Annotated in this window: 52 protein-coding genes (1 of these 52 cut by a window edge); 27 read left to right on the forward strand and 25 right to left on the reverse strand. The window is 61.4% G+C overall.

What is annotated here, in order from left to right; genetic code table 11:
• The first annotated feature begins 666 nt into the window (after positions 1-666).
• From ACFVSJ_RS19750 to ACFVSJ_RS19775, 6 genes are all read left to right on the forward strand, one after another.
• Positions 667-972: a hypothetical protein gene (locus ACFVSJ_RS19750; RefSeq protein ID WP_387438751.1), complete on the forward strand. Its 306-nt coding sequence runs from the start codon at positions 667-669 to the stop codon at positions 970-972.
• Positions 973-1,262: 290 nt separating this feature from the next.
• On the forward strand, positions 1,263-1,694 hold the full coding sequence (locus tag ACFVSJ_RS19755) for a LexA family protein (protein ID WP_387438752.1): 432 nt from the start codon (positions 1,263-1,265) through the stop codon (positions 1,692-1,694).
• A 38-nt stretch (positions 1,695-1,732) separates the two neighbouring features.
• The gene (locus ACFVSJ_RS19760) at positions 1,733-3,031 is read left to right on the forward strand and encodes a Y-family DNA polymerase (protein WP_387438754.1); all 1,299 of its coding nucleotides are present in this window, start codon (positions 1,733-1,735) and stop codon (positions 3,029-3,031) included.
• A 53-nt stretch (positions 3,032-3,084) separates the two neighbouring features.
• Positions 3,085-3,444, forward strand: coding sequence for a hypothetical protein (locus tag ACFVSJ_RS19765; RefSeq protein ID WP_387438755.1), 360 nt, complete (start codon positions 3,085-3,087; stop codon positions 3,442-3,444).
• The gene (locus ACFVSJ_RS19770) at positions 3,441-3,824 is read left to right on the forward strand and encodes a hypothetical protein (RefSeq protein WP_387438756.1); all 384 of its coding nucleotides are present in this window, start codon (positions 3,441-3,443) and stop codon (positions 3,822-3,824) included. Before ACFVSJ_RS19765 ends, ACFVSJ_RS19770 begins: the two co-directional genes overlap by 4 nt.
• A 9-nt stretch (positions 3,825-3,833) precedes the next feature.
• On the forward strand, positions 3,834-3,977 hold the full coding sequence (locus ACFVSJ_RS19775; protein WP_387438757.1) for a hypothetical protein: 144 nt from the start codon (positions 3,834-3,836) through the stop codon (positions 3,975-3,977).
• An 83-nt stretch (positions 3,978-4,060) separates the two neighbouring features.
• On the opposite strand, the gene ACFVSJ_RS19780 is transcribed toward ACFVSJ_RS19775, so the two are convergent.
• The 3 genes from ACFVSJ_RS19780 to ACFVSJ_RS19790 all read right to left on the reverse strand — a co-directional run bounded on the left by ACFVSJ_RS19780 (position 4,061) and on the right by ACFVSJ_RS19790 (position 5,683).
• Positions 4,061-4,426: a hypothetical protein gene (locus ACFVSJ_RS19780; RefSeq protein ID WP_387438759.1), complete on the reverse strand. Its 366-nt coding sequence runs from the start codon at positions 4,424-4,426 to the stop codon at positions 4,061-4,063.
• Positions 4,427-4,477: 51 nt separating this feature from the next.
• On the reverse strand, positions 4,478-4,954 hold the full coding sequence (locus tag ACFVSJ_RS19785; protein WP_387438761.1) for a hypothetical protein: 477 nt from the start codon (positions 4,952-4,954) through the stop codon (positions 4,478-4,480).
• Between the two features lie 591 nt (positions 4,955-5,545).
• Complete coding sequence (locus tag ACFVSJ_RS19790; RefSeq protein WP_387438830.1) at positions 5,546-5,683, reverse strand: hypothetical protein; 138 nt, start codon at positions 5,681-5,683, stop codon at positions 5,546-5,548.
• A 1,529-nt stretch (positions 5,684-7,212) separates the two neighbouring features.
• On the opposite strand from ACFVSJ_RS19790, the gene ACFVSJ_RS19795 reads away from it, so the two are divergent.
• The 4 genes from ACFVSJ_RS19795 to ACFVSJ_RS19810 all read left to right on the forward strand — a co-directional run bounded on the left by ACFVSJ_RS19795 (position 7,213) and on the right by ACFVSJ_RS19810 (position 11,914).
• Positions 7,213-9,018: a hypothetical protein gene (locus ACFVSJ_RS19795; RefSeq protein WP_387438762.1), complete on the forward strand. Its 1,806-nt coding sequence runs from the start codon at positions 7,213-7,215 to the stop codon at positions 9,016-9,018.
• 243 nt (positions 9,019-9,261) lie between these two features.
• Positions 9,262-10,008, forward strand: a complete 747-nt coding sequence (locus tag ACFVSJ_RS19800) for a hypothetical protein (protein WP_387438763.1) — start codon at positions 9,262-9,264, stop codon at positions 10,006-10,008.
• Between the two features lie 497 nt (positions 10,009-10,505).
• The gene (locus tag ACFVSJ_RS19805) at positions 10,506-11,072 is read left to right on the forward strand and encodes a hypothetical protein (RefSeq protein WP_387438764.1); all 567 of its coding nucleotides are present in this window, start codon (positions 10,506-10,508) and stop codon (positions 11,070-11,072) included.
• A gap of 323 nt (positions 11,073-11,395) precedes the next feature.
• Positions 11,396-11,914: a hypothetical protein gene (locus tag ACFVSJ_RS19810; RefSeq protein WP_387438766.1), complete on the forward strand. Its 519-nt coding sequence runs from the start codon at positions 11,396-11,398 to the stop codon at positions 11,912-11,914.
• 106 nt (positions 11,915-12,020) lie between these two features.
• Here the strand turns inward: ACFVSJ_RS19810 and ACFVSJ_RS19815 are convergent, their stop codons facing one another.
• The 9 genes from ACFVSJ_RS19815 to ACFVSJ_RS19855 all read right to left on the reverse strand — a co-directional run bounded on the left by ACFVSJ_RS19815 (position 12,021) and on the right by ACFVSJ_RS19855 (position 24,644).
• Entirely contained in the window at positions 12,021-17,036 is a 5,016-nt protein-coding gene (locus ACFVSJ_RS19815; protein ID WP_387438768.1) for a helicase-related protein, read from the reverse strand.
• A 41-nt stretch (positions 17,037-17,077) separates the two neighbouring features.
• Positions 17,078-17,425: a TnpV protein gene (locus ACFVSJ_RS19820; protein WP_387438769.1), complete on the reverse strand. Its 348-nt coding sequence runs from the start codon at positions 17,423-17,425 to the stop codon at positions 17,078-17,080.
• A 239-nt stretch (positions 17,426-17,664) separates the two neighbouring features.
• On the reverse strand, positions 17,665-17,985 hold the full coding sequence (locus tag ACFVSJ_RS19825; protein WP_387438771.1) for a hypothetical protein: 321 nt from the start codon (positions 17,983-17,985) through the stop codon (positions 17,665-17,667).
• Positions 17,985-18,617: a division plane positioning ATPase MipZ gene (locus ACFVSJ_RS19830; RefSeq protein ID WP_387438772.1), complete on the reverse strand. Its 633-nt coding sequence runs from the start codon at positions 18,615-18,617 to the stop codon at positions 17,985-17,987. Before ACFVSJ_RS19830 ends, ACFVSJ_RS19825 begins: the two co-directional genes overlap by 1 nt.
• A gap of 1,522 nt (positions 18,618-20,139) precedes the next feature.
• Positions 20,140-21,828 carry an ArsR/SmtB family transcription factor gene (locus ACFVSJ_RS19835; RefSeq protein WP_387438773.1) on the reverse strand — a complete coding sequence of 563 codons (1,689 nt, stop codon included), beginning with the start codon at positions 21,826-21,828 and terminating at the stop codon, positions 20,140-20,142.
• A gap of 317 nt (positions 21,829-22,145) precedes the next feature.
• Positions 22,146-22,490 carry a hypothetical protein gene (locus ACFVSJ_RS19840; protein ID WP_387438774.1) on the reverse strand — a complete coding sequence of 115 codons (345 nt, stop codon included), beginning with the start codon at positions 22,488-22,490 and terminating at the stop codon, positions 22,146-22,148.
• Entirely contained in the window at positions 22,490-23,257 is a 768-nt protein-coding gene (gene fabI, locus ACFVSJ_RS19845) for an enoyl-ACP reductase FabI (RefSeq protein WP_387438775.1), read from the reverse strand. Before fabI ends, ACFVSJ_RS19840 begins: the two co-directional genes overlap by 1 nt.
• Positions 23,258-24,316 (reverse strand): hypothetical protein, encoded by a 1,059-nt coding sequence (locus tag ACFVSJ_RS19850; RefSeq protein ID WP_387438776.1) that lies wholly within the window; start codon positions 24,314-24,316, stop codon positions 23,258-23,260. It abuts the gene before it with no gap.
• Positions 24,317-24,347: 31 nt separating this feature from the next.
• Positions 24,348-24,644, reverse strand: a complete 297-nt coding sequence (locus tag ACFVSJ_RS19855) for a hypothetical protein (RefSeq protein ID WP_387438777.1) — start codon at positions 24,642-24,644, stop codon at positions 24,348-24,350.
• A gap of 156 nt (positions 24,645-24,800) precedes the next feature.
• Here ACFVSJ_RS19855 and ACFVSJ_RS19860 point away from each other — a divergent pair, with 156 nt between their 5' ends.
• Positions 24,801-25,490: an SDR family NAD(P)-dependent oxidoreductase gene (locus ACFVSJ_RS19860; protein WP_387438831.1), complete on the forward strand. Its 690-nt coding sequence runs from the start codon at positions 24,801-24,803 to the stop codon at positions 25,488-25,490.
• Here the strand turns inward: ACFVSJ_RS19860 and ACFVSJ_RS19865 are convergent.
• Positions 25,484-25,867: an ArsR family transcriptional regulator gene (locus ACFVSJ_RS19865; protein ID WP_387438832.1), complete on the reverse strand. Its 384-nt coding sequence runs from the start codon at positions 25,865-25,867 to the stop codon at positions 25,484-25,486. The genes ACFVSJ_RS19860 and ACFVSJ_RS19865 overlap by 7 nt on opposite strands.
• A 311-nt stretch (positions 25,868-26,178) precedes the next feature.
• On the opposite strand from ACFVSJ_RS19865, the gene ACFVSJ_RS19870 reads away from it, so the two are divergent.
• The 11 genes from ACFVSJ_RS19870 to ACFVSJ_RS19920 are packed head-to-tail and all read left to right on the forward strand — an operon-like array spanning position 26,179 to position 37,585.
• Positions 26,179-27,258: a CHAP domain-containing protein gene (locus ACFVSJ_RS19870; RefSeq protein WP_387438778.1), complete on the forward strand. Its 1,080-nt coding sequence runs from the start codon at positions 26,179-26,181 to the stop codon at positions 27,256-27,258.
• Between the two features lie 29 nt (positions 27,259-27,287).
• On the forward strand, positions 27,288-27,764 hold the full coding sequence (locus ACFVSJ_RS19875; RefSeq protein WP_387438833.1) for a hypothetical protein: 477 nt from the start codon (positions 27,288-27,290) through the stop codon (positions 27,762-27,764).
• Between the two features lie 43 nt (positions 27,765-27,807).
• Positions 27,808-29,310 (forward strand): chromosome partitioning protein ParA, encoded by a 1,503-nt coding sequence (locus ACFVSJ_RS19880; RefSeq protein ID WP_387438779.1) that lies wholly within the window; start codon positions 27,808-27,810, stop codon positions 29,308-29,310.
• Between the two features lie 35 nt (positions 29,311-29,345).
• A complete protein-coding gene (locus ACFVSJ_RS19885) occupies positions 29,346-29,954 on the forward strand; it encodes a DUF6668 family protein (protein ID WP_387438780.1) in 609 nt (202 codons plus the stop codon).
• A gap of 12 nt (positions 29,955-29,966) precedes the next feature.
• Positions 29,967-30,236, forward strand: coding sequence for a hypothetical protein (locus tag ACFVSJ_RS19890; RefSeq protein ID WP_387438781.1), 270 nt, complete (start codon positions 29,967-29,969; stop codon positions 30,234-30,236).
• Positions 30,237-30,264: 28 nt separating this feature from the next.
• Entirely contained in the window at positions 30,265-30,999 is a 735-nt protein-coding gene (locus ACFVSJ_RS19895) for a hypothetical protein (protein ID WP_387438782.1), read from the forward strand.
• Positions 30,996-32,285, forward strand: coding sequence for a hypothetical protein (locus ACFVSJ_RS19900; protein ID WP_387438783.1), 1,290 nt, complete (start codon positions 30,996-30,998; stop codon positions 32,283-32,285). The genes ACFVSJ_RS19895 and ACFVSJ_RS19900 overlap by 4 nt, the downstream gene beginning before the upstream one ends.
• Positions 32,272-33,780, forward strand: a complete 1,509-nt coding sequence (locus ACFVSJ_RS19905) for an SCO6880 family protein (protein ID WP_387438784.1) — start codon at positions 32,272-32,274, stop codon at positions 33,778-33,780. Before ACFVSJ_RS19900 ends, ACFVSJ_RS19905 begins: the two co-directional genes overlap by 14 nt.
• Positions 33,780-35,375, forward strand: coding sequence for a helicase HerA domain-containing protein (locus ACFVSJ_RS19910; protein ID WP_387438785.1), 1,596 nt, complete (start codon positions 33,780-33,782; stop codon positions 35,373-35,375). Before ACFVSJ_RS19905 ends, ACFVSJ_RS19910 begins: the two co-directional genes overlap by 1 nt.
• Positions 35,372-37,141, forward strand: a complete 1,770-nt coding sequence (locus ACFVSJ_RS19915) for a type IV secretory system conjugative DNA transfer family protein (protein ID WP_387438786.1) — start codon at positions 35,372-35,374, stop codon at positions 37,139-37,141. The genes ACFVSJ_RS19910 and ACFVSJ_RS19915 overlap by 4 nt, the downstream gene beginning before the upstream one ends.
• A gap of 15 nt (positions 37,142-37,156) precedes the next feature.
• Positions 37,157-37,585: a DUF4913 domain-containing protein gene (locus ACFVSJ_RS19920; RefSeq protein WP_387438787.1), complete on the forward strand. Its 429-nt coding sequence runs from the start codon at positions 37,157-37,159 to the stop codon at positions 37,583-37,585.
• Positions 37,586-37,736: 151 nt separating this feature from the next.
• Here ACFVSJ_RS19920 and ACFVSJ_RS19925 read toward each other — a convergent pair whose 3' ends face one another.
• Positions 37,737-38,828, reverse strand: coding sequence for an AAA family ATPase (locus ACFVSJ_RS19925; protein ID WP_387438788.1), 1,092 nt, complete (start codon positions 38,826-38,828; stop codon positions 37,737-37,739).
• Between the two features lie 128 nt (positions 38,829-38,956).
• On the opposite strand from ACFVSJ_RS19925, the gene ACFVSJ_RS19930 reads away from it, so the two are divergent.
• Positions 38,957-39,664 (forward strand): hypothetical protein, encoded by a 708-nt coding sequence (locus ACFVSJ_RS19930; protein ID WP_387438789.1) that lies wholly within the window; start codon positions 38,957-38,959, stop codon positions 39,662-39,664.
• Between the two features lie 162 nt (positions 39,665-39,826).
• Here ACFVSJ_RS19930 and ACFVSJ_RS19935 read toward each other — a convergent pair whose 3' ends face one another.
• Positions 39,827-40,474 carry a hypothetical protein gene (locus ACFVSJ_RS19935; protein ID WP_387438790.1) on the reverse strand — a complete coding sequence of 216 codons (648 nt, stop codon included), beginning with the start codon at positions 40,472-40,474 and terminating at the stop codon, positions 39,827-39,829.
• A 1,013-nt stretch (positions 40,475-41,487) separates the two neighbouring features.
• Here ACFVSJ_RS19935 and ACFVSJ_RS19940 point away from each other — a divergent pair.
• Complete coding sequence (locus tag ACFVSJ_RS19940; protein ID WP_387438792.1) at positions 41,488-41,898, forward strand: hypothetical protein; 411 nt, start codon at positions 41,488-41,490, stop codon at positions 41,896-41,898.
• Between the two features lie 29 nt (positions 41,899-41,927).
• A complete protein-coding gene (locus tag ACFVSJ_RS19945) occupies positions 41,928-42,263 on the forward strand; it encodes a hypothetical protein (RefSeq protein WP_387438793.1) in 336 nt (111 codons plus the stop codon).
• Between the two features lie 660 nt (positions 42,264-42,923).
• Here the strand turns inward: ACFVSJ_RS19945 and ACFVSJ_RS19950 are convergent.
• Positions 42,924-43,586, reverse strand: coding sequence for a GntR family transcriptional regulator (locus ACFVSJ_RS19950; protein ID WP_326335685.1), 663 nt, complete (start codon positions 43,584-43,586; stop codon positions 42,924-42,926).
• 264 nt (positions 43,587-43,850) lie between these two features.
• Between ACFVSJ_RS19950 and ACFVSJ_RS19955 the strand changes: the two genes are divergently transcribed.
• Positions 43,851-45,428: an AbgT family transporter gene (locus ACFVSJ_RS19955; RefSeq protein WP_387438794.1), complete on the forward strand. Its 1,578-nt coding sequence runs from the start codon at positions 43,851-43,853 to the stop codon at positions 45,426-45,428.
• 66 nt (positions 45,429-45,494) lie between these two features.
• Entirely contained in the window at positions 45,495-46,589 is a 1,095-nt protein-coding gene (locus tag ACFVSJ_RS19960) for an NAD/NADP octopine/nopaline dehydrogenase family protein (protein ID WP_387438795.1), read from the forward strand.
• 575 nt (positions 46,590-47,164) lie between these two features.
• Here ACFVSJ_RS19960 and ACFVSJ_RS19965 read toward each other — a convergent pair.
• The 9 genes from ACFVSJ_RS19965 to ACFVSJ_RS20005 form a co-directional block, all read right to left on the reverse strand.
• Positions 47,165-47,950 carry an SDR family NAD(P)-dependent oxidoreductase gene (locus tag ACFVSJ_RS19965; protein ID WP_387438796.1) on the reverse strand — a complete coding sequence of 262 codons (786 nt, stop codon included), beginning with the start codon at positions 47,948-47,950 and terminating at the stop codon, positions 47,165-47,167.
• A 79-nt stretch (positions 47,951-48,029) separates the two neighbouring features.
• Entirely contained in the window at positions 48,030-48,407 is a 378-nt protein-coding gene (locus ACFVSJ_RS19970) for a RidA family protein (protein WP_387438797.1), read from the reverse strand.
• Complete coding sequence (locus tag ACFVSJ_RS19975) at positions 48,407-50,023, reverse strand: GMC family oxidoreductase (RefSeq protein ID WP_387438798.1); 1,617 nt, start codon at positions 50,021-50,023, stop codon at positions 48,407-48,409. Before ACFVSJ_RS19975 ends, ACFVSJ_RS19970 begins: the two co-directional genes overlap by 1 nt.
• Entirely contained in the window at positions 50,013-51,641 is a 1,629-nt protein-coding gene (locus tag ACFVSJ_RS19980) for an amidohydrolase (protein ID WP_387438799.1), read from the reverse strand. The genes ACFVSJ_RS19975 and ACFVSJ_RS19980 overlap by 11 nt, the downstream gene beginning before the upstream one ends.
• Positions 51,638-53,164 (reverse strand): aldehyde dehydrogenase family protein, encoded by a 1,527-nt coding sequence (locus tag ACFVSJ_RS19985; RefSeq protein WP_387438800.1) that lies wholly within the window; start codon positions 53,162-53,164, stop codon positions 51,638-51,640. Before ACFVSJ_RS19985 ends, ACFVSJ_RS19980 begins: the two co-directional genes overlap by 4 nt.
• A gap of 215 nt (positions 53,165-53,379) precedes the next feature.
• On the reverse strand, positions 53,380-54,171 hold the full coding sequence (locus tag ACFVSJ_RS19990) for an SDR family NAD(P)-dependent oxidoreductase (RefSeq protein WP_387438801.1): 792 nt from the start codon (positions 54,169-54,171) through the stop codon (positions 53,380-53,382).
• A complete protein-coding gene (locus ACFVSJ_RS19995; RefSeq protein WP_387438803.1) occupies positions 54,168-55,526 on the reverse strand; it encodes an ATP-binding cassette domain-containing protein in 1,359 nt (452 codons plus the stop codon). Before ACFVSJ_RS19995 ends, ACFVSJ_RS19990 begins: the two co-directional genes overlap by 4 nt.
• Positions 55,507-57,471 (reverse strand): dipeptide/oligopeptide/nickel ABC transporter permease/ATP-binding protein, encoded by a 1,965-nt coding sequence (locus ACFVSJ_RS20000; RefSeq protein WP_387438804.1) that lies wholly within the window; start codon positions 57,469-57,471, stop codon positions 55,507-55,509. Before ACFVSJ_RS20000 ends, ACFVSJ_RS19995 begins: the two co-directional genes overlap by 20 nt.
• Positions 57,468-57,671 carry the end of an ABC transporter permease gene (locus ACFVSJ_RS20005; RefSeq protein WP_387438805.1) on the reverse strand. The gene runs 738 nt beyond the window's last position, so only the last 204 of its 942 coding nucleotides appear in the window; the start codon falls outside the window, past its right edge; its stop codon occupies positions 57,468-57,470. The genes ACFVSJ_RS20000 and ACFVSJ_RS20005 overlap by 4 nt, the downstream gene beginning before the upstream one ends.

Here is a 57,671-nt window from a genome sequence, read left to right on the forward strand (position 1 = left end):
CAGCAGATAACCGCGCCGTCGTGTCCTTATCCGGCGATCATGTCGCGTCTCTCAATCAGCGGTCGGGTCATCGCGGGGTGGCGGGCGGCCAATCCCACGGAGCCGTGACGCACGTGTCGTCCGGCCACAGCAACAAAGCCATACCCGCCTCCCCTGGGTAGCCACGACCCTACAATGACCGCGGAACTGAGCCCGGTAACAACATAAGGAGCCCAGCAGATAACCGCGCCGTCGTGTCCTTATCCGGCGATCATGTCGCGTCTCTCAATCAGCGGTCGGGTCATCGCGGGGTGGCGGGCGGCCAATCCTACGGAGCCGTGACGCACGTGTCGTCCGGCCACAGCAACAAAGCCATACCCGCCTCCCCTGGGTAGCCACGACCCTACAATGACCGCGGAACTGAGCCCGGTAACAACATAAGGACAGCCACAAAAAACGCTTGTAAACAAACAGGTCCGGGCACGGCGGAGCTCTGCGACGACGGGACCGGGCCCAACAGCCGGCCACGAAGCGAAGCGCAGTGGACGCCCGTTACTGGTTGGAGCGCAGCGGAGACCAGCACCGCAGTGTCGATCCATTGGTGGGGTTGGTACGGTGGGTTTGTCCCGCCGGAGGCACCCCCCATGTTGCCGGCGGGACACCCTCGTGGAAGGAACAACAGCGACCGTGGGACTGAAAAGCCTTTTCACCAGGCACACGAAACCGGCACCACCGCGATCCCCCGCACCGCTGGGGGTCCCTGCCGTGGTGCGTGAGCCACTGACGCCGGAGCAGCTGGCAGATCTCGACTCCGCGCGCGGTGAGTTCCTTCACGTCGCCGGAGAAGCCGGACTGAACTACGTGCACGCCTACAGCCTGGATGGCAGCCGCTGGCAGGACGACCCCGAGGCCGTCCGCGCCATCACAGCGCTCATCAAAGAGATACTCGATTCGGACACGAACACACCCACGACTGAGGAACCGGGCCGGTAGATCTGGCCGACCCCGATGTGGCAGACCCGCCCCTGACAGCGGATTCTTCGGCCCGGGCCTGGCGCTGAACCCCGCCGCCGTCGGACTTCACCCGCGCATCACAGACCCGGATCACGCCTGCCTGTCGCGGTGGACGGGTTGTGCCCACTGGGGGCAGGTGGAGCCCTCCGCACAGCTCAAAGCTGTCCCCGATTGGCGTGCAAGCCGTCCACGCCGCCTTTGGGCGGCTTATTTCGTCTGCCCTTGGGAGTAGGATAAATTCGAACATATATTCGAATAAAAGGTGTGTTGTGGGCGTGATAGTTGGCCCCCGTGTGGTAGATGCGGGACTCTCTTTGGTGACCGTTTTGCTGGCTCCGGTTGCGGTGGCTGCCGGCTACCCGTCCCCTGCCCAGGATTACTTTGATGGCCGGATCGACCTCAATGCCCATCTGATCAAGGACGTGACCAGCACGTTCATCGTCCGGGTCACCGGGCAGTCCATGGAGGGTGCCGGGATCAGTGACGGGGATGAGTTGATCGTGAACCGCGCCCTGGAACCGAAGGACGGTTCCGTCGTCGTGGCCGTCCTCGACGGGGAACTGACCATCAAACGGCTGCGGATCACCGCCGGGGGCGTGATCCTGCAGGCCGACAACCCGCGGTTCCCGGATATCGAGGTCCCGGCGTTGTCGGACCTGATTATTTGGGGCGTGGCCACGAGGTGCCTGCACCATGTGTAAGCCCAATTGCATCAGATACACAATTCTCGGTGGCTCCGATGTCTAAACCCGCGGTGATGCGCCGGATGCAGGAAATCGCGCACGTGGACGTGAACTGCTTTTACGCCTCGGCCGAGCGGGCCTTCAACCCTTCCCTCGAGGGGAGGCCGGTCATCGTGCTCTCCAACAATGATGGGTGCGCGGTGACCCGCTCCCCTGAAGCCAAACGACTCGGGATCGGTTTAGGGGATCCGTGGTTCAAGCTCCGGCCGCGGGCCAAGGAATGGGGCCTGGTTGCCCTGTCGAGTAACTACGAGTTATACGGGGACATCAGCTCCCGGGTGATGGAGTTGTTGGGCCGGTACTCGGCCTGGCTGGAGGTGTACTCCATCGACGAGGCCTTCCTCGGGGTCAAAGGCGAACCCGACCAGCTGCTGGAGTTGGGGCGGGAGATGAAGGCCGCGTGCCGGCGGCACGTCGGCGTGCCGGTCTGCGTCGGGATCGCACCGACGAAGACGCTCGCGAAATTGTGCAATAAATGGGCCAAGAACAACCCCGCGTTCCATGGTGTCTGCCGGTGGGATTCCGTGCCGGTCGCGCAGCGCGAAGCGCTCATGGCGAAGCTCTCCGTGATCGAGATCTGGGGCGTGGCCACCAGGTTGACGAAGCGCCTGAACGCGATGGGAATCTTCAGCATCGCGGACCTGGTGCGGGCGGATCCGGTCGCGATCCGGGACAAGTTCTCCATCGTGATGATGCGCACCGTCCTGGAACTCCAAGGCACCCCCTGCATCCCCATGGAGGAAGAACGGATCGGACGGGACCAGCTGATCTTCTCCCGGTCCTTCTCGACGCCGATCACGACGGCCGCGGGGTTGAGGCAGGTCATGAGCGCGTACGCACAGATGGCCTCGGCACGTCTGGCCAAGCACGATCTGCAGGCCAAGGTGCTGACGGCGTTCGCGGCGACGTCGCACTTCAACCCGAACGAAAAATCCTTCCCCTCCACCTGCGTGGTCTTGCCGGCTCCGACGGCGGACCCGGTCCTGCTCACGAAAGCCGCGCACGTCCTGCTCCCCCAGGTCCATGAGGGCGTGAAGTATGTGCGGGCGGGGATCATGGTCACCGACCTGCGCCCCACCGGGAACCAGAGGCCCCTGGAAATCTTCGAAAACCCCCACGAAGAACGCGGCATCGGGGTCCTGCTCGAAGACGTCACCAAACGGTACGGCCGCGGCTCCATCGGCCTCGGCCATGCGGGGATCCGCGGCGGACCCGGCTGGACCATGAAACGAGACATGCTCTCCCCCAGATACACCACCCACTGGGACGAACTCCCCCTCGTCAAAGCCGCCTAACACCCGGCCCACCCACCACCTCCACCTACCCGCTTTGTAAGGAGCAAGCCCAGATGACGCTGGCACCCGAACACCCCACCCACAAGACCGGCAGCCTACCCGTGGTGTCCGTGCGGTTCAGTCCCGACGGCACACCCTTGGCCGTCCGGCACGAGGGCCGGATCTGGATGGTCGACCCCGCCCTGCACACGAACCACTGGTACAGCCGTGACGCCTGGTGGGAAACCCGCAACCGGGCACCCCGCGGCACCGGGGACGTCGTGTCCGTCGAACACTGGCAGTTCCAGGCACAACCAGCCGGTGGTGGTGGTGTGGCGACGGTGTCCCTGCGCCGGGAACCGCTGTCGGAGCAGTGGCTGCTTGAATCGCTCAGCCACGACAACACGGCCCGGGTCGAAGAGACGTGGGCGTGAACCACTCCCCTACCCTCGACCACATCTGGGAACAGGTCAGGACAGAGTTCACCCTGCCCGCCCTCGATCAAGTCCGGGAACGGCTATCAACCATCCACGAGGACCCCGGCCCGGTGCTAGAACAAGTAATTCGGGTGTTCATCGACGGCGGGACGTTCTGTCCAGGGTTCCAGTTCCGGGCCGACCTGTCCCTTCACCCGGCGGTGACAGCATTGTTCCGCCGCGCGATGGAGCTGAAAGTTCCGCACAACTACTTCACCGCCTGGATGCTCACGCCACGGAATGCCTTGCGCGGCCGCCGCCCCGTCGACATCCTCGACACCGCACCCGCGCCCGTGCTGGTGGGGGCCCTGGAACAGTCCTTCCCCACCCGGGTCTAGGATGCTTCCGTGGAAGTGATCCTGACCGTAGAAGACCCTGCAGGGGCAACCAGCCATGTCACCGCCGAAGCCGCCACCTATGAGGATGCCAAGGCCGCGGCAGAGGCGAAGATCCCCGAAGGTTCCAAAGCCATCGTCATCCGCACCGCCTGACCTAGAAACCCATTGGGCAAGGGAACCGCTCGTGCCTAAGGATGCGTGGACGGTCCTCTCAGTCCTATGCCTGGTGATGTTTGTCAGGGCTTGCCGGTCCAGGGTTTGTTCCACGCTGGCGTGCTGAAGAGTTTGATGTAGACGTCGAGCCCACCGACCTGGGTTTCGCGGCGGTTCCGTTCGTTGCGCACGACGGCGAGGCGCTCCACCCACTTCTCGAACTGGTCAGCCCTGCGCTCCTCCGGTGCGCGGACCCGCCATGCAGGCTCGGTAAGGACACCATAGAGCACCGTCAGATTCCCAATATGGGTGACGAGGCCCTTATCGTGCGCGTCGAGACCCGCGGGACTCAGTGTTTCCAGGTCCCCGTTCCACGCGGGCGCTCCAGGAAGTCGGCCGTCCTCGTCACGTTCCTCGTCAGTGTCCACGCGCGCTCCTAAGGATGTCATGGTTGATTCCTATCAGCTGGGCCCGACATTTACACCCTATCCCCACGGGCCTCATTCGGATCGCGGCACCCACGACGGCGTCGATGACCACCCGGGTACGTGCTCGTCGAGTTCTTTGATGCGATCAAGGTGGCGGCCGTGCCGGGCGTGCTTCCGGTACGCGGCAACCAAGCTCGCCAATGACCGCTCGGTGTCATCGCCGGCGGACGGGTGCGGCAGTCGCCCGGTGGCGCCAATCCACGCAATGAGCTCGTCCCGGCGCTCCTGCCACAGCCGATCGCTGCCAACAGCCCGACCGTTCGCCCACCCAAGGCACGCCGCATCCAGCAACGAAGCAGCCCCCTGATCGAAGCTTCCTTTACGGTGAAGGATCCGCATCCGCTTCAACGCCCGATACAGCTCCTCTTCCACGGTGCCCGGGGCCGCGGTGCCCCTCGGCAGGGTTCCGGCGTCTTCGAGGAAGGCAACGATTCGCTGTGCGGACGCAACAGGGCCGCCGGGCATCGAAGGGCGGGACGCGGGAGTCATCCAATCCACGCTATCGAACACCCGCGGCATCACATAACACCAGATCAGAGGCTATGCTCCGGCTGGTTCAATCAGTTCGGGGCCGTTGTTGCGGACGCTGATGACCCGGCAGCTGACGATCCGCGGCATGGGCGTGGGTTCGGGCAGTGAATCCAGTACGCGCTCGACATGGGTCCTGTCAGTTGATTTAGGGTCCCGCCAGTCGGCGCACCCCTACGCAGCATTTCTGCTTTCATCGGGATGGCGGGAAGCGCGCAGTTGGGTCACAAAAGGAGCCCTACGAACCAAGGCCATCCCTCAGAAGACCCAGTGCATGTCCGTTCTTATGAGCTTGAGCTATACAACCGACGGGCGAACTGGATGGCGCCAGGCGCGTCAAACCAACCTTTGCCAAGAAGGTGCTCTTCCCTGGCCAAGGTTGAGCTGGGGGCAATTGCGGACGAACCACCCCGCACTCGCCCTCCACGTATGGCGGCTCTCATAAAGAAACACGTGGCACTGCCTCCCAAATAGACGCCAGGAACCCAGGGGGTCGGATACCCGACCCCCATGCCAGCTTTCCACGCATTGCTGTCAAAGCCGGCAACACACCTATGGGGCGACGTTTCGTCCCGGGGCGAGGTTTCGCGTTGCGCCCGGGAAGGCGCTCCCTTCGCTGTACAGGGGTTCGCGGCGACATACCTCGTCCATGGCAGCTTTGGTGATGAAGTCCGACCGGAATTCATCCATCTCCTGGCCGTTCGTTGCCAAGAAGGCGGCCCTGGCGCTGGTCCGTTTTGCTGCGGCCGTGCAGTAGGTGACCTTTGGGTTTCGGCGGGCGCTCCCGCAGGCGTGACATGGCTGGGAGCTGGGGCCTGCGGAGCCGGCTGTCTTCGCAGGCCGCCGCAGGCCGGTTTGGTGGGGACGATGACCTGTACGGCGCCGCCCAGCAAGGCCAGCTGCACGGGGCTCAGCGCCTCAAAGGTTCTCGGGAACCCGGCTCCTTCAAAGAGTCAGCAGGAAGCTCCTCGGCGGAAGTAGCAGTCCGCGGCCACCCTCACTCAACGGCAAGGAACAACTCGTTCTGTCATCTGGCCCCGATGACTTCGCCCTTAGGATGTGGTCCATGAGTGTTGCAGCTGCTTCCCTTCTGGCGCAGGTAATTCCTGCCCTCTTAGTCGCTGGCCTCCTAGGGCCGCTTCTTCTTGGTTTCAGGATGCAGCACCCAGAGCGGTTCTTCTTCGCAAGCCAAGTGGTCACAGTAGTGATAGCCGAGGCATCTTGCCTTTATTACGCAGCGGTCAATGAAACGATGCCACTAATATGGTCGGCGATCGTGATTACAGCGTGCATGTACCTGCTATTTGGAATCGTTCTTACTGTCTTGGTCTGGGCCCGAAGAAACGAAGCCGAAATCTTGGAAGAGGCTCGCGCCAAGGCGGGGAGGAAGTCCTTGAAGCAGCGTCGTCGGGGTAATCCTCAGCATAAGAACGCTAGCACTATCAGGCATGACCTGCACAATGAAACGCGCCGGTCATCGTAGGCTCTAGCAATGACCTCTTCTTGCCCGCCTCGCTCCAAGTAATTCGTCCATCGAGCTCGTCGCAACGATGTTCAATTGTCTTGTGGATGTGCTCACTGAAACCTATACAAACGCAGACGTTCTCCTGAGGCCAGCGCGCGTGGCCGTGCTGTTCCCCGGAGACGATCACTGGCGTGAGAACGCCCGCTTTGCAATAGCATCGGTCGGAAACTACTGGGGTGGGGCGGGATTTATCCTCGTTCCCTACCGGAAGGACGGGACAGTCGATGCCGGAATCCTGGACGTAGTCAGATCGTACGATCCAGACCATGTGGTGGCTCTTCGCGCGACACAGAGTGAACGTGAGCGTATTGCCCGGATGCATGCATCGAGTGCAAATGAAAGTGCTTCAATCTCTGCTCCTAATTCTGAGAGCTTTCTACGTGGACCGGATTTGCCCCGAGCGGACGCAGCGGCGATCGAGGCAAGAAGGCTCGTCTCTGATCACTGCACCCCTTTCAAGCAGGCTTTTCCGGACAACCGGCAGGAGAATGAGACGCTCTCGTACCTTGATTCGGAACCGGGTAGAACGTCCTGGGTTGCTGCCGCCCGGCGAAACACCGACTTTAGGCTTCTCGCAGTGTCGGAGGCCTGGGAATCGGACTCAGCGCTCTCCCTATCCATACGTACCGGAATCCTTCCGCACTCCAAGGAAGTAGAAGTTAGTCCCAATCGATCGGAGCCGGACTCTGCTCAAATGATGAGGATTGCGTTGGGTGCTGAGCGGTGGTCTCGTACCCTGCCCATTGAAGTGATGCAGAGCCTAAATATTGATGGACAGGATGCTTCTTCAAAAGATCCCCGCTTCTGGTTCGATGAACCCGGGGCGGGCCTTGCTCAAGTGCGTAATCGTTTTTCGGGCGAAGGCGGAGCAATCGTCATCGGAGACAGTGCAGAGGATTTTGCCTTGGCATATGCGTACGAACGACTGTTGGGCTTCGGAGTGTGGATCACACCCAGAATGCTGGCCGAGTCCCGCATGGCGTTCAGCATTCGTTCGGCCCTAGGGCTGGCGGCCGACCGCATTCAAGGTAATGCTGATCGTCTCATGCTTACTTCCTCGTCGCTGGAAGACGCGGAGCTCAGCGCGATTGCGGCCGTCCTCGAAGTGGAATCCTGGGAGACGAGCCCCTTGCGCGGAACGGCCACAGGAATGCTCGATGCGGTCCTTCGGTTGCCAGGCGATATGGAAATTGGACGTCCTGCTCTCGAACTCGGCCTCCACCAATTGGTCGTCGAGGACCCAGCCGTTACGTCGTTATCCGTACCGGCATTCATTGGAGAAGATTCAACCCTTCATATGAGGGCACCGATGTCCTCTCCCATCCCGGCCAAGCTTCTCTTCGGGAAGGATGGGCAGAGACCCTATTGGTATGTGAGCGTCGGATTTTCCAACACAGCCATGCCGCGTGGCCGAGGCGTTCCACAACAATTTCTCGATCCTGACCAGCGGCGGCATTACAGCACCCAATCTGTCCGGAGCAGCCGTGAGGGCCTCAGTTACCACTCCCAAGCTGGGGGTCTCATTCTTGCCGGAACCTCACTGGCAAGCCAAATTTATAGGCCAAGGCTCAAGGTTCTGGGCATGCAACCCTGGATACAGGCAATGGCCAGCAAAGCAGGACTCGACGCTGTCCCTTCACTCCCTGGTCTGCACGCACAGCTGCTGTCACGCCGGCTCGGTGGCAGAACTGCTCTGGTGTCGTTGATCGCAGGCCCATTCCACCCGGCGCTTCGAATCTTCGCGACACTAGGCAGGAATGCTAGGACGAGTAGTGCCTTCCCGCAGGGTGACGGCGTTGTTCTTGGAGAAGACCCCTACCCCCGCTTCCAATCGTTCTGTCGTGTGCTACCGGGCATCGCCCAACAGTCCATCAAAGGTTGGATTGATCGCTTAGCCGAAGCCGAGTTGTTGTGGCGAGGTTTTGTATTGGATTGCACGGAATGCGGTCGCGCCTCTTTTGTAAGACTTGGCCAAGTCGGCCAGCGCTTTGAATGTTCCCGCTGCCTGGCAGTCAATGAATTGGCGGCAGCACGGTGGAGAACAGACACAGATAATCCTCCTTGGTTCTATGACCTCCACCCTGCCTTCCGGGAGCTTATGGCCACCAACGGAGATGTAGGCCTTTTTGCAGCCCAGAAGCTGCAGCAAGGATCTTGGGAGTACGCGGACAGCTCAGAAATGGAGTTCCGTAAAGCAGGTACGTCAGCACGGGTAGCAGAGATCGATTTGATCGCTCATGTCGACGGAAAAGTCGTCCTAGTTGAAGCAAAGTCCAACGGCCGCTTGGGCAGTACTCGCGCATTGTCTGCAGACGCAGCGAGAAAGAAGGTTGACATCGCTGTCGCCCTGCGCGCCGACCGAATCATTCTGGCCACCTCAGAACCGCACATGGTCGCCTCAGCCAGCGAGCATCTTCGATCCGCTGCGAACGCGGCGGGTGCGACACAATTGGAGATCGAAGAGGTTTGCGGCTTGGGTCCCATGCAGGAAGGTCAGTAGCCTCTGATCTCCAGATTTAGGAGGTCTTCGCGGCTGAGCCGTTACACAAGATCGGATGGAACTCTAAGTAAGGGACAGAATCGGCTGCTTGAATGTGTCGTTGCCTTGCGAGCACCAGGGACCGGCGATCACAACTGAATCTCCGGATTGGGTTTGGCACTTGCAGCGTGAGGTGAGGGCTTAGCTTCGGGCGTGCACCTAACAGACACTATTCTCGCCAAATTTTCAGGAAAACTTGACTAAATGACGACCTCAGAAAGACGCAGCCCCAAGAGTTGGCTGTCCCAGCGAACGACACTTGAAAGTGGACTGCTTTGGGCCTGCATTGGGCTAACTGGAATCATTGTGGCGCTCTGTTGTGCACTGCAGGTCAAGACCGCCCCTCTCGAAGCGGACTGGGGTAACATCGCGGATTGGGCTGGCGCGGTGGTGACCTTCGGTGGTTTTGTGGGCGCGATCTTGGCCGTCCGGGTGCAGACGCGAGCTGTTTCTATCCAGACTGCCCAACGCAAAGATGAACTTGACGACAGGGCGACTGCCGATGCGGCTGCAGCCTCCGCGGAAGCCCTTCGCAGAGATGCCCATCACAAAAGATTTGCTCACGCTGTTACTTTCGATGTTTCGGCTAAACATGATCGCGGCCTGCCGGGACACAGGTCGGCTTTGGATGGGCAACTCGTTTTCAGATGCCGCGCAGATTTCCCAGGAGACGCTTTCGAACCCTACTCGGACTGCAGAATCATCATCCCAGAACCTCTTCCCCAGGAAGTCGCGCTGTTCAACGTGACTATCGCCAGGGTATCCGAAAGCAACCTCGGGTCATCCGGTTACCGTTCGAACCTCACATGGAGAGCCACAGGAAATGGGTGGTTCAGCGCCGATGATCGTAAAGCTTTCAAGTGGTTTGCTCCACTCGTCGCTTTAGAATTCACTGATCCCGAAGGCATCCGTTGGCGCATCAACGGAAACCAACAACTCTCCGAAATCTGAGTTAGCGACAACACCCCGTTGCATTCGTGATTATCATCTCGACAGCTAGGGAACGTCACCAGGCAGCTGCACTTTGGGAAGTCTAAAGTAGGGAGACAGTCTGAAGGGAAGCTGGCTGAGCGTCGAATTGTGAAGGGTTGGTCACGAATGCTGCGAAGCTGCAGGAGCCTGCTCTGACAAACTTTGCATATGCTGAACAACGAGGATGCCTCACTACTCGACTGGGAGGAATTGAACGAATGGCTCCAGAAGACGCAAGACCGGTCAACCAACAGACTCTCATATGCCCCGCATCCAGACAGCGTGCTATCCGGCGATGAGCAAGGGATGCCCGAGGGCTCATCGGTCGCTGCAATCGTCCGATCTCTACTCGATTCTGCAGTAGACGACCTCTCCGCTGCCTACGATTTGGCGGCCGGGCTTGGTCGGCTGCACCCTGCGGGCATTCCGACCCTTGTGCGAGGCTCAATTGAGCTGTCTTGCATTGGTATGTGGAAATGACGGGGGCTGGCCGCGTCGGACGCCAGGAGCGCGCGCTGCGGGTCGCCCATGATTCGCTCTTCAATGCAGGCAAGTATTTCGGGCATCTAGCGGGAAATACCACGGTTCCGGATAGAGTCCAGCAGGACGCGAACATCGCAGCAATAGATATGAATGCCCAGATAGACAGCCTACTAAGCAGTGCATCCTTCCTAGGTATGAAGAAAACTGCAGTGAAGTCTGCTCTGAACAGAACTGCTGCCCTGCAGCAGACGGATAAGGAACGGGGAACAGAGTTCTTCTCCAGATGGCAGCTGTGTTCCGGATTTGCACACGGATTCTCTTGGGCGCCACAACTGTTCAATGGCTTCGCATACAGGCACGTGATGGAGGGTGGAGGAGTTATAACAGGCAGGGTCCTGAACGAAGAGCGAGCATTCGTATTGCTCGGTTGGGGTCGACACGCCATCGAAGAACTGCTGCTCTCGTTCAGCCAAGGGCTGGTGCCAGCGCCCCAAAGTTCACGAACGACCATCCACGTGAGCCCGCCTCTGGAACAAATTCCAAGCTTTCCGGCCTACTAGAGCAGCAAATAGGCGTCTGCCTCTTCAGGCGAGCAAGAAGCGGCTAATTCGGCGCGATAGATAGAAGCTGGTGGAACAGGCTTCGAAGTTAACGGACAGAGATTAGAGGTAAGTAGTTGATGATGGTTCCATGCACAAACCCCAGCAGCGGATACCAACAGCATCGTTTGGGGAGTGAAAACCATAGAAAGTGTTGCTTTGGGAGAAGCGCGACGCCGCAGACCAACTATCCCAGAGCCTCAAATCCAGCCGACTCTCTCCGGAATAATCCGACCCAAACGGAAGGGAGCCTACCGCGTCCGGCAACCATCAATTATCACGAGATGTACAGACACCCGTCACCAATAGCGCCTCAACAGCGTCCCACGAACCCGAACGTTACGGAGTATGAGAGGCAAGTCTCGAGAGCGGGCGGCGAGCTGTTGGCCTGTGGCGTGTTTGACCTTGACTCGATTTTCTCCGAAGCGGCCGCCGATCTACTGGAAGCCAAGAACCGCTCCGTCCTCCACAAGTGGAAAGGAAATCACTGGTTGTGCGGCGTCCTGTGGAACGCGGCCGAACTCCTTATCCACACAGAACCGAGTGAGCTTGTCGGCAAAACAGCAAAGGAGCTCTGCCACAAAGCCAAAGTCCCTCGCTTTGTAGCCAACGTCATCGGAAAAGTCGAGACTGAGGCAATCAACTCTGTCCTTCCAAGTTCCCCAACGAAGCTTGCTTACTTCATGAAAGTGCTTGTCGCTCTGATCTGCGCAGATACCAATTACTGCGCCCACGGTCAGAAGGCCATCTATTTCCTACTCGAACCCGAATTAGTGCTCAGTTTGCGAGAGTTCACGGCGTAGCGCGACAACGCTTCAAACGTCGCGTCAAGGTCTAAGCGAAATCTGTTTGGACGTGCAGGCACAGGGCTCGAAACCGCCGACATAGTCGCATGGCAGCGTTGAGTGTTCAGCGGTCGTACTCCGTCCGTTGCTGGTGCGCTTGCTTCAGTCTGAGAGGCTCGGATCTCGTGACGCCTACACCCGGGGCTGCGGAGCCTGACAGATGCGGAAATGACGCGTTCATGAGGCGTTGAACTTTCTCCAGGCGTGGGTCGATGTTCGGCCCGGCTTCGGACCGAACAGGTTCTTCTGGTTTTGCTGTGTCGGCTATGAGTTGGTCGATGCGTGCCGTGTTGGCTTGGGCGGTTTTGAGCGCTTCGGCGTGTTTGAAGGGTTCGGCGAGGGCTTTGTCGGCTTGGTCAATGCGGGTGAGAGCATCCTGGCGTCGGGTTTCGACGTCTGCGGCGAGCCGTGGCAGGGAGGAGACTCTGTTTTCGAGCTGCCGGATCGTGCCCACATCTGCTGCCAGCAGGCCCTTGCGGGAGATCTGGGTCGTGGCTCTGGGGACTCCTTCGAGGCGGACTTCCACTGTGGAGCGGTCGAGGTCCCGGCCGGGGATGAGTTTGGCGCGGAGTTCGTGGCCGCCGAGGGCAGCGATGGTGCCGAGTTCGTCGTAGCCGTAGAGGTTCATGAGCCGGTGCCCTTGCCGTCCGGCCCATGCCCGGAGGGCTTCGGCCGCGTCGGTGCGGTTGTCGAGGGTTTGGCCGTTGATGGTGGCTTTGAACTTGTCGGCGGTGGTGTCCACGGTCCGTTCGATGGCGGCGTGGATGAGGGGCAGGTCGTGGGCTGCGGCGTCGGCTGCTGTTTGTTCTCCGCGTTTGGTGTGGGCGACAGCGACCTGGTTCCTGTTGTACGCCCTGTCGAGGCGGGACAGACGGGCCAGTTCCTGGTCGGCGACGGCTTTTTCGAGGACGAGGGGGTTGCCGCTGGTGATGGCTTTGGCTTGGGCGAAGTTCAGGGTGTTGTCGCCGATGTCTTCGATTTCCCGGACGTCGAGGCGTCCGCGCATGATCTGGTTGATGAACCTGGACTTCCGTTCCAGTCCCTGCCACATGAAGGAATCGAAGGATTCCTTGGTCACGACCTGGGAGATCCGCACTTCGGGGTTTTGGTTGCCTTGCCGCAGGATCCGGCCGTGGCGTTGTTCGACGTCGGCCGGCCGCCAGGGGGCGTCCATGTCGACCAGGTGCACGGCCCTTTTCTGGATGTTGGTCCCGACACCCATCTTCGAGGTCGACCCGATGAGGACGGCGATCTGTCCGGAGCGGGCGGCGGCGAACAGCCGGCCCTTCTCATTGTCGTTTTTGGCTTCGTGGATGAACCGGACCATGTGTTCGGGCACGCCCCGGCGGCGGAGTTGGTCTTTGAGTTCGCCGTAGACGTTCCACTTCTCCGAGGGGGTGCCGAAGTCGCAGAAGACCAGCTGCAACGCCCCGGGAACGGGGTCGGGTTCCCCGGTGGACGGGTCGGTGTAGAGGCGGTCTTTGTACTCTTCGTACACGCTGGCCAGCAGGTCGGCCGTGGCGCTGATCTTCGTGGGCCCTGCCTGGTACAGGCCGGGGTCCACGAGTCTCATGTCCAGGGCTGCTTTGCGGCCGTCCGAGGAGACTTTGAGCATGTTGTCTTCCTCGGAGTCCACAAGGCGCTGCTGAATGGCGTCGACTCGGTCGCCGATGTCCTGGATGTAGGCGCGCAGTTCGGGGCTGGGTTCAACGGTGATCATGTTCGGCTGCCGCAGGCCGTCCCCGTCCCGTGGTGCCAGGTCCGGGGTGGGGAGGTTGAGGTCTTCGGCGGTTTTGACGTCCGCGAAGGTGTGGAACATTTTCAACAGTTCGGGGACGTTCTGGAACTTCGCGAAGCGGCTCTTGAGTTTGAACCGGTCCCCGCCGGCGACGGTGAGTTCCATTTCTTCAACGACCTGCCCGAACGTCGCGGCCCAGGTGTTGAAGTCCTTGATCCCGGCGGCCTGGAGCAGGTCCGGGCGGAGGTAGCGTTGCATGACGTACATTTCGGTGACGGAGTTCGCGATCGGTGTGGCCGTGGCGCCGGTGATCACGCGCCGGCCTTCGCGGTGGCGCAGGAACTCGGTCTTCATGTGCAGGTCGGAGGCGCGGTTGGAGCCCGTGATGGCGGCGCCGGGGATGTTGGAGGGTGTTTCAAGGTTCTTGTAGTCGTGCAGCTCGTCCACGACGAGGTAGTCAATGCCGGTTTCCTCGAAGCTGATCCCGGGGTCGGCGGGGGTGTCGAGTTTGGCTTTCAGTCGCTCTTCCCGGCCCATGACGGCCTTTTCGAGCCGTTTGATGATGCTCGCGTTGGCACGTCCGTTGTCCCCGGCGTTGCTCTTGGCGGCTTCGAGTTCGGCGCGTACTTGGGCGACTTCGGCCCGCATGTAGGCGGCTTCGGCTTCCGGGCTGAGGCTGACGCGCTGGAACGCGGTGCGGGTCATGATGACGGCGTCCCACTGGTTCGCTGACGCGCGGGCGACGAACTGGCGGCGTTTGTCCCCGGCGAGGTCGGCCGATGAGGCGGCGAGGATCCTCGCTTGCGGGTAGACCTGCAGCCATTCCCGGGCGAATTGTTCGAGCATGTGGTTTGGGACGATGACGGCGGGTTTGTTGACCATGCCCAGCCGGCGCAGTTCCATGACGCCCATGACCATCTCGGCGGTCTTGCCGGCACCGACTTGGTGGAACAGGCCCACGGCGGGTTCGGACAGCATCCGGGCCACGGCCGCGCGTTGGTGCGGGCGGGGGGAGAAGTCCTTGGCCATCCCGGGCAGGGTCAGCCGTTCCCCTTCGGTGGTGTAGTCGCGGAGCACGATGGAGTTGAAGCGGCGGTTGTACTCGTCGATGAGGCGGTTGGCGCGTTCGGGTTCTTCCCAGACCCATTCGCTGAACCGTTCCTGCAGCAGTTGTGCTTTCTCCTGTGCGGCGGCGGTTTCGGTGGGGTTCAGGATCCGGCGTTTGTCCTCGCCTTCGTCGGTGACGCGCACGGGGCGTTGTTCGAGGACCTGTTTGAGGATGTCGGAGGCGGGCATCCGTTGGGTGCCCCAGCTGCTCGTGGCCGTCAGGGTGTGGCGGTTGGCTTTGACGTCCCACAGGGACCCGGCCGCGTTGGTCACGGTGGCATAGGGGTCGGCCAGGATGTCGCGGACGAATTCCTGGTGGGTGTCGGCGTCGACCCAGACCGCCCCGAGGCGTGCTTCGACCTCGTCCATGCGCAAAGGTTCCGGAATGGCCTCTGTGAGGGCCCGGACGTTGACGGCGTACTGGTCGTCGGTGAGGGCGGCGGCTTGGGCGATGTCCAGTTTTTCGCGGACGTTCCCGGAGAGGTATTCGGCACGGGTCTGAAAGGTCTCCTCCGGGCCGGGCACCTGGTAGATGCTCTCCCCCATGGCCGCCCGTGCCTCGTCCGGGCTGGTGCCGAGGAGGGACGCGGCGTAGTCCAGGTCAACCTCACCGACGGTGTCGAGGGTGACGGTCAGGGCTTCTTCGGCGGTATCGACGCCAAGGATGGGGCGACGGGGCTGGACCTGACGGCTGGACAGCAGCGCAGCCGGAGTGGCTGTCTGGGTGGCGTCGTCGAAGTTCTCCAGCCCTTTGACCAAAGGCCCGAACGGGTCACGACCCAGAATGGTCACCGGGCGGGGTGTGGTGCGGGCCTGGATGGGCTCGCCCGTATCCTGGTCCACGCGGCCGGTGTCCCGGAGCGTGTACCGGTTGATCGGCCCGTACGTGTCCACGTACCGGCCGTAAGCGGTCTTCAGCTCATCACGGAGCATGTCGATGTCGGCGGTGTCGTCCCGGGACTCGGCTTCTGCGGTGAGGAGCTTCCGGCCGGCGTTCCGCAAGCCCAGCAGGGCGCGCAGTTCCGCGGCCTGGGTTTTAGGGACAGCCAGGTCGGTGTGCGAGCCGTTTTCGACAACGGTGAACCCGGCGCCGGTGGCGCTGATGTGACCTTCCCACTCATTTGTTGCGGCCGGGACGTAGGCGGCGCGCTGGCGCTCCTGGTCCGCTGTGCGTTCGGTGATGACCAGACCGGCAGCCTTCGCGTCGGCGACAATGCCGGCAAGGGCAGTGTTCAGGCGGTCCGGGACGGTGGAGAGGTCGTCGGTGGTCAGGTGCAGGGTTTCGGCCCCGTGCATGCCGTGGGCCACGTGCAGGTCCCCCAGCAACCGGTCGGGGTGCTCATCGAAGTAGGAGTTCAGGCGGGTGATGGTCCCATCGATCCTGCGGGCGCTGACGGTCTCCCAGAGCGTGGAGGCCGGTTCCTGGCCGGGTTCCCGGCGGCGGAAGATCAACAGGTCGGTCATGGCGTCGGTGCCGGCGGCCTTGCGGTGGGCGCCGGTGGGCAGGCGGACGGAGCCGACGAGGTCGGCGAGCTGGTTCATTTCCCGGCGTGCTGCCGGGTTCGTGGCGTCCAGGGTAAAGCTGGACGTCAACACGGCCACCATCCCGCCCGGGCGGGTCAGCTCCAGGGATTTAAGGATGAAGTGGTTGTGGATCGAATGACCGCCGGCGTTATGCCGGGGATCGTGCAGGGCGACGTTCGCGAACGGCACGTTGCCGATGGCCAGATCGAAGTAGCCCGTGGGCAGTTTGGTGTCCGCGAAGGACTCCGCCCGGACCGTGGCCCCGGGGTAGAGGGCCTGGGAGATCGCCGCGGTCGTCGGGTCCAGCTCCACACCGGTCATCTCCGCGTTCTCGGGCGCGAAGCCGATGAAGGTTCCGACACCGGATCCCGGCTCCAACACGGTGCCGCCCTCGAAGCCGAGATCCTGCACAGCGGCCCACATGGCTTTCACGTAGGCGGCGTCGGTGTAGTGGGCGTTGATCGTGGTCCGGCGGGCGGCACCGTACTGGGCCTCGGTCAGGAGGCTGCGCAGGTGCTCCCGGTCCCCCGCATACTCGTCCCGGGACTCATCGAAGATCTGGAAGACACCTTGCGCGCCCCAACTCCCCCAACGCGCCAGGACCGCCTTCTCAGCATCCGTGGCGACCCGGTCCTCGGTCTGGAGCGTTTGGAGTACCTCGAGGGCTTCAAGGTTCGCCCTGATACGGCTCCGGGCACCCGACGGCGCCAAATCCTCCTGAGACGCTGGACGGAACCCCTCGGAGGCAGTTTCTAGAGTTGTTCCCGAAGGCGTTGCGCTTCGGCCATGAACTCCAGATGCTCCTTGATACTCGGGGACTCGTACTCGTCCTCCTCGGCCTCCGTCTCCGGAGGCGAAAGCAGCTCGTACCGGACGATCTCCTCGGCCTGGCCCCGGGCCGCGTTCAACCGGCCGACCTTCTCCAGATACCCCTCCCCTTTCGGGTCCGGGCCCGCGATCTTGACCTGCAGCTCGTCCACCCGTTCTTGGGCCTGCTCCCCCAGCTTCGTGAAGAACTCCTCCGGGTTCTGAATCTCGCCATACCGGGTTGGGCTGGCTATCTTCCAGGCCTCTTGCGCCTGCCTGCCGTACTTGTTCATCACGTTCCTCCTCCGGTGCCGCCCACAGAGCCTCAAAGCTCAACTGACCATCAATCTGCTTCTTACGCCCCGCCACCGATCACTCCCCTACCGACTTTTCTCATCCGAAAAGCCACGCTAGCGAGGAATTAGTTCGGCTGCTTGTCAAACGAGTCAGAGCCGCCCGCTGGTCCTACGGCGTCCCATTTGGACACTGCCCAAGTGATTTTGAACTGCTATCAAATAGCTAGCACTAGAAATTATTCGTAGGTGCTTCTGACCTGCTCAAGCCCGATCCTCAGAGCGCGTAAAGCCATAGGATGCTTCTTTCGACCTTCCAGGGCTGCCACGGAAGTCAGAAGTGCAGACAAATCCATCTCGTTTTCGAAGCGAAGCAACATCGTCCTTGGGTTCTCCTTATCTCTAAGGTCACTCAGTTCAGGCGTGACGCTGGGTCGAATAGGTGTTGGTTGTTCACTTCTCGCCGGAGGCGCCGCCAGGAGTGGTTCAGCTGCATTACCAAAGGCCTCGATCGCTTCGTCGCGAGCCCGGTCGGCGGGAGAACGTTTCTTCAGGGCCATCAGCCGATCAGCTCCTCTACCAGTCCCCGGATTTCACGTGCGGCCTTCGGGTTCTTCCATTCAACGACGCCTAGCCCCTCCCCCACCACGTCGCGATAGGCCTTGCGTTCGTAGAGAACGGTTGTCAGAGGCTCGATGCTTGGGTAATCAGCCAGATACTCTCTCGCATCGGCGCTTTCAGACTCAAAAGCATTCGTGGAAACGCGAGTCAAGGCTCCTCGGACGCGTAGGTCCGGGTTGAAGTCCCGGGCAGTGTCAATGAGTCGGTCGACCGTCTCCAACGTATCCAAATCAAACTGACTGGACTGGGTCAGGATCAGCAGCTGGTGAGCTGCGGTCATAGCGGTACGCATTTCCTTGCTGTCCTTGCCCGCGACGTCGACCAAGACCACGTCGTAGCTGGAATCGAGTTCCCGGAGTGTTTCGTGAAGACTCCCCAGCTTCTCAACGACAAAAATCTGCGGCTTATGCCCTGCTTCCTCACGGTCGCCCGCCCAACGGGCAGTGGATCGTTGCCGGTCCCCGTCCACGACTGCCAGGCGCAGACCACGCTTGGCCAGCTCAACTGCAAGATTGGTGACAACCGTGGACTTGCCCACGCCACCCTTTTCGCTTCCAACAACAATGATCATGGCATTCACGCTAGCGCACCCTGGCTATCAAACTGCTAGCGACACGCTACTGATTTGATAGCAGTTGCAAAGTGCTATCAAACTACTAGTGCGAGAAGTGCGCCTGGCCGCATCGAGCGCAGCGTCCCGCTTATCCTTGCTTTCAAATCCCTAGCACTTGCAAAGTGATAGTGATTTGAAAGCAGATCACAACCCACGACCCACAAGAACCGCGGAATGCCCGTCACCCTAAGCTGGGCCCACCAATGGCACTGGGATCTTTGGCCCCATGGGCCCACACCTCGAGCGGGGGAGTGCCTGCATCAAGTTTCGTAACGCTAGCAAAGCACTAGCAAAGCACTAGCATTATGAAAGCGCTAGCAAATCAGTAGTGCTCGAAGGTGTGCCGCCAGGACTCGGCCACCTGGAGCGCAGTGTTCTGTTCATCCACACTTTTTGAATTACTAGCACTTGCAAAGTGCTAGTAATTTGAAAGCAAGGCAACCCCGCGTGCCACAGGACGCGCGCTATCGATTTGCTAGCGGTATCAGAGTGCTATCAAAGCGCTAGCAAATCGATAGCGCGACATAGCTCTGAGAATGTCACGAGTCCAAGCGCTTCAGTCCCAAATTGCAATGAGAGGGGACGCTCCTTCTCGAAGCCGCATACATATACTTGCGCCTCTGCAATCTACCTTTCCAACAGTTTCAAAGTGCTAGCAAAGTGGTACCAAAGCGATGTCGGCGCCCGCACATCCGTCGAAGCGTTGTCGTGATATCAGTCAGCTAACAAAACAGACAGCTTCTTCAATCCTCCAGCAGTGTCTCTTGTGCAAAGATCTCATTGTCAGGATTTCCTGACAAGCGCCACGAGTACGAGGTTTGTACGCGTGGGGGAGCTTCGGACTGGACCAAAGGTTGGACTATGCGCTGGGACATGCTGGACGGAATTCACGAAGGATGGTTGGGTGCTGTTGTACCCGACGGTCGGATTTCAAGAGACATCAGGGCAGGAGGCGTTTATGTCGAAGGGATCACTGGTGCTCATCCTCGCAATCCACTCATGCCCAACCACGAAATCGTCCAGGACGACCACGTCATAGGTTGGCACGCCGCCTGTTCGTGCGGCTGGACGGGGCCTCGATGGAACCGCGTACTGACGCCCAAAGAGGCCAACTTATTGAAGCGCAAGGCATACGTAGCCTTTCTTGGCGACGCAGTCCCATCAGTCCCGGTTGAGAACGCCCTCGCACAAGAGTGGTCTACACACGCAGTACCGGCTGTTGCGGTTTCTGAATTGGAAGCAGCATACCGAGCCCTGAAAGAATCAGAGGCCCGTGTTGGACGAGGGGTCGATGCTGCACGACAAGCAGGTGTCTCCTGGACCGACATAGGCGCCGCGCTGAAGATCAGCAGGCAGTCCGCACACGAGCGCTGGAATCGAAGTTAAAGCATCTCGGAACTAGATCTATTCGCATTGCATCCACGGGCTCGCCGCAGCCAATTCAGTGCAAGGCTAGCTACCCTAGGACATTGCTCTAGGCCTAGGCAGCCTCATGCCACAGTGTGAGGGCCTCGTCAGGCGGTGGCCAGTGTTCTTCTCGTTCCTGGTCGTAGAGGTCTGCTTCTTCAAGGTAGGTGTCGAGGAACCGGGCAAGGTAGGCGTGCCAGATGGCGCGTTCGTGGCGATTGCGGCTGATCTGGTCGAGGTAGTCATCGAGGACACCGAGCCTGGCGGCGAGCATTCGCAGGTTGACTGACGTGGCTCGCCAAGTGCCGCCCTCGCGCTGGATCATCCCCAGTGTTTCCATCTCGGCCAACGCAGCCGAACAAGCATTGCGGCTAATACCACTGGCACGGACGATTTCCGCGGTGGTGGGGGAGTGCCGGCCACGTTCGATGGCCTCGTAGACGAGGGCTGCGGGATCTCCCAGGGCCCGGAAGACGGGGCGGATGGCGTGGATTTTTCCTTTCCGCCAAGTCAATGCCCTGGCTAGTTGCTGGAAATGCTCAGGGAGTTGAATGAGGTAGACGTCAGCTGCTTTTTGGCGCGCGTCGGCGATCTTGGTGAGAATCCCGTCAGAGGCTGCTGCGAGGATAGGCAACAGCCGGGCAATAGTGACGTGGTGCTTACCCATAGCCGCTGCCAGGGTGCGGCACCCGACGTCGAGAATGTCTGTTTCTTTGGCCCGCATGTACCCCAGGAGTCCACGGATCAACAAGCGAAGGCTCAGGCCCTCGCGGCCGCGCTTCTGGAATCTGTGGTCAAGGACTCCGTAGAGGATATTTTCCAGGTCGTTCACGAGCTGGTGCACACCAGCGACACTGGATTTCCCCGCCCCCCCTGTGGTTAAAGTCCGGCTTGTGTTGTTAATAAGGGCACTCTTCTCCCCATGTTTACGGGGGAGGGGTTTTTCCGGTGCCGGTGTGGTGCTGGTGAAGCTTTGGGCTTTGGTCCACTCGTAGGGCAGGAGGCGTGCCTGGCGTTCTGCGGATCCGTAGAGAGCGGCCAGTCCAGGGAATTGGCCGGCGAGCTCGCTCTCCACGTGCTGCAGCGTCCAGCCGCAGGCACTGAAGTGGTTCAGCACAGCCATCCGGGCCTCGGACGGACTCTTGTACCTGGCCGTGTCGTACAGGCCGGTCCGGGCGACCCGGCGCAACGGCGACTCGCTACCAGCCGTGAACGGCAGCGCCGGGAACCCACCGGTCCGCTGCGCGGCCGCAGTCTTCGCTTCCCGGGCCTTCAGGGCACGCTTGCGGGCCAATTCAGGCGCCAACGCCGCACGCAACTCCACCAAGGTCCGTGCCGGGTTACGGCGCCGCAGGATGTCATATGCCTCGGACAGGGGAGTGATCAAGGTTTGGTGGCCACCGGACTTGTGAACCGAACCAGGAACACGGATACAACCATCGGTGATGTTCTGGTGCGGGCTCGGGTCCAAACTCGTCGCCATCAACGCCAACGCTTCGACCAGCTCCCGGGCCTCGGCGCCTTCCAGGCGGGCGTGCAGCGGGACGTACAGGTGACGGCCGCCGCTGGGGGAGAAGTCTTCGACAAACCTCATGCCGCAGGCTAAGAGCAAACGGCCCACCCGGGCGACGTCGGAGTCGACCACGCCCTTCAAAGCTTTCGAGGTATCAAAGTCCAGGCACAGCGTGGCAACACTGCCATCCGTGCCGTGGACCATCACTGCAGCAGGACGCTCCGGAAGACTCCGGGTGATCTTCGGCACGTTCCTCGGCCGAGGATACTGAAACCTTTGGCCAATCCAACGCCCCAAACGGTACGACGGCGCGCCAGCGATCAGCGGAGCAAGGCCCCAAGCGTTTATGGGTTCAACATGGTCAACAAGACTCGCCCGGGCAGTTGTTGACGACGGCAGAGGTGCCGGTACCATAGGCATAGATGCTTTCTGTGTCAGCAGAGGGTGCAAAAAAGGAGCTACCCGCTTGGGAAGCTTCGAAATACGTTCAGATCGTGTCCCGCCAAGAACGAGATCTGAACAAGTAACTTGGAGTAGCGGCCCGTCAGATGATGGGCCGCTCTTCTTTAACTGGCTTCAGCTATAGGCAGCTGCTCCTGTCGCAGTTGTTCAATGTCAATGGTGTCTATCCAGTCCAGAATGACCTGGGTGAGATACGGACCTGGCTTCTTTCCGAAGGCTTGACTAAGAAGCTGGATCTTTTTCTTACGCTCGGCATCTTCAACCTGGATAGCGACGGTCCAGGGTTTGAGATTTTGAGACTCAAGAGGCACAGGCTGCTTTGAAGGCAAGGGCACGTTTGGGACCATGTCTCGATCCTGCCTCTTTAAAAATAAATTAAGTGGGACGACACGCTGCTGGCGTGTCGAAACCTTAAAGGAGCGGCCTTTCGGGACGAAAGCTTGCTCCATTACATCCCCATGACGTGATAGCCGCCATCGACATGGACGATTTCGCCCGTGGTGGCCGGGAACCAGTCGGAGAGCAGGGCGACGACGGCCTTAGCAACGGGCTGAAGGTTGGATCTATCCCAGCCAAGAGGTGCGCGACTTTCCCAGACGCCGTCTGCGCTCTCAATGCCGTCGATGGCCGCAACAGTGAAATTATCCAATGGACCGCAAGCGACGAGGTTAGTACGAATGTTGCGCTTTCCGAGGTGGTAGGCAAGGTACCGGTTGGTCGATTCATACGTCGCCTTCGCGACTCCCGCCCAACCGTAAATTGGCCAGACGGGTGTGCCGTCGAGGGTAACCCCGACAATGCTTGCTCCGTCACGTAGAACGGGCATGCAGGCTCTGGTGACGGCTTGAAGAGACGCTCCAGAGATTTGCAGGCTCGTGGAGAGGTCATCCCAACCTGCGGTCATAAAGCCATCGCCTACTGCTTCCGGTTTACTTGCCGAGATGCAGTGGATGATTCCGTCCAGGCTGTCCGTGTGCTCTTTGAGCCTGGTGTGGAGCGAGTCCAGATCGTCTTGATTTGTGGCGTCAAGTTCAAGGACTGGACCTGGTTGCGGGAGGCGACCGACGATCTTCTGGGTGATCTTTGAACGCCGGCCGAATCCGGTGAAGATGAGCGTCGCACCTTCATGTTGTGCCAGTTGAGCGGCGGCGTACGCGATGCTCCGTTCAGTAAAAATCCCTGTGACCAGGATTGTCTTTCCGTCGAGGATGCCCATTTAGACTCCTTCGTTAGCTGGGACGAGGCTTGTCATGAGATAGCGGCTGGAGACGCCGGCGGCGTCAATGGGCGCCGCCGCCAGGATGAAGTCTTTCCATTCTTCGGCGATGGTGCGCATCTTCACGGCGATGGATGACTGGGGACCTGTCTGGCCGGCGGCAACAGAGGACAAGTGACGCTCGAGGGCGAACTTGTCATCAGGATGAGCCAAAGCGGCCAGATTCCCTTCGAAGTCCGGAAGCAGGCCGAATTCGGCCCATTTTGGGGACGTCCTGAAGGTAACTTCCTGCTGCAGGTCGATGGCGGCAAAGGCGCGGTCTGCGGCGAGGGTGAAGAGAGCTTCAGTCATCAAACCGCTGGGCACAGGGTCGAGTCCTTGGGTGAGGATCTTCATAGGTGAGTCGACTTCGCGGCTGAAGCCGCGGAGCATGATGGCCTCCGGGTAGTCTGGGTCGTCATATGCCCGGGCGGAGTTCGAGATCTGCTTCTTGCGAGGATCGGCTGTTCCATAGCCGTGGATTACTTCATAGGAGAGTAAGTGTCGGTTTCGGTTGTTGACCGAAATACCACTGTCAATGACGAGCTTGATGGTGTCCCGGTCTTTTGTGGATATCAGCTTGGCCAACCACTCCCCGACGGGGCCGCGGGCACTCTCGACGAGTTTCGGATCGAGTCCGTAGATTTTGAAGAGGTTCGCGTCCCAGATGGACGCATCGTTGCCAACATTCTTGCCGGTCTTCTTATCCACTCTCCACTGCCACGTGCCCACCAGAGGAGCTTTTGGAACTTGGTGGCCGGGATGCTCGAAGATTCCGTAGGCTCCGACAACCTGCCGTCCGTCCGGAGAGACGATGGGAATGGCGACAACGGAGAACTCTTTACCTTCGTAGTGACTGATTCCGTCGAACGCCTGTCCGGTCGTCAGGGCTGTCCGAAGTCGTTCGAGCAAGACCTTGCGGGTTCGCTCGTCGAGCCAGTTTCGAGGGCTAATGCCGGCGTGGTCCTGATCGCCGATTGCGAGGAGGGATGCCCCATCTTCAGTGGCATCCAGCACCACCCACCGGCCTCGAGCGTCAAATAGGCGGGGCTTAGACATCGGCGTCATCTCCTCTACGAGCCGGGCCTGGTTGCTTGGCCGGCATCAATGGGTTTCCGAAAAGGGAATTCAAATCAATGGAAAGGCGCACCTCGCCGTTGCATGTTCGAACGATGCCGGCTCTCTCAAGCTTCGACAGTTCACCGGCGACAATGCTGGGGCAAAGTTCAAGTCCCTCGGCGATTTCTTCGAGTCGCTGCGGAATCTGAAGGAGGTTCAACGCGCGGAGGATCCGCAGAGATGGGGTCGAAGCTGCGGTGCAAACAGCAGTGAGAATGTCGGTGCGCATGACTCTAAGCCCTAACAAGTAGAGGGTTGGAAGCCAGCACACCACTGTCCAGCAGCACACTTGAGGTATTTGAAATGTAAGGCCGACCGCCGGCCGAACCACTTGGGACCCTACCTGTAAGGTGCAACGGTGGGCAAGTTTATTGAGCAAGCACCAGTGGCAGTCGTAGTCGGAGCATCGAGGGGAATCGGAGAGGCAACCGCAAGGCGTTTTCTCGATGAGGGATACGTCGTTGTGGGAACTCATCGAGGAAGCGGGGTACCGGACGGAGTCCATGGGATCACATGCGATGTTACTGACAATGCGGCCATCAAGGCTGCCTTCAAGGACACAGTCACGGCCTACGGGCGACTGGACACTGTGGTTTACAACGCTGGTATGGCGCGTCAGGACCTTCTGGTGCGTATGAGGCCGGAAGATCTCCGGGAAGTCATGGAAACAAACCTTTTCGGAGCGTTTACCACAGTCCAAGAATCGCTCAAGTACATGGGCAGGGCCCGGACCGGGTCCATCGTGTTGATCTCTTCTGAATCGTCCCGCGCAGGGATTCCTGGTTCCGCGCATTACACCTCCTCGAAGGCTGCCCTGGATGGTTTGGTTCGTTCGGCCATGTGGGAGGCCGGGCCTCGGGGAATCCGGATCAACGTCGTTGCTCCAGGCCCTACGAAGACAGACATGCTCGCCAAGGTCGAAGGCGAGGACTTGGCGAAACTCATAGATTCCTCACCGCTGCGACGCATCGCGGAACCAACTGAAATCGCCGATGCCATCTTCAAAGTGAGTACCCTGACGTACCTGACAGGTGCGCTGATACCGGTTACGGGTGGCGAAGGATTAGGTTACTGAGATTCCCCGTCGGGGTTGTTCTTGGAAATATCGATGCCCAGGAAGTCGTATAGGGCTCTAGCCATCCGGCCGTACGTGTCTTTGTTTACTTCCCAGCGGGTGGACCTCCCGACCCGCTCACCGCGGGCGGGGTCACCAACAAGAATGCCCAGGTCCTCCAGCTGGTCGAGGTTTCTCCCGACCAGGTTCGTGTCCAGCGCCAAGTCCCGAACCAAGACCGCCCTCAATGTCGGACCGTTGGTGTAAAGATAGCCAACGATGGCGAGCCGCGCGGGGGTGCTGATAACCCTCTGGGCTATGAGGAGGTCTTCTGACCAGTTTTCCTCTGGAAGGGCATATTTAGGCACGCTCCCCATTGTGCCTGTTACAAAGTTCATTTTCACACCAGATGTGCCTCCATCACTGCCTTAGTCTGCCTAATGAACTCATTAAAAGCATTGCTTAGCTCATATAGCAACTTGATTGTGTTATATTTTTAGCACTGATGAGACCTTTAAGCGAGTTCATTAGTTCTTGCAAGAGCTGCGCCAACCCACTGCACGCCGAGCTACATCCGGACCGGACACGTGGCGTTGGAGTTGGCGGCACCAAGAAAAACCAGGCTGGGGGAATGCGAAGTGAGAGAACTCGGGGCACTACTTGGACTCCGGCTGGGTCCCCATGAAACTGCTCTCCGAAGGGCGATCTAATGAGGCAGAGCAGCTCGCCTGTGGTGGTCACCTTGATCGTGACTCCTGGGTTGTTTCTTGGGCTGGTGTTCTCGTTCATCCTGTTGCTCGCTCCTGCCAAATCCGCTGCCGTTGGCTGCGGCCCGGTCTCGGTTGTCGTGGGCGGGAGCACCAAAGTTGACGGGTACACCTCGGAGCAGTTGAAGAACGCGGCCGCCGTCATTAGTGCCGGCAAGGCGCTGAATCTCTCCGTGAAGGGTCAGACCATCAGCATCATGGTGGCCCTGGGGGAGTCGGGGCTGCGTGTTTTGGACTACGGCGACGGTCCCGGACCGGACTCCCGTGGATTGTTCCAGCAGCGCGATAACGGCGCGTGGGGCTCTTATAAGGACCGGATGGACCCGACCACCAGTGCAACGAACTTCATCAAGGCGCTGCAGGGCGTGCCGGATTGGGAGCTGCTGGAGCCGACCATCGCAGGGAACAAGGTCCAGCGCAACGCGGACCCGTATCACTACCAGCGGTACTGGCCCGAAGCGGTCAAGGTCGTCCAAGCGCTCTCTGACGGGAAGTTCTCCGTTGACGGCGGCGACTGCGGAATCACGGGGAAGTCAGGCACCGGGGATGACTACCCGTGGAAGAACTCACCGACTTGGCAGCAGGTCGGATCAGGCTCAGCTGCGGCTTCACCGTTGGGCATGTTCTACCGCGAATGCGTGGACTTCGCCCTGTGGCGGGTGAACCAGCAGATGGGTTCCACCAGCGCACCGTTCAAGTTCCTCAACGGCAACTTCCGCCCGGACGGGCCGACCCTCGGCTCTGCTGTGACGTGGAAGGCCGGCTGGGACGCCAAGGGCTGGCCCACCGGCAAGTCACCCCGGGTCGGTGCAGTGGTCTGGTACGCACCAGGTGTCGGGGGATCGGACCCGGTTTTCGGTCACGTCGCCGTGGTCAAGGAGGTCAAGGGTGACGGCACGTTCGTCGAAGAGGGCTATAACGGCAACCCTCCACCGGATGACCACAACTACTACACCCGGAACGTCAGCAGCCGCGTCCCGTCGGCGTTCCTGTACCTGCCCAACCACGAGGAGAAGAAGTGAAGAGGTCCTTGGTTCTCGCCGTCGTGGCAATGCTGTGCGCCGGGTGCGCACCGGCATCGCACACCCCACCGGCCCCCACACAGAGATCGGCCACACCGTCTGCCCCGGTTTCCTTGAGCGCCGGAAGTGGCCCGCAGGCACCGGGAGGGACAGTCCCACCCACCGTGGGCATCTCGTGGGATCGGGCCAGCGAGGACCGGGCGGTGGATGTCGCGCAGAAGGCGATGGCCGACTTCGCCCGCCCGTCGGTGGAGGAGGGGCAGTGGGCGAATGATTTTGCCCGGTGGCTCACCCCACAGGCCACCGCCGACTACTCAGCCGTGGACCCGGTCAACATCCCGGCCAGCCGGGTCACGGGCCCGGCCAGGCTGACCGTAGATGAGGCGAATGGCTACGGCGTCACAGCAGCTGTGCCCACCAACGCCGGGACCTACACGCTGCAGCTGCTCCGCACAGGCAGGGACGCTCCGTGGAAGGTCAACCGCCTCACACCACCAACGCCCTGAGCACTGCTCCTGTCCATCTCACACACGTAAAGGAAGAACGTTCATGGTTACGACACCAACCGAGGTCCTGGCCTTCCCAAGCATCAGGGCCATCGTCCGCGACAACGGAACTGCCGAAGTTGTCGTCGCCGGCAACTCCCGTGTCGTCCCCGACGGGGACACTCTGCAGGACCTCCGCAACAACGCCCTGGCGCTCGTGGTCGGAGAAGCACAAACGCTCCAGCGTCCTGTCCGGGTCCAGATCGAGGACCCCGAAGGGCACGGCGAACTGATCGTCCACCCAGACAACACGATCGAGTCCGTCCTCTACGAACCCCGCCCGACCCGTCGCCGGGCACAAGCTCCGGAAACAACACCCGAAACCGCAGCCCCCGCCAGCAACGGGACAGCCCTCGTGGTTTCCCCGGAGCCAATCCCTGCCCCCGCAGTGCCGGCAGCACGCGAAGAGGGGACGGCCTCGGTGGAGAACCAGCCTTGGGCGCCGAAACCCACGAAGCCCGACACGTCAGCAGTAGGTGCTCCTGCGCTTGAGCCTGCCAGCTCGAACGGGCCGGCGGTCTCTGAGGCCGTGGCTCCGGAGGAACCTCTGACCCGGCGGAGTTTGAAGGAAACCTCGTTTCTGGTCAGTACACCGGTGCTGGAACCGGCCACCCAGGGCTGGCGTGGGGCATTCACCCGCCTGGGGTTTCGGATGGACCCTTCTCCTGAGGAAGTGGCAGAGCGGGAGGACATCCGCACGGTGAGCCAGCACTGGCCAGGACCGAGGACCATTGCCGTGGTCAACCGCAAGGGAGGGGCCAACAAGACCCCCACGGTCGTGATGCTTTCTGCCATCCTTGCCCGTTACAGCGGCGCGGCCACGGTCGCTTGGGACAACAACGAGTCCCAGGGCACCCTGGGCTGGCGCACGGAAAAAGGCGCGCACGACCGCAGCGTCCTTGACCTCATCGATTCCTCCACGGAACTGCTCTCGCCGTCGACGAACGCGGCCGAGATCGCCAAGTTCGTCCATCACCAGACGGCCGACAAGTTCGACGTGCTGCGCTCTGATGAGAACGAAGAAGGCGACCACGAAGTCACCGCCGAGGAAGTGGACATCGCCCACCAAGTCCTGACCCGTTATTACCGCCTGGTGGTCATGGACTCCGGGAACACCGCCCGGGCCGCGAACTGGCGCCGGATGATCGATCACACCAACCAGCTCGTCGTCCCGGTCACCGCTATCGAGGACCGTGCAGAAGCCGCCCGGCTGACGCTGCAGACCCTCGAATCCCGCGGTGGCCACGACGCCGAACTGGCACGCAACGCCGTAGTGATCGTCTCCGAATCCACCGACGCTAAACGCAGCATGACCGGCGAGGCCCTGAAACGGGCGAAAGCGGAGGCGCAACGGATCGCGGACGGTTTCGAGCCGTTCGTCCGCGCCGTTGTCCGGATCCCTTACGACCCGGCCCTGGTCAACGGCCCCATCCGCTACGAAACCCTCCAACCCGCCACCCAGCGGGCCTGGCTGGCGGCGGCCGCGGCCGTCGCCAAGGGCTTCTAACCACCCCACACCGGAGATCGACGAAAGGAGGAACCATGCAACTTTCTCTGAACCCCTGGATCGCCAGCCCTGCCGCCGACGTCGAAGAGGACACACCCAGCGTGCATGTCCCACCGGCTGCGGCGATCAGCACTCCGTTGCGGGGAATGGTCGAGCCTGACACCGCTGACCGGCTGGCCAGCCGCAGAATGTCAGGTGCCGCGGCGCTGTGGGTTGTCGGTAGCCATGGGGGAGCGGGCGAGAGCCGGATCGCAGAACTGATTCCCGGGGCGCGCCCGGCGGGCCACTCCTGGCCCGTTCCGCAGGGCGGCAGCACGCCGCGGGTGCTGTTGGTCTGCCGCGCCGATATGCGCGGGCTCACCAGCGCTCAAAGCGCCCTGACCCAATGGGCATCGGGAGCAGCACCTGAGGTTGAACTGCTCGGCCTGGCCGTCCTGGCGGACGCCCCGGGAAAGACCCCCAAGGCGCTGCGGGACTTCGCAGCGATCGTCGGCGGGGGAGCACCGCGCCTCTGGATCCTTCCCTGGGTCGAGGAATGGCGGCACGGCAACCCCACGACTGCGCCACCGGCACGTCACTACCAACGCTTCATCACCGACGTCGCTGCCCTGGCCACGGAAACCACCCCAAGCACTAACTACTGAAAGGTCCCACTTATGAACGCTCTCACCGCCATCGCCACCAGTGTCATCCCCGACCCCAAACCGGAAGTTCCCAAGGAAGCCGGAGGCCTGCTCACCGTCCTGAACTGGGCTTCCGGTATCGGCCTCGTCCTCGGCGTCCTCGGCATCATCGTCGTCGGCATCACCATGGTCATCAAACTCCGTCGTGGCGAAGGCGCCGAATCCCTGGAAAAGCTCGGCTGGGTCGTCCTGGGCTGCATCATCATCACCGGCGCCGCCGGTATCGTCCGCGCCTTCGTCTAAACCAGCACCATCAACGGGAGGTTCACCCTTGAGCCAGTCAACAGAGAGCACCACCGAGGCCAATCCGTTCACCAAACCCGGTTTCATCATTGCTGCCGCGCTGGTGGTCGCGCTGATCGCAGCAGCCATCGTCATCTTCCTGCTCCCCAAAGGACAGGAAAACGCACAACAAGCTCCCGAAGAGTCGACCAGTTCGCCCGCTGCTAGCCCCAGCGAGTCCGCCGCGGCAGACGCCAGCATCTGCGGGCTTCCCGCCTCGACGGAGAAGGCACTGGGTAAGGCTCCGGCAACGAAGTGGGAACTGGTTGGCACGATGGCGGCCCCGACAGATCCCAAAATCGGTCCGGGCAAGACTGATGCCCAACGCATCAGGTCGTGCTTTGCCCGCTCGCCGCAAGGGGCCCTGTACGCAGCAGTCAACCTCTGGGCCTTGGGCAGTGATCCTTCCAAGGAACGCGCGATTGCTGACCAGCTTGCCGCTGAAGGCCCCGGCCGCGATGCCGGCATGAGAACCCCGCAGTCATCTGCACCGTCGAGTACCGTCAAAGTCCAAATTGCGGGATTCAACGTTTCGTACACGGCGAATCAGGCGGTCGTGGATCTGGCCTTCAAAGCAGACACCGGCGCTCTCGCGTCCGTCCGCACAACCCTTCTCTGGCAAGACGGTGACTGGAAAGGTGTCGTGGCCGATACCGGTGCACCACTGGAGGAACCGAGTCAAATCCGTGACCTCTCAGGCTTCATCCCCTGGAGCGGCGCATGAGGCCAGTGTGGAACCCGGTTGGCGACTGGATCTCCGGCCTGGCAGATGACGCCACGGGCAACCTGGCCAAAGCCATCCTTGAGGGCATGAGCCAGATGGTGACGACTCTGTCTACGTTCTGGGTTTCTATGCCGACCGTGAACCTGGCAAGCAGCCCGGACGGCACCACCGCCAGCCCTATCGTGTCGATGGTCAGCAGCGAGTTGATGCCGTGGACGCTCGCGCTTGCGGTCCTGGCCGTGATCCTTGGCGGCATCCGGTTGATCTGGGAACAGCGCGGGGCGCCCCTGAAGGATCTGCTCCGTTCCTTGATTACCCTGACCCTGGTCTCCGGTACCGGGTTGGGCGTCATTTCCATCCTGGTCGTAGCGGCTGACGCGTTCTCCGCAATGGTGATCAACCGCGCCACCGACGGCAAGGGGTTCGCCGAGTCCATGAACCTCCTGCTGCTCATTAACCAGCCAGGTGTCGGGGTGTTCATCCTGATCGTCCTGGGCCTGATCGGGCTGATCGCATCGATGGTTCAGATCGTGCTGATGGTGGTTCGCAGCGGCATGCTTGTGATCCTCGCCGGGATCCTGCCAACCACGGCGTCGTTCACCAACACCGAGATGGGCCGGCAGTGGTTCCAGAAGGCCGTCGGCTGGACCATCGCTTTCATCGTCTACAAACCGGCCGCGGCCATCGTGTACTCGGTGGCTTTCCTACTGATGGGCAACGGAGCCAATCTCAGTGGCCTGGTTCAATCCATCACGGGTTTCACGCTGATGCTCGTGGCGCTGTTCGCGCTGCCTGCGTTGATGCGGTTCGTGACGCCCTTGGTGGCGGCCGTAGCCTCCGGAGGCGGCGGAGGGGCTGGAGCGGCCGTCGGCGCACTGGCCACGGGCGCGGTCTCGCTGGGCCGGGGCGGCAGCGGCAGGGGAGACGCCGCACCCACACCGGCATCAACGAGCACCCAGAACACCAATACCGGGAGCGCACCGAAGGGTAGCACCGGGCCAACCGGGCCACGAGGTGGGGGAGGGCAACCCACTCCGGGCGCTAACGGTCCGGGCGGGGCCGCCGGCGCCGCTGAAACAGCCAAGGCAGGGGCAGCTGGCACGGCGGGAACGGCGTCTGGTGCCCATGGAGGTGTACCAGCGGCCGGAGCCAGCGGGGGAGCAGCGGCAGCTGGCCCTGCCGGTGTGGCTGTCGCTGCAGGGGCACAACTGGCGTCCAGGACGTCGCAAGCCATCGAAAAGACCGCACAGGATTCAACAGGGGAGGGACCCAGTGGCAGCAATTAACACCGAGTACAAAGAACCGTCCTACGGCAACTGGCGTGTACCGCGCACGGCCGGGCTGGCCAGCCTCAGCACGGTCACCACAGTTATTTTCTTTGGCGGGCTCCTGCTGGGCATTGTGAGCTTCGCCCTGTGGGGCCTGCTTGTTGGCCTGGGTGTTCTTGCCCTTGTCGGTGTCAGCGTGCTGCTGCTGACAGTCAAGGACAAGCACGGCCAGTCCGTCGTTGATCGCTTCGGTACCCGGATGGCCTTCAAGATCTCCCGGTCCTCGGGGACGAACCTCTACCGCTCCGGCCCACTCGGTGTCACCGGGTGGGGGATGTACCAACTCCCGGGGCTCGCGGCGAAGTCGACCCTGTACGAGTTCACCGACTCCTACAAGCGACCCTTCGCCCTGCTGCACGTACCCACGACGAGTCACTTCACCGTGATCTTCTCCACCGAACCCGACGGTGCCTCCCTGGTTGACCCCGAACAGGTCGATGCGTGGGTCGCGAACTGGGGCGGCTGGCTCGCCTCCTTGGCCGATGAAGCAGGACTTGACGCCGCGGCCGTCACCGTCGAAACCGCACCCGATTCGGGGTACCGGCTCCGGAACGAAGTCATGGCCAACTTCGACCCGGCCGCGCCCGTCTTCGCCCGGGACATGCTGCACGAAGTCGTGGACACCTACCCGGAAGGATCAGCCACGGTCCGGGCCTGGGTGTCGCTGACGTTCAACGCCGCCATCCGGACCGGGGCCAAGAAACGGACCCCGGAAGACGTGGCCCGCGACCTGGCCTCCCGGATCCCGGGCCTGTCCGCACGGCTGCAGTCCACCGGCGCCGGGATCGCCCGGCCCCTGACGGCCCAGGAACTCTGCGAGGTCGTCCGGATCGCCTACGACCCGCCCGCCGCACTCATCATCGATGAAGCCCACGCCGCCGGCACCCCCGTGTCGCTGACGTGGGGTGAGGTCGGCCCCACCGCGACACAAGCAAGCTGGGATGACTACCGGCACGATTCCGCGTACTCGGTCTCCTGGACGATGACCGGCGCCCCGCGCGGATCGGTGAACTCCTCCGTCCTGTCCCGCCTGCTCGCCCCCCACGGAGACATCGACCGCAAACGCGTCTCCTTGCTGTACCGTCCGATGGACTCGGCCCGCGCCGCGGCCGTCGTCGAGCGGGACCAAAACAACGCCAACGTCCGCATCACCTCCGGAACCCGCCCCTCCGCCCGCGCCCTGGTCGATGCCCGTTCGGCGGCGCAGACCGCGCAGGAAGAAGCCCAAGGCGCCGGGTTGGTGAACTTCGGCCTGGTCGTCACCGCCACCGTGACCGACGCCGAACGCCTCGCAGACGCCGTCGCGGCCGTCGAGCAAACCTCCGGCACCGCCCGGGTGTTGCTCCGCCGCGCCCACGGATCCCAGGACACCGCCTTCGCCGCATCCCTGCCCATGGGCCTCGTGCTGCCCCAACACAGCATGCTCCCGTCCGAGATTAAGGACGCCCTGTAATGGCCCCGATGAAGCTTTTCGGTCGTTCCTCGAAACACAGCACTGCTCCTGCGAAGGCCGCGGAGAAGACGGCCGGGAAGCATCCGCGCGAGGCCGGGCCGGGTGCCCGTGGCTGGGCCGGCCGCGGCGGAGGCCTGGCCCAACTCGTTCCCTCCGTGAAGGAGTACCGGGGAACCACCGTGCAGGTCTGCGGCCTGTGGCCGTTCTCCTCCGGAGCGTCCTCGCCCATGATCGGCGTCCCGCTGGGCCGACACGAGGAAACCCAGGCCACAGTCTGCTGCGACCCGATCAGCTGGTTCCAACGCGCACGCCTGATCTCCAACCCCTCAGCCTTCATCCTCGGAAAACCCGGGTTGGGCAAATCCACCGTGGTCCGCAGAATGTTCATCGGACTCGCCGCACAAGGCGTGCACCCCTTGATCCTGGGCGACCTTAAAGGTGAGCACGTCAAAGCCGTCCGAGCCCTCGGCGGGCAAGTCATCCGGCTTGGCCGCGGCGTCGGGTACCTGAACATCCTGGACCCCGGCCAGGCTGTCGAAGCCGCCCAGCTCCTCGAAGAGAATGGACACCACGCAGACGCCGCACGGGTCAGGGCCGACGCGCACGGCCGCCGCCTGACCATGGTGGTCTCTCTGATCACCATCAGCCGGAACAGCCCGCCCACCGACCAGGAACAAACCATCCTGGACCGCGCCCTTCGCGTCCTCGATGACCGCTTCGACGGCATCCCAGTCCTAAAAGACCTGCTGGATGTGATCGTCTCCGCCCCCGCCGAACTGCGGCAAGTCGCACTGGACCGCGGTGACATGACCATCTACCAGCGCGAGACCCGGGCGCTGGAGGCAACCCTGATGGGCTTGACGGGTGGCGGGAAACTCGGAGAGATCTTCTCCCGGCAAACCTCCGAACCGATGGTCCGCGACCGTGCCGTCGTCTTCGATGTCTCCAGCATTGACGAGACCGAAACGGACCTCCAAGCCGCCATCCTGCTCGCCTGCTGGTCCTACGGGTTCGGCACAGTCAACGTCGCCAACGCCCTCGCCGACACCGGCCTGGAACCACGTCGGAACTACTTCGTCGTCCTGGACGAGCTGTGGCGGGCACTCCGGGCAGGGAAAGGCATGGTCGACCGGGTGGACGCCCTGACCCGATTGAACCGCTCCGTCGGCGTCGGTCAGATCATGATCTCCCACACCATGTCCGACCTGCTGGCCCTACCGGCCGAGGACGACCGGATGAAAGCCCGCGGCTTCGTCGAACGCTCCGGCATGGTCCTCTGCGGCGGCCTCCCCGCCTCCGAAATGCCCCAGCTGACCTCAGCCATTCCCCTGTCACGGCAGGAACAGCACAAACTCATCGGCTGGCAGGACCCGCCCGCGTGGGACTCCCGCGGCGTCGACGTCGAACCCCCGGGCCGGGGAAAGTTCCTCATCAAGGTCGGCGGCCGCCCCGGGATCCCCGTCCAGGTCGGACTCACCTCCTTGGAGAAAGGCCCCGACGGGGTCAATGACACCGACGGTAAATGGCATGCAGCCCCGGAACCCCTGCTGGAAACCGCACCCCGCACGCTGCCCATCGAAGGAGGCTCACAGTGAGCGCCCCCAACCGCAAAGGAATCGGCCTCGGAGATACCCTGCTGGTCTGGCTCGCCATCGGTTTCATCGTGATCCTTGGCGGCGGGACCTACGCGGCACTGCACCTTGGATCGGCGATGGCAGGCCTCCAAGCGCCACCGGCCCACCCTGTTGATCTGATCGTCGGTCTGATCAAGGGCCGCGTGCCGTGGCCGACCGAGGCCACGGTCGTTGTCTGCCTGATGGCCGGCGTCGTGCTGGCACTGGCCATCGTGGTGCTCATGGCCTGGCGGAAAGGCGCCTCCCAGCGTGCCCGGGTCGATAAAGCCGCCCGCTACCTTGGACGAGGGAAGGCGCTGGCCGCGTTCTCCGAGAAAGGAGCCAAGGCCACGGCCGAGCGCCTTGGGGTCACCGACACTCCGGGCATCGTGGTGGGAAAGGTGGTCTCCACCGGGCAGAAGTTCATCCAGTCCTGGGAAGACCTGTCCCTGGACATCTGGGGGCCGCGGACCGGTAAATCGACCTCGCGGGTCATCCCGGCCATCCTGGACGCACCAGGTGCGGTGGTCTCTACCTCGAACAAACGCGACGTCATAGATGCCACCCGCGGTGTGCGGGAGCTGATCGCCCGGGTATGGGGGTTCGATCCCCAAGGGATCGCCCAGGAAGTGCCGGGCTGGTGGTGGCCGATCCTGACCTACGTCACCGACGAAGAAAAGGCGTACCGACTCACTCAGCACTTCTCGGCCGGGTCCCGCGTCCCGGGGTCCAACCCGGACGCTTACTTTGATCCCAAAGCTGAGGACGTTCTGACGTCGTACTTCCTCGCGGCCGCGCTCGGGGAACTGCCCATCACGCAGGTTTACCTGTGGGTGACAGAGCAGGTGAACCGGGAACCGATCAACATCCTCAAACAGCACGGCTACGAGCTGCAGTACAAGGGCTTGGAATCCACGCTGGAACTGGCCGATAAGCAACGCGACGGGATCTTCGGCACCGCCGAGAAGATGATTCAGTGCCTCAAGAGCCGCAACACCCTCCGCTGGATCACCCCGCTGCCCGGCACAACCATGGCCACCGACCCACGACCCCAGTTCAACCCGCACGCATTCGCGTCCTCGCAGGAGACGATCTACATCCTCTCCAAAGAAGGGGCCGGCTCCGCGGCCCCCATCACGACCGCCTTGACAGTAGCCATCGCCGAAACCATGGAAGAACGCGCCGAGCGCAGCGGCGGCCGCCTACCCAAGCCCGGCCTGTTCGCCCTCGATGAGCTGGCCAACGTCGTCCGCTGGGCCGGGCTGCCGGACCAGTTCAGCCACTACGGCTCCAAAGGCCTGATCGTCATGGGGATCCTCCAGTCCTGGTCCCAAGGTGTCGAGCTGTGGGGCGAGGCGAACATGCGGAAAATCTGGTCAGCGGCGAACGTGAAAGTCTACGGCGGCGGCGTGGCAGAAGCAGGCTTCCTCCGCGAGCTCATGGACCTCATCGGTGACTACAGCTACATCAACGTCTCCACGTCCTCCGGTAAGTCCGGGTCCAGCCGCTCACGTCAAGAAGGCAAGGAACGCATCTTCGACATCTCCAACCTCGCCGAACTCGACCGCGGCCGCGCCGTCGTCCTCGCTTCCGGCGCCCCGGCCACGCTCGTCCGCACCATGCCCTGGTACACCGGACCCCACAAGGAAGCCGTGGAGTCCTCCATCAAGACCTACAGCCCGCGCCCCGAAGAACCGGCCGTTTCGGTGCCCGCCGAGCCGGCGGCCAATCCCTGGGTTACAAGGTAGGAAGGACCCGGTCCCATGGCGAATGACTTCGACCTGTACGACACGGACACACCCCCACCGGGCACGGACGGTCGAGATGGGGAGAAAGCGCCGGAGCTCGTCTACGGATCCGCCGAAGAGTTCCTCCACGAACAGCTACTACCCACCTACATCCGCAACGTCACCGGGAAAACGGCCAGATGGTGCACCGAATGGTACTTCCACCCGGAAGCCGTCTCCCGGGTCGCAGCACTCTGGCGGGCCTGGGAGCACCTACGTCTGGACCCCGCGACTGGCATGAGCGTCTGGTGGAGAGACCACGCAGACCACCACATGCGCATCCTCCTGGAACCACAAGGACCGTTCTACAACTGCGACATGAAAGAACACCGCGAACCTGAACTCCTGGAACCCAAGAAAGCACCCGACGGCTGGTTCCCCGACGTCAGGAGCATCAAACCATGAATCCGGCCAGCCTTGGCGAACCCTCGCCCAAATTGTCCAGACGGTCTGGACAATTGCACGGCCAAACCATGGGCGTTCGAACACCTCGGTGATTTGCGCAACAGCTTGCTGCGCAAATCACCGCGGTGCTGCCGCAATCGTCAGAAACCCCTCAGCCCTGGTCACGGAGGTACTGCCGCAGTCCAGGGATTGCGAAATCGACTTTCCCATAGCCGGCGGATTCAATCAGGCCCGCGGCGATGAGCCGCTTCCGGTACTTGGAAACGACATTGGGTTTGGCTTTCAGGATCCCGCCGATCTGTCCGGCCGCGGAGGGGCCATCCTGGGCAGCCATGGCATCCAGGAACTCGCGGTCCTTGTCGGAGATGTCCGATAGTGCCGACTCCACGACCACCAGGCTGTTCCGGCGCTCCGCGGCGACGATGGCACGCTCAACACTGGCCTCATCCAACGCCCACCCCGCTCTTCCCGCTTCCAGCCAGAGGTAATAACCAACGAGCTGGATCAAGAAGGGATACCCTTCCGTAGCCTCGGCAGCTTTGGAAATGAGCACAGGGGAGACGTCGATCCCGCCCTGCGTGAAGAGCTCGCTGTAAGAAGCGGTGACTTCGGCGATGGCCGCTTCGTGGAGATTGATCCGGTCGGCCCGCCGCAGAAACGTAGCCACACCTTCATTAAGGAGGTCCGACACCGCCGAGGGCAGGCCAGCGAAGATCAGACCAACAGGTAGCCCTTCGCGGATGAAGTGCTGGACGTCGGCGGCCAGCTGCGAGATTTCCGTGCGGTCGACAGCGTGGATCTCGTCGATAGTCATGACCAGACCGGTGCCCTTTTCGGACAGCCTGCGCAGCAGCTCGCTTCCTATCCGACGCCAGTCATTGGCACGTTCGGGAGGTAGCTGTGTGGTGAGCCCAAACCCCGCCGCGGAGAACGCTGTGATCTTCCGGGAGGGAGGGCCGGCGCCAATCTCATCAAGAAGGCGCAGCATGTCATCACCAATCCCGGCAAGGAAGCCGGGAGTCGCTGTCCGGGAGATGACGGCCCAGCCATGCTCGCGGGCGATGCTTTCCGCTTCACTCAACATCACGGTCTTGCCGATACCCCTGGAGCCCGTGATGATGGTCAGAAGCCCCGGCGCCCCGGAACCCTGCTGCAGGCCGTACTCGAACTCGTCCAGCAGCCCGGCCCGGCCCACCAGCGCTGGTGGGGTTGCTCCGGCTGTCGGTTTGAACGGGTTCAGCACGGCAACTCCTCCAGGCAGAAGACAGGTGAAACTAGGTGAAAGTGGTGAAAGTGGTGAAACTCCTGCCACTCTAAGACGAAGTCCTGGTCCCGGCAAGCGCGACCACCCGAGCCGGTAGCATCAAGGCCATGACGCGGGAAGAAAACTACATCGAGCACGCACTCCACGTTGGACAGGAACTGACTGGCCTCAGTTTGCAGCAGCTCGGTTTCGAACCCCGCATGGAGGATCTTAGTGACGACGAACTGACCCGGCTGGGCGCTGAGGACCTTGAGTGGCTCGATAGCATCACGCCGGAACGGCGCGACAAGAGCCTGTTTCAAGCGAAACTGCTGGCCGGCGTGCTCTGGGAAGCCTCTGCCGTCCTCATTGATCAGCTCTTCGAAGACCTCAACGGCCTCAAAAGCCTTGACCAAGCGGACCGCCACGACATCGCCAACACGTTCGTTTTGTCGGGGCTGCCGCCCCGCCATGCGGATAAATACGATGTCCGGTTTGCTCAACAATTCCTCGTGATCGCTGCGGACATGACCGGCTCTCTGATCCGCGGCTGGATCAAGCCTTCCTGCGTCGCGCAGGAACTGGCATTGCGTTGCCTGTACGACCAGGTCGAGGTCATCCAGGACCTCTACGACCTCGACCTTCCGGACGGCTGGCGGGGGAGGCTCGAAGAACAGATGCTTGACGACACGGACAGCGAGATGCTCTACGAAAACGCCTTGGACGGTTTTGAGGATGACGTTGAACTAAACCTGCAGCTGGGCCTGGCGCCCATGAAGATCGAGGATTGGTTCGAGCCCTTCAACGACGCCCACGTCCCGCCCTTCGCTCGCTGAAGCCAGCCAACAAGCTACCCCCAAAACCTGATATCGCCGATAAGCACCCATATGTGTTGATCGGCGGATCTAGGTTGACGAGTAGGCTAGGGCGGCCCTGTAGAGTGGCATTCCAAACTCGGCAACTATGAATCTTCGGCCGCGACTGCTACAAGATTCCACCTAGGTTTGGCTCCCTTTCTTAGTCCAAGCTCCGTCCTTAATAGTTTTTCGAGTCATCGCGTACCCCAGAAATACTGAACCGGCCAGAACCGCCCAACCGACAACGGGACAAATGGCTAGTTCCCTGGGTATCCCACTAAGTAGAATGCCGAACGCAATGACAGGGATTCCTGCAGCACCGATTGACGCCGCTTCGTCTTGGGTAGTGAGTATCCTCGTATGGAGTTCGGTTGTCCTCTCAGTAGCATCTCGGACCAAGCTGGCAACCTCGCTGAGCTTATTCTCCACGTGGCTAAAGTCGCTGTTCACTGTGTTCTGAAGGTTTCTCAATGCAACTTCCAACAAAGCTATTTTTGCTTCCGTTGTGGCATCCTGAGGAATGACAAATTGAGCAGTTCCTCTCATTGTGAGCTCTCGGTTCGCGCTCACGATCGATGCAACTGAGGCGGTGGTTGACGGTGCCCGCACAAACCGCAAGTGTTGGCTGAGCCACATCTGGACTATTACCACTCGTGACTTGAGCCAGAACTTGATTAGGAACAGTAGCCGCTTCCATCCGTGTGGTGAGGTGAGGACGGCTCCGAGAAGGGCAAGAACCACACCACCCGCCCGAAGTATCAGCTCGTCTTCCCACTTGAGCAGCTGCAATAGGTCCATTCAAAGATCTTCGCAGAAGAGTGTCTCCGTTGTTCTGCAGATCTCAGCTTGGCTAATCGCTGATTATTGAATCCTTCGACGAGATGTTGGAAAGCCTAGATTTGATGCTTTTGCTCCAGCGGTGCGAAGTAGTCGCAACCGGGACCCTAGCGGACGCGGGTGTCGCCACCGTACTGAAAGCTCGGCGTACAAAGTCAGCCCCACGTGTAGGACGGGCATGAAGGCTAGCACTCCGCCCATGATCAATAGTGATAGCCATTCGGGGAAGAATGGGGTGGCCGATGGCTGTTCCCGCAGGCCATTGCTGACTCCAAAAGCAAACGCCAGAATGAGGCCACCTGCGGTAGACAGCGGCAACCATAGGAGAGTGTTGAGCGTGCCGAGTGTCCCAGCAGCCGACAGTTGGTTCGCTCCCAAGCTAGTTGGGGCCGGACTCAGAGGCTGACCGTTCAGATAGGCGTCTCGAACTTTCGCTCGCTCAACAAAAACGGACATAAACGAGAGCAGAGCTATCACCATGACGGGCACGCATGGCAGGAAGAACAGGAGCTCCCCGTTCTCATTCGCCGCATTAATTATGCGATCAAACGTGAGTTCCTTACGTGGGATCTTTCCCGCGAACCCTCCAATCTGCCACGTGGCCGCAAGCATTGCCGCAGGTATGCTGACTGGCAGCAGCAGCTTCCAAGCAGGGACAGCGTGAATGGCGAGTAATCTGGCGGTTGCGTCACGTTCTATGCTCTGTGCCACAGCTGCATCGCTTGCAAACGAAGATGCCTTTGATCGTTCGTGCCAAAAAGTCACGTGCCGTCGCAACCGCGCTGTTGATGCTATTTGGTCAACGGCAACGAAAAGGCCCACCAAGGACACGGCAAAGCCAATGGCGGGGCCAACAATTTGAGCAATCTGATCCACTGTCTCATTATCTTTGAGCAGGCCAGACATCGGCACGTGAGAGCCTTCATGGAGCGGAAGTATGGACCTTCACCAGATACTTTGGTGGCATGAGAAAAACTGGGGGAGCAGCAACCATTGTGCTGCTTACTGCTCTGGCACTCACCGGGTGTGCCGGCAAGGATGAACCAAAAGCCAACCCGTACCAATACACGCCCACCCCTGAAGCCCAGGTGAGTTTTGACGCGGCTCAAGTCGCAAAGGTCAAGGCGGCTTGCGAGGCTCAACTCAAGGCTGTTGCGAAAAACAGCGGTCGCGAGATAGCGGGAGTGCCACCCAAGCCGTACGAGGTTGTATCGGTGACCTTCACCGGCGAAGTCAAAGAAGTGAGCCTCACCTACGACGAAATCGCGTGGGATGTCCCGCTGAGCGTCGTAAACCAGACCCCTGACGGCAGGACGACTACGAAGTCTGAGACTTGCCGCTACCGCAGGCTCCAACAAGACGCGACCATGCTGTGAGTCTGTTCGGAGGCAAACGGGCTTGGACCGTGATCCTGCTTGTGGGCATAGGCTGGGGCGTCATGTCCGGCGTGAACTCGTGTAATCAACAGAAGGCTGCCGAGGCCGAAGAGCAGCGAGTTGCATCGCTCGCTACTCGGTCTAGCGCAGAAGCTTACTGCGAGAAGTACGTTCGCGAGGATGAACAGATCAGATCCGAGTTCTCGATAGACCAGGTCACATCGCAGCAGATGTCCAAGTATGGGTACCGCGTGCTTGTTAAATACTCCTACCGTGATGGCTATCGCAACAAGATCGTCAGTCGCGATAACACCTGCAATCTGGAGTGGCGTGGCAAGGACTGGCGCAATGGAATCAGGTTCTAGGGGCTGAATATGGACTTCTTGGCGTTCTGGATGGCCCTCGGAGCGATGGGCATCTCCATTTTTTTGCACTGTCGTTCGGCAAGCGACAGGCAGAAGCGGCTGAGGAATCAGCGGACGCAGGTAAGGTAGCGGAGGAGCGGGCCACGAAACTGGTTGTACCTGACGGAGGTGGAAGGTTCTTAGTCTTCAACGCCGGAACCAGGACGGCGCACAATGTCCGGATTAACCTTCCTGAATTTATGGTTGGCTGGCAGACGCTGGCTGTGAAGATGTCTCATCAGAGGATCCTTTCATGCGACCGGTCACACGGAGCGCAGGTAGCCCTGCACGCCTATGTCCGCATGGCTCGCAGAGTCCAATAAAAGTGTCTCACCCCGAAATTCTCAACATTGATGCATTCATGCCTTTGAAGAGGTTCCGAAGGGCGCGGTCGGGCTCTTCGTTTGCTCTTTGGGTGATCCGATAAGCCAATCTGTAAACCCACCTGCGCGTACTTCGCTGGAAGAGTCATCCGTGACACTCACGCCGTCACTGCCGTTGCCGGTTAGTGCGGTGTTCACTGCCGTCTAGGCGAGGCCCAGCCGAACTCCATTCATTCACGGAGACAACCACTCGTCCGGGCTCCGCCGCTCTTGTCGGACTCGCTGGACGCGCCCGTGATCAGGAGGCTTGGTCGGCGCGTCCGCTGTCGCTGGCCATGAGTCCTTCCAGCATGTGTGTCCGGGCACGCTCGATGCCTGCGGAGACAACGTGGCGTATCTCGTCCTCTGTTCCGGTTCGGATCACGTCGACGATGCGGCCGTGGTTCGTGGCCGTGTACGCGCGCCCCTGGGTACCTCGGAAGTTGAGGAAACGCTCGATCTCCTCGTGCAGGGAGTTGATGGTCTGGGCGAGCAAGGGTATTCGTGACAGTTCGGCGATCCGGACATGCAGGAGCCGGTTTCTCTCGTTCCGCGTCGCAGCATCGACGTCCGTGCTCACACTCGCATCGCTGAGTTCCTCCAGCGCCGCGAGTTCCTCGGCGTTTGCACGCCGGGATGCGAGTACGGCCGCCTCGGGTTCGAGAAGTTCGCGCATACGGTACGTGTCTTGAAGTTCACCGAAGTCAATCGGCTTCACAAGCGTGCCCCGCTTGGGAATGACGACCACGAGTCCTTCACGTCGGAGCAGGTTCGTAGCTTCACGAATCGGTGTGCGGCTCATGCCGTATTCAGCGGCCAGGTAGGTATCCAGAATGGCGGTACCGGGCCTGAAGCGGCAGCGCAAGATGTCTCGTTTGAGCATCTCGTATGCGCGATCCGCCATCGACACCGGCTTGTTCATTGATCCTGGCCTTTCCGAAAAGCCCCAGCCCATTGGCGGGGCATAAGTTGCAGATGCTGCTTGACAGCCTCATGTGATCAGCCTAACATCCCTGTTATATATAACATGAATAACACGCGGATTCATGTTTATGGATAGGTGTCTTGATGCTTTGCCCTCAAGCAACGACGCTGAAGGTGTGAGCACGCCGGACACCCTGCAAAGAAGTCCCCGACAGCCCTTCACTCACATGTGATCCACCCACACCAGACAAGGCTTTGAGCGATGACACAAGCTCCGGTCGATACCACCATCGACGTCCCCACAAATCGCCTGTACAGAACACTTAGCGCGATCGAACGCGCCGGCAATAAGCTCCCCCACCCGTTTTGGCTGTTCACCATCCTGATCGTGATCCTCGGCGTGACGAGTGCGGTACTCGCTGGGATCGGCATCACTGTTGCCTTGCCGGGCAAGGACGAAACAGTGGCCGTGAAGAATCTGTTCTCGATGGAAGGAGCTAAATTCGCGGTCGAGTCAGCGCTGAACAATTACGCCACTTTCCCGCCGTTGGCGACCGTTGTCGTCGTCCTGCTCGGCGTTGCCGTACTGGAACGCAGCGGCCTCCTGACCGCTCTGCTTCGGGTGACCATCGGGCGCCTTCCCGCAGCGCTGCTGACCTTCTCGATCGCCTTTAGCTCGATGATCGCCCACGTCATGAGTGACTCGGCCTATCTGGTCATGATCCCGTTGGGGGCGTTGGCCTTCCGCGCGGCAGGACGCAGTCCTGTGTTGGGACTCATGGTTGCTTACGCCGCAACGGCGGTGGGTTTCAACGCGAGCCCGCTGGTCACCCCCGCAGATGCGATCCGTTCTTCGTTGTCGACTGCAGCTGCACGCTTGGTCGACAAGGACTACGTCATCACTCCGGTTGCAACGTACTTCTTCACGGCCGCGTCCTCGGTGGTCCTGGCCATCGCGATAGCACTGATCGTGGACAAGGTGCTCGCCCGACGCCCCGAATTCGGTTCGACCACGCTCACTGCTGACTTCGCCAAGGCCGACAAACTCTTCAACACCGCAGACAACGCCAACGTGGCGGTCAAGCTCTCCTCGAAAGAAGCAAGGGCGCTCACCATATCCGGGCTGGTCCTGCTGGCCTGTTTCGGCGGCATCACGGTCATGCTCCTGCCGGGCTCACCCTTCCTGGGCGCCGGCGGGGACCTCGTGACTTCCGTGGTCGTGAAGAACATCGCGATCTTCCTGTGCGTCATCTTCGCCTTGCTCGGCATCGTCTACGGACGGATCACCGGAACCATCCCCAAACTGAGCGATGTCCCCGCAGCCATGGCCGAAGGAATCCGCAATCTCGCCCCCGTGCTTGTCCTGTTCTTCGTTGTCGCCCAGTTCCTGGCCTACTTCGCCTGGACAAACATCGGCTCAGTCATCAGCGTGAACGGCGCCCAAGCACTCAAATCACTCGAAGCACCCCACCTGGTCATCCTGCTCGTCATCGTCCTGGCCATCAGCATCCTGAACATGCTCATCACCAGCGGCTCGGCAATGTGGTCCATCCTCGCCCCTGTCGTTATCCCCATGGTCATGTACGTCGGGCTGAAACCCGAAGCATCCATGGTCGCCTTCATGATCGGCGACTCGGTCACCAACTGCATCACGCCCTTGAACGGGTACTTCGTCCTTGCCCTCGGCTTCGTCCAGCAATTCCGTAAAGGCGCCGGCATCGGAACGATGCTCTCCTTCACGATCCCGCTGGCCGTCGGCGTCCTGGTCGTCTGGACCGCCTTCTTTGTCCTCTGGTACGCCCTCGGGATCCCGCTCGGACCCGGTGTCCCCGTCCGCTAAGCACCAAGACTCTCAAACGCACCGGGCTCCTGCCCCGTGAACACCAACACAAAGGAAACACACCCCATGGGAAGTATTGCAATTGTCGGCGCCGGAAACGTCGGCCAGGCCATCGCCGGCCACATGGCCCTACTCGGCCACGACGTCCGACTGTTCTCACGGTGGGAACGCGACTTCGAAGCGATCATCGCCAATCACGGCATCGACCTCTCAGGGGACGTCGAAGGCCACGCCAACAAACCACTCCTGACGACCGACCTCGGCCGGGCCGTCGAAGGCGCAGACACCATCATCGTCGCAGCACCAGCCTTCGCCCACGCATACCTCTCCGAGCAACTTGCAGCACTGCTGGAACCCGAACAGCTGGTCGTCTTTCAGCCCAGCGTCCTGGGAAGCTCGTTGGAACTGGCAAGGCACTTCGCTCTCGCACACCGGACGCCGTGCCTCATAGCGGAAACCCCCACCAGCCTGTACACCTGCCGCCTCCGCGGCCCCGCCCAGGTCTTCATCGGAGCGATCAAACAAGCAGTACAGCTGGCAACCATCCCCCACACAGCCTCACAAACCGCCCTCGACCGGCTCAGCCCATACTTCGGCGGCCGCTACGTGGCCGGCAGCGACACCCTCTCCGTAGGCCTCGGAAACTGCAACGCGATCTACCACGTCCCCCCAGCAGTACTGAACATCAAAACCGTCGAAGATGCCGACACCCACCCCCACCACACACTCGTCACCCCCAGGATCGCGGAAGTCATCCACGCCCTCGACGAAGAACGCCTGCTCTTGGCCGAAGCCCTCGGCGTGAAAACGCCCAGCTTCTGGGAATTCCTCGAAAACGCCTACGGCGTCACCGAAGGCACCCACGTCGAACGAATCGTTCAAGGCTACGGACGCCAGGCCTTCCCCGAACCCGACTCCCTGACGCACCGATACTTCACCGAAGACATCCCCTTCGGACTGGTCATCTGGAGCTCGCTGGCCAAACAAATCGGGCTCTCCCTTCCACTCACTGATGCGTTCATCAAGATCAGCGGAATCATCTGCGACACCGACTTCGAAACCACAGGACGCACAGCCGACGTCCTCGGCCTCGAAGGACTAGACGCAACAGCGATCAAAGCAGCCTTCTTCGACGGCGCGACCCCACTCGTCACCGTCTAAATCACCACGAGGAGCAGCAGGCCAAGCCCACAGACGGCTTGGCCTGCTGCCCCCAAAAGGCTCCAACAATCAGCCTGGGCAGCGGAGAAACCAGCAGATGACAAGAGAACAAAGCTTGATAGGCAACCCAGAAAGCCCAGCCCAAGGCACCCTCCGCTCGACCAGACCCACAACACCGCTGCTCGGCCACGGTGAATCTCGGCCCTGCGCGCGTAGGGCCACCAAACCGGAATGCTTCGCGTCGATAAGGGCACCTCAACCGTTTGGATCGAGAACGAGGCAGGCTACAGCGCCGTCTACGACCTCGACACCGGACGACTACTGGTAGCCGCTGGACCACCCAAACAGGGGCTGTCGGGAGCGAACCCCTTCTCAGCAAGGAATCAGCAGAATGCGCGGTAAAGCGGAGCTGGACAAGCTCATTGATCGCCCCGGTCAACCTGATCGCGAGTGATCATCCGGCAAAGGATGACTACACCGATCTCGAGCTAAGCTACTACCGAGGTACCCAGCAATATTCCTGGGGGACGAGGCATTCTCGATGGCCTCGTTCGGCCACGATGGACAGCGTGGTACTACCCACAACGTGCAGCGAGTCCGCCGTCCACGGGCAGGCATACCCCGTTTATGTACGCGGCCCGGTCGGAGGCCAGGAACACGGCTGCATTGGCGACGTCTTGGGGGGTGCCCATCCGGCCCGTGGGGCTCATGGCATGGCGGGCCGCGAGGGCATCGGGGTCCTCGGTGATCTTGTGCCTCACCAGGGGGGTCTCGATCAGGCCCGGTAGGAGTGCATTGGCGCGGATTCCCTCCCTGGCGTAGGTGAGGGCCAACGAGGCAGTCAGCTGATTCACTGCTGCTTTGGTTGCGCTGTAGGCCGGGTAAACGTAACCGGTGTCTCGGATGCTGGCGAGGGAGGAGACGTTGGTGATCACGCCTCGGCCCGCCTCCAGCATGTGAGGAATCACGTGTCGACAAGTGAGGAAACCACTGGTGAGGTTGATGGACACGGCGGCATTCCAGGCCTCCAATCTAACTTCGATAATCGAACCCATGACGGGAACGCCGACGTTGTTATGGAGGATGTGAGGAACTCCAAGGGTCTTGACGATCTCCGATACGGCCCGTGCCACATCCTCCTCCCTCGTCACATCCGCTGTGACGGCAAATGCTGTGCCGCCTGCGGCGTTGATTTCCTTTGCTACCCTTTCTGCTTCGATCGGGTTCCGATCCACTGCTACTACCGAAGCACCGGCATCAGCGTAGGCGAGTGCTGCGGCTTCACCGTTGCTGACTCCTAGTCCGCTGGAACCGGCCCCAAAAACGACGGCCAATCTCCCTGCGAGCTCACTCGCTGTCATGGCTGTATCTCCCTTGCGAGAGGCCCGATGATGACTTCTGGCCATTCCGTCCTCCTAGTTGGTCCCACGCATGGACCCGTCAATTGGCAACTGAGGCCACGGCCTCGATCTCAACCAGAAATTCCGGCCGAACAAGTTCCACTCCGCACACTGTGGAGCGCGCTGGCCAGCTGTTTCCGCCGAAAAATTGGCGGTATGCCTCGTTCATCTCGGGTATGTGCGCAGGTTCCGTTGGAAACACGGTGACTTTCACAATGTGCTTCGTCTCGATAAGAAGCGAAAGCAAAATATCCCGGATGTTCTCAAGGGCCTGTCTGGTCTGTCTTCGCACGTCGTCTTCGGTAATTTCGCCCTTAACGAGGACTCCTACCTGGCCTGAAACGAAAACCAGGCCAGCACTGATCACAGCGTCGGAGAGCGGCAGGTTGGACGTGTTCTCGATGTGTGTCAGAACCATCACACATCGCCTCTGTCAGGCAAACCCGGGGGCAAGGGGACCTCAGGAAGCAGATTCATGTTCCTCTGGCCCACTGTGACCGCTGCTGCCCTGTGGACGGTCGCGAGGTTCTCGGCGACACGCTCGCCAATCACGAGGCAGGCCAGATTGGTGTTCTGACGTGGAATTGTCGGCATGAGTGATGCGTCTGAGATCCATAGCCCCTCGACGGCTCTTACCCGGCCGAGGGAATCTGTCACTGCCATCGGGTCGTCATCGCCGCCCATGCGGCAGCTACCGACCGGATGCACATAGTGCCGCACCGTATCCCAGATGAGCTTGTCTGCAGATTCGTCGTCGGCGAGAATTTCTCCGAGTTCTGCCCAACTCATCTGCCGTCCGTCGTCGAGGTAGACGGTGTCGTCGTGGACTTGGGCGAGGGGACCCGTAGTCGCAATGCGGTGGGCGATTCGTAATCCCTCCCGTAGCCGGCGCACGTCCTCAGGCGCTTCGAGGAGGTTGAGTCTGATGTCGGGCTGTGTGCCTGGGTCTGTTGAGGTAATTCTGACCTCGCCTTTTGAGTGGGGTTTCATTAACCCGGTCATGAGCCTGAGCCTTCCCGTGATGGGTTTCTGCCACATGAGGCCTTGCATGTCGCGGATTTCAGGTGAGCCGGGGGCAGTAAATTCATGGATCATCTGCCAGAAGGGTTCGTCTTCGGCCAGCTCCACGAGGGAATCGACTTCCAGTGCGACTTGGCAGTGGTCGATCAAATTCGTTCCGACGCCAGGGAGATGTGCAACTTGCGGGATGCCCAGCTGCTTGCCGAGGTCCTGGGGGCCAACGCCGGAGCGTTGCAGGACCGCTGGCGTCCCGATCGCTCCCGCCGAAAGAACGATTGTGGCAGCCCTGACGGATTGCCGGGCGTCGCCGATAGTGAATTCGACTCCGATGGCGCGGTTGCCCTCGAACAGAATGCGGTCTACTTCGCAGTTCCCGCGGATCTCAAGGGCGGGGCGTTTCCTTGCTTCCAGCAGGTAGGTCAGGGCGGTTGATTGTCGTTCATTGCCGATAAGGTTGGCAGGTCCTGGACCGATACCGTAGGTATCAGGGGCATTATGATCCGGGTTGTGGGGAAAGCCCGCAGCACGGCCGGACTCGTAATAGGCCTGCTGGGTTGGTGAGATCTGCGTCCACCTTTTAATAGCAGTTGGCCCGTGTCCCCCATGGAGGGGCCCATCAAAGGCATCGGTCTCAATTGCTTTGAAGTAGTCTTCCAGCACCGACCAGCTCCAACCCTCACATCCAAACGTCGACCATTCGTCATAGTCGGCCGGGAGGCCTCTAAGCGCCAGGCAGGCGTTGATTGAGGAGGAACCTCCGACGACCTTTCCCCGTGAGTATGGGAGTGAGCGCCCGGGGACCATCTCTGCGGTCATGCACCAGTCATAGTCGGGCATGGTGTGTAGGCGGTAGCCGTTGGTGATGTGTTCCGGCATGTCCGCCCGGCGTTCGAAGTCAGGGCCTGCTTCGAGCAGCAATACCTTCGCATCGGGCAGTTCTGATAGTCGAGCGGCAACAACGGCGCCTGAGGAGCCGGCCCCAACGACGACGTAGTCATAGGACTCAGAGGGCATCGTGGACAACCTTTCCATTGGTCATGGTGACGAGCGGCCCTTCGGGAACATCGTCATTGGTTTTGAAGGCATTGGCGGGCAGGACGAGCAAGTCGGCCAGCATCCCCGGGCTTAGCCGTCCAACGGAGTTCTCCTGGAAGGCGCAGTACGCGCTGCCGCTCGTGTACATCTGGAGCGCTGCCCTAGGGCTGATGCCGTGCTGTGGTCCGAGAACGCGTCCGCTTGCGATTTCCCGTGAAATGGATGAGGCCATGCCGAGCCATGGATTATAGGGGGCGACGGGGCTGTCGGATCCGCCTCCGACAGGAAAGGGCGAGGCCTTCAGCATGCGTGCCAGCGGAACCAGGTCCTCGCCGCGTTCATCGCCCAAATAGTGAACGAACCCTTCGCCGAGGGCGTAGACGAGCGGTTGCTGGGCAGTCACGGTAAGGCCAAGTCTGCGCACTTGGTCCCAGTGGTCGTCCCGGGGATTCATCATATGGATCAGGCTCCAACGGAGCCCGGCGATTGGAATAATTCTGTTTAGGTCCGTGAAGGCGGCGAGAACGTCGTCGATGGCAGCGTCCCCGACGCAGTGAACGCCCAGATGCCATCCGTTTTTCGCGGCGGCGACGCCGATGGCGACAAGCTGGTCGCGCGACAGTAGCGGCTTCCCCCTCGGTGAGCCTTCATCGTCAGGGCGAAGGTAGGGCTCACGGTAGTACCCCGTCTCTGCACCGCCGTCCATCGACACCTTGATCCCGAACACACTGAACCTCTCGCCGGTGACAGGATTTACCTCTTTTGCATGGATGGAGGCTACGACGTCGTCGAGGCTCTCACCTTGGTAGGCAAGCCGCCACATGGCATGGGTGCGCACAGGGAGCCGTCCCTCTTCGTGCATGGCCCGTAGGAGCGCAAGATCGTTGGAACCAAGCCCGGGTTCGACGACGCTTGTCAGCCCGAGGGAGAGATACTCTTGCGACAGCCCGTGCAGGGCCTCCGCTTTTTCCTGGTCCGAAGGTGTTGGGACCAGTCGGGCAAGGCTGTTAATAAACGGGGCGCCAATGACATGCCCGGTTGGTCGACCGTCAGGGTCCGTGACGATGGTCGCACCTGAAGGAACAGAGTGAGAGTCAAGGAGCCCGAAGCGTTCGAAAGCCTTCGTATTCATCACGGCGTTATGTCCGCCCCGCCTCAACAGCACAGGCACATCCGGTGCCACGGCGTCCAGCTCGTCGATAGTAGGCATCCGGGACTCCGCCAACGCGGACTCGTGCCAGGCGGGCGAGACCTCGATCCACTGGTTGGCGCCCTTGGCGCTGCGGGCGGCGGAAACGACGCCCAGGAGGCCCGCCAAGTCTCGGACGCCCCCGAGCGACGGCATCCTGGCCCCCAGGGCTGTTTTGAGCATGTGGTTGTGGGAGTCGAACAGCCCGGGCGTGATGACGTGCCCGTTCAGCTTCCTGACTTCAGTGTCGTCGCCGATCCAGCCAGCCGCCCCGTCGTCGGATCCGACGTACACTATCCTCCCATCGCGCACCCCAATAGCCGTCGCCCCGGCCTCGGTTTCCGGTTCGGCCATTGTCAGAATGATGGCGCCAGTAACGACGAAGTCCGCTGGCCCTGAGGCGCTCATGCGGCGTCGTCCGTCCGCCCGAAGGGGCGCAGCGCCGACCCGTCGAGCTGCATCCAGACAGCCTTGATGGAGGTGAACTCGTCGAGGGCATGGACGCCGTTCTCGCGTCCGAGACCGCTGCTCTTTGCTCCTCCGAAGGGCACCATGGGGGACAAGGCCCGGTATGTGTTAACCCAGACTGTGCCCGCTTCCAAGCGCGCACTTACCCGGTGGGCCCGGTCGAGGCGCTGCGTCCAGACTCCGGCGGCCAGCCCGAACTCGCTATCGTTAGCAAGCCGTACTGCCTCGTCCTCGTCGGCGAAGCTTGCTATAACCACAAGGGGACCAAAGATCTCCTCGCGAACCAGTCGGGACTGGGGTTCGACCCCCTGAAGCAGAACCGGGCGGATGAAGAGCCCGTCCGGTGCCGGGTTGCCGTCGCCAGCGAAAACTGCCCCTTCGTCCCGGGCAAGGGCCAGGTACTCGTGGACACGGTCGTACTGGGACTGGTTTGCAATGGGGCCGAGTTCGGTCGTCGGTTCCAGAGGATCTCCCATTTTGACTGAGGAGATGATGGAAGCAATCTTTGACGCCAGCTGTTCTGCAACGGCCTCATGCGCGTAGACGCGGGTACCGGCGAAGCAGGCTTGGCCGCTTGAAGTGAAGCCTCCCGCGACGATTCCCTTGGCTGCGGCGTCTAGGTCTGCGTCCTCGAAGACGATCTGCGGGGACTTGCCGCCGAGTTCGAGGGTGGTGCTGATGAGCCGTGAGCCGGCCGCGGCAGCGACTTCGCGCCCGACTGATGTCGAGCCGGTGAAGGAGATGTGTGAAATGCCGTCTGCGGCAATGAGTGCTTGTGTGCTGGCGCGTCCTCGGCCGTGCACTACGTTGAAAACACCTGGGGGAAGGCCAGCCTCTTCGGCCAGTTCGGCGAATCTGGCCAGCGCGACCGGGGCGTATTGGCTGGGCTTGACCACTACAGTGCATCCCGCGGCCAACGCGGCAGGGAGCTTGAGTGCCAGCAGCATCAGCGGGGCATTCCAGGGCACAACCATCCCGATAACGCCTTTGGGTTCACGCTTGGTGTAAACGAAGGAACCTCCGTCTGTGGGAATGACGTCACCTCCGAATTTGTCGGAGAGACCGCCGAAGTAGTCGAACCATGACCGGATCAGCTTGAGTTGGGCCTTGGTGTCGCGAAGGAGTCTGCCGTTTTCGCTTGTTTCGAGCAGGCCGAGTTCTTCACTATTGTCGGTAAGGGCCTGTCCGACGCGACGGATCAATTCACCGCGCGCGGAAGGCGTCACCTTGGACCATTCTCCGGAGAGGGCCTTGCGTGCGGCCACAACGGCCTTCTCGACATCGTGCGCTCCGCCGTCGGCGATGGTGGCGAAGACCTTACCGGTGGCCGGGTTCACAACATCGAAAGTAGACCCGGACTCGGACGTGTGAGCTTGTCCGTTAATCCAATGCCCGACTGAAAGGGAGGTTTTGGCGGTCCATGGACCGGCCGTTGCCGGGGAAGACCAGGTGACATCTAGCATTTTGGGTCCTTTCTGGCTGGTCGCACCGGCCAGGATTTTCGTAAATTTCACTGCACATGGAGCGCTGGCCAGCCGTATGTTGAAGCAGGATTGTTCTAGGTATCAAGACGGGAGAATCCACCATTTCCGGTCGTCGTGGAAGCCACGGCGATTGCTTCGGGGAGAGCCTGCATCATGGTGTCCCGGCCGCGGGATTCCTCGATCCTGGAGGTGACTCAGATTTCGAGGATGCCTGCGGCCATGTATCCTCCGTCCACCGGAAGGGTATGACCTGTGATGAAGGCAGCGTCATCCGAACACAGAAATGCGATCGCCGAGGCAATCTCTGCCGGCATGGCATAGCGGCCCAAGGGGATCATGTGCGTGTATGCATCCCTTGTCTTGGTCGAATGCGTCGAAGTAGACAGTTCCGTGGTGACCGGCCCAGGGGCCACGGCGTTGACGGTGATCCCCATCGGGGCAAGCTCGATTGCCATCTGACGGGTGAGGCCGGTCATAGCGGACTTGGATGTACCGTAGGCCGTCCGGCCCGCACTTGCCCGCAAACCACTGATGGAGGTTACGTTGACTACGCGACCCCACCCGTTTCGCACCATGAGGGGAACGGCGTGCTGCGTCATCAGGAGAGGGCCTGTCACATTGATGTTCATCGTGAGATTCCAGGCTGGAAGGGTCACTTCGGAGAATGGAGCCAGTCCTGCCACGCCAGCATTGTTGACGAGGACGTCACACCTGCCAAACATGGCCTCGAGCTTGGAGTAAAACTCGGCAATCGAATCCTCCGAGGAGACGTCGAGTGCGATGGCTTCGGCTTCCTGCCCCTGTCCGCGCAACTCGGTGGCGAGCCGGCCAGCGGCGGCATTGTCGCGATCGGCGATCACCGTGGTGAAATGGCCTGAGGCTGCCAGACGGCGGACTACGCCTTCCCCGATGCCGTTGGCGCCGCCGGTCACGACTGCCACCCGGTATGCCTTGTTCTTCGAGAAATCGGAGTTGGATGGGGTCATGAGGCTTCAACCTTTGCTTGCGTTCTGTCTTCCCTTCCCGGATTGTCCTGATGGCTGGCGCCGGAGCGAGTACCGGCACCTGGTCCGGGAGGGGTTGGTGGGGCTGAATCTCTGCCGGGGCCGATGGGCTTGAGCGTGGAACTGTATTCCGCGACTGCCGTTGCGGCGCCATGGGCGTCCTTTGCCTTGACGCGTTCCTGCACGGATCTGATGCGGGCAGTGCGCTGGGCGAGTTCCGTGGTGTCCGTTCCGGTCGCGTGTTCCTGCTCATCGATGGAGCGCTCAAGCAGACTCTTCGTTTTGTCGGAGAGGACCACACCTCCGGCTTCGATGAGGGCAACCCGGTATCGGACGATGCTGGCAAGGTCGGCCGTACTGCCGAGGTTGGCTTCTGCCGCGATTAAGCGCTGGACCGAGTCGTGATCGGCTGACCCGGCCGCGTCATATGCGCCCTTTCGCTCAAGCGAGGTCAAGAGCCAGTCGAGATCGGGCCCATGACCGATTCTTGGTACCGATTCGAAATCGTGCAGGGCTTTCCCGGCCCTGCGCCCTTCTCGCCGCAGTTCTTGGAGTTTCGGGTCAGGCACGGGAGCAGCGGCAAGAAGGTTTCGGGTGTAACCGGCTTCGGGGGAGGTCATCACATCGAGCGTCGGGCCTTCTTCGACCATCTCGCCCCGGCGGAGAACCACAACCCGTTGGCTGATGTGCCGAACAACTGACATGTCGTGTGTGATGAACAAGTAGGCCATGCCGAAATCGCGCTGGAGATCGGCGAGCAAGTTCAGGATCTGCGCCTGGACTGAGAGATCCAGTGCGGACACGGATTCGTCACAGACGACCAAGCGTGGTTCGGGCAGCAGTGCTCGGGCAATGGCAATGCGCTGCCTCTGACCGCCAGAAAATTGCGCGGGATATCGGGATGCGGCGCTGGCGTCCAGGCCAACCCGTTCAAGCATCAGGCGTACGCGCCTCTCGATGGCCGTTTTGTCGTGGTCCTTGGACGCCAGCAACGTCTCCGCGACGGTCTGGCCGACTGTCCTGTTCGGGTTGAAGGAGCTGTATGGATCTTGGAACACCGCCTGGATCTCTTGGCTGAGCGCTCGTCGTTCCCGGCCGTTTGCCCTGGTGATGTCTTTGCCGTCAAACACGATTCTGCCGCGCGTCGGGCGCACAAGGCCGAGGACGGTGTTGCCGAGTGTACTCTTTCCCGAACCAGACTCCCCGACAAGCGCTACAGTCGAACCTGCCGCAACCTGAAGGGAGACTTTCTTCAAGGCATATGTGGGCGCGGCACGACGGTTGCGTGCAGTGTAGGTGACGCTGAGCTCTTGCACATCAAGCAGTGGCGAGGTCATGGCTCTCTTCCTTTCGGAGCTCGTCGACGTGGATACAGCGACTGAGCTGCTCCTGGGACACCTCGACCAATGGGATTGGGTTTTCGCGGCATTCGGCGGAGGCAAATATGCATCGCTGAGCGAATCTGCAACCCTTTGGCCACCTCCCGGGGGAGGGCACGTTTCCTGCCACCACCGGGAGCTCCGCTCCGGGTTCAACGTCGGCAGGCATGGAGTTCAGAAGGCCCCACGTGTAGGGCATTGAGGGCGCGGTGACGAGTTCTTGGAGTGGTGCCGTCTCGACGATCTGCCCTGCGTACATGACGAAGGCCCGATCGCAGGCGTCAGCCAGTACGCCCCAATCATGAGTGACCAGGATTAGGGCCATGCCGGTGCGTTGGCGTAGATCGCGCAGCAGGTCAAGAATCTCGGCCTGGACCGTGACGTCGAGTGCCGTCGTGGGCTCATCTGCGATCAGCAGCTTGGGCTCGCCAGCCAGGGCCCTGGCAATAGCGACGCGCTGGGCCATGCCGCCGGAGAGTTCGTGCGGGTATCGCTTTGCGGCCCCAGCGGGGTCAGGTAAGCGGACCTGGGCGAGGAGATCGAGGGCAATTGCCCTTGCTTCCCTGCGGGAGACTTTTCGGTGTTGCCGCACGGCCTCGGCAATCTGCTGCCCGGCCGTGAACATCGGATCAAGGCTGGAGATCGGCTCTTGGGAGATGTACGCGATGCCGGCTCCGCGGACTTTGGCCATCTCGGCTTCGGAGAGTGCCAGAAGGTCAGTTCCTTCGAACTCCACTCGTGATCCGCCAACTGTGGCACCCGGCGGGAGGACACGGAGAAGGCTGGTCACCGTGATCGACTTTCCGCAGCCAGATTCGCCCACGAGTCCTACTGCCTCGCCGGCGGCGACGTCGAAGCTGACGCCGTCAACGAGGGTGATAGTGTCTGTGTCGCCCGCGATATTGACCGTTAGACCACGCACGGACAGAAGAGGCTTGGCCCCGGAGGGAAGATCGGTGTCTTCGGTCCCAGCCAGGGGATCGGTTCGGGTTTTCGCCGCCATCTGCTTCCAACTCAGCTGTAATCCTGAACGAGTGGAGCGTGCCGAGTAGGCGGCACGGATACCGTCACCGAGCAGCGTAAGCGCGATTGTCACAAGGGCAACGGTGCCGCCAGTCGGAACAAGCATCCACGGGTTGAGCGCGATGGACTGCTGGGCATCTGCGATGAGATTGCCCCACGACGGTTGCGGGGGGACGACCCCGAGCCCCAGGAACCCGATGACTGATTCAAACAGGATGGCGATGCCGGCAAAGATGCTGATGTAGGTCATGGCGGGTCCAGCCAATGCCGGCAGCACATGCCTTAGCTGGATCTGGAGTCCGGAGAGCCCGGCAACCCGGGCAGCGGCAACAAACTGTTCGGCCCGCACGGCCATTGTCGCGCTGCGTATTACTCGAACCAGGCCCGGCGCGGCCAAGATTCCGAGGGAGACCATGGCAGCGAGTTCGCTGTTGCCGAAAATGGCGAGGACAACGAGCAGGACGACAAGCGCGGGGATCGACTGGATCATATCGTTGATGCGCATGATCACTGACTCGATCGTCCCTCCGGCTGAGCCTGCAATCATCCCGAACACCATTCCGAGGACGGCGTAGACGAGCACGGCTTGGACAGCACCAACGAGGGTTGTCTGCCCACCGTGCAGGAGCCGACTGAGTATGTCCCTACCTAGTTGATCGGACCCCAAGAGGTGTTGCCCTCCGGGCGGTGCGTACGGGCTCGTCAAATCTTGGGCCAACGGATCGGCCGCAATGATTGGCGCTAGTGCGCAGAGCACCACGACGGTGAGGAGCAGGGCCGCACAGATCACGGCGACCGGCTGCTTGAGTACCCGGCGCAGGAAATGCGTACGGGCAACGACCGGGGCATTGGCTGTGAGGTTTTCAGGGAGCGCCGTCATCGGGCCACCACTTTCGGGTTCACCCAGGCATGGGCAATGTCGTTAACGAGGAACACGACCACGACTACGACCGTGTAGAACATGACGATGCCTTGGATCACGGGGAGATCGTGCTGGCCGACAGAGGTCACCATCTGGCTTCCCAAGCCCCCGATGCCGAACACCTGCTCAACGGGTATGGTTCCTCCGAATAGGCCGAC

Origin of the sequence: Paenarthrobacter sp. NPDC058040 (assembly GCF_042885775.1) — a bacterium.
In the GTDB taxonomy this organism is placed as follows: domain Bacteria; phylum Actinomycetota; class Actinomycetes; order Actinomycetales; family Micrococcaceae; genus Arthrobacter.

Excerpts from the sequence above, each read along its gene's own strand:
- ACFVSJ_RS19980 (WP_387438799.1), bottom strand. The coding sequence starts at position 51,641 with ATGAGCGCCTCAGGGCCAGCGGACTTCGTCGTTACTGGCGCCATCATT.
- ACFVSJ_RS19990 (WP_387438801.1), bottom strand. The coding sequence starts at position 54,171 with ATGACCCCATCCAACTCCGATTTCTCGAAGAACAAGGCATACCGGGTG.
- ACFVSJ_RS19795 (WP_387438762.1), top strand. The coding sequence starts at position 7,213 with ATGATGAGGATTGCGTTGGGTGCTGAGCGGTGGTCTCGTACCCTGCCC.
- ACFVSJ_RS19875 (WP_387438833.1), top strand. The coding sequence starts at position 27,288 with ATGCTGTGCGCCGGGTGCGCACCGGCATCGCACACCCCACCGGCCCCC.
- ACFVSJ_RS19970 (WP_387438797.1), bottom strand. The coding sequence starts at position 48,407 with ATGGTTCTGACACACATCGAGAACACGTCCAACCTGCCGCTCTCCGAC.
- ACFVSJ_RS19870 (WP_387438778.1), top strand. The coding sequence starts at position 26,179 with ATGAGGCAGAGCAGCTCGCCTGTGGTGGTCACCTTGATCGTGACTCCT.
- ACFVSJ_RS19920 (WP_387438787.1), top strand. The coding sequence starts at position 37,157 with ATGGCGAATGACTTCGACCTGTACGACACGGACACACCCCCACCGGGC.
- ACFVSJ_RS19950 (WP_326335685.1), bottom strand. The coding sequence starts at position 43,586 with ATGAACAAGCCGGTGTCGATGGCGGATCGCGCATACGAGATGCTCAAA.
- ACFVSJ_RS19785 (WP_387438761.1), bottom strand. The coding sequence starts at position 4,954 with ATGACTCCCGCGTCCCGCCCTTCGATGCCCGGCGGCCCTGTTGCGTCC.
- ACFVSJ_RS19940 (WP_387438792.1), top strand. The coding sequence starts at position 41,488 with ATGAGAAAAACTGGGGGAGCAGCAACCATTGTGCTGCTTACTGCTCTG.
- fabI (WP_387438775.1), bottom strand. The coding sequence starts at position 23,257 with ATGGGCATCCTCGACGGAAAGACAATCCTGGTCACAGGGATTTTTACT.
- ACFVSJ_RS19780 (WP_387438759.1), bottom strand. The coding sequence starts at position 4,426 with ATGACATCCTTAGGAGCGCGCGTGGACACTGACGAGGAACGTGACGAG.
- ACFVSJ_RS19960 (WP_387438795.1), top strand. The coding sequence starts at position 45,495 with ATGGGAAGTATTGCAATTGTCGGCGCCGGAAACGTCGGCCAGGCCATC.
- ACFVSJ_RS19825 (WP_387438771.1), bottom strand. The coding sequence starts at position 17,985 with ATGGCCCTGAAGAAACGTTCTCCCGCCGACCGGGCTCGCGACGAAGCG.
- ACFVSJ_RS19800 (WP_387438763.1), top strand. The coding sequence starts at position 9,262 with ATGACGACCTCAGAAAGACGCAGCCCCAAGAGTTGGCTGTCCCAGCGA.
- ACFVSJ_RS19840 (WP_387438774.1), bottom strand. The coding sequence starts at position 22,490 with ATGGAGCAAGCTTTCGTCCCGAAAGGCCGCTCCTTTAAGGTTTCGACA.
- ACFVSJ_RS19930 (WP_387438789.1), top strand. The coding sequence starts at position 38,957 with ATGACGCGGGAAGAAAACTACATCGAGCACGCACTCCACGTTGGACAG.
- ACFVSJ_RS19910 (WP_387438785.1), top strand. The coding sequence starts at position 33,780 with ATGGCCCCGATGAAGCTTTTCGGTCGTTCCTCGAAACACAGCACTGCT.
- ACFVSJ_RS19765 (WP_387438755.1), top strand. The coding sequence starts at position 3,085 with ATGACGCTGGCACCCGAACACCCCACCCACAAGACCGGCAGCCTACCC.
- ACFVSJ_RS19955 (WP_387438794.1), top strand. The coding sequence starts at position 43,851 with ATGACACAAGCTCCGGTCGATACCACCATCGACGTCCCCACAAATCGC.
- ACFVSJ_RS19880 (WP_387438779.1), top strand. The coding sequence starts at position 27,808 with ATGGTTACGACACCAACCGAGGTCCTGGCCTTCCCAAGCATCAGGGCC.
- ACFVSJ_RS19900 (WP_387438783.1), top strand. The coding sequence starts at position 30,996 with ATGAGGCCAGTGTGGAACCCGGTTGGCGACTGGATCTCCGGCCTGGCA.
- ACFVSJ_RS19965 (WP_387438796.1), bottom strand. The coding sequence starts at position 47,950 with ATGACAGCGAGTGAGCTCGCAGGGAGATTGGCCGTCGTTTTTGGGGCC.
- ACFVSJ_RS19995 (WP_387438803.1), bottom strand. The coding sequence starts at position 55,526 with ATGACCTCGCCACTGCTTGATGTGCAAGAGCTCAGCGTCACCTACACT.
- ACFVSJ_RS19820 (WP_387438769.1), bottom strand. The coding sequence starts at position 17,425 with ATGAACAAGTACGGCAGGCAGGCGCAAGAGGCCTGGAAGATAGCCAGC.
- ACFVSJ_RS19985 (WP_387438800.1), bottom strand. The coding sequence starts at position 53,164 with ATGCTAGATGTCACCTGGTCTTCCCCGGCAACGGCCGGTCCATGGACC.
- ACFVSJ_RS19975 (WP_387438798.1), bottom strand. The coding sequence starts at position 50,023 with ATGCCCTCTGAGTCCTATGACTACGTCGTCGTTGGGGCCGGCTCCTCA.
- ACFVSJ_RS19890 (WP_387438781.1), top strand. The coding sequence starts at position 29,967 with ATGAACGCTCTCACCGCCATCGCCACCAGTGTCATCCCCGACCCCAAA.
- ACFVSJ_RS19865 (WP_387438832.1), bottom strand. The coding sequence starts at position 25,867 with ATGAACTTTGTAACAGGCACAATGGGGAGCGTGCCTAAATATGCCCTT.
- ACFVSJ_RS19830 (WP_387438772.1), bottom strand. The coding sequence starts at position 18,617 with ATGATCATTGTTGTTGGAAGCGAAAAGGGTGGCGTGGGCAAGTCCACG.
- ACFVSJ_RS19805 (WP_387438764.1), top strand. The coding sequence starts at position 10,506 with ATGACGGGGGCTGGCCGCGTCGGACGCCAGGAGCGCGCGCTGCGGGTC.
- ACFVSJ_RS20000 (WP_387438804.1), bottom strand. The coding sequence starts at position 57,471 with ATGACGGCGCTCCCTGAAAACCTCACAGCCAATGCCCCGGTCGTTGCC.
- ACFVSJ_RS19810 (WP_387438766.1), top strand. The coding sequence starts at position 11,396 with ATGTACAGACACCCGTCACCAATAGCGCCTCAACAGCGTCCCACGAAC.
- ACFVSJ_RS19760 (WP_387438754.1), top strand. The coding sequence starts at position 1,733 with ATGTCTAAACCCGCGGTGATGCGCCGGATGCAGGAAATCGCGCACGTG.
- ACFVSJ_RS19885 (WP_387438780.1), top strand. The coding sequence starts at position 29,346 with ATGCAACTTTCTCTGAACCCCTGGATCGCCAGCCCTGCCGCCGACGTC.
- ACFVSJ_RS19855 (WP_387438777.1), bottom strand. The coding sequence starts at position 24,644 with ATGCGCACCGACATTCTCACTGCTGTTTGCACCGCAGCTTCGACCCCA.
- ACFVSJ_RS19790 (WP_387438830.1), bottom strand. The coding sequence starts at position 5,683 with ATGGATGAATTCCGGTCGGACTTCATCACCAAAGCTGCCATGGACGAG.